The sequence below is a fragment of the Telluria sp. Soil_C_11 genome (assembly GCF_057657395.1).
The window spans coordinates 222715-279635 of the sequence record NZ_JBDGIN010000005.1; the positions used below are offsets into that span (position 1 = coordinate 222715).

At 67.3% G+C, this 56921-nt stretch carries 48 protein-coding genes, 1 tRNA gene, 1 other RNA gene and 1 riboswitch (2 of these 51 only partly in view); of the genes, 23 read left to right on the plus strand and 27 right to left on the minus strand.

Annotated elements, in window-relative coordinates; genetic code table 11:
- The 3 genes from AC3A6M_RS11310 to ubiD form a co-directional block, all read right to left on the minus strand.
- Window positions 1–805, minus strand: the 5' portion of a protein-coding gene (locus tag AC3A6M_RS11310) for a DNA polymerase III subunit gamma/tau (protein WP_487852818.1). The gene continues 1403 nt to the left of window position 1, outside the view; only the first 805 of its 2208 coding nucleotides appear in the window; the start codon lies at window positions 803–805; the stop codon falls past the left edge of the window.
- 111 nt (window positions 806–916) lie between these two features.
- An RNA gene (gene ffs, locus AC3A6M_RS11315) (signal recognition particle sRNA small type) lies at window positions 917–1015 on the minus strand.
- Window positions 1016–1138: 123 nt separating this feature from the next.
- Window positions 1139–2623, minus strand: coding sequence for a 4-hydroxy-3-polyprenylbenzoate decarboxylase (ubiD, locus tag AC3A6M_RS11320; RefSeq protein WP_487852819.1), 1485 nt, complete (start codon window positions 2621–2623; stop codon window positions 1139–1141).
- A 671-nt stretch (window positions 2624–3294) separates the two neighbouring features.
- Here ubiD and AC3A6M_RS11325 point away from each other — a divergent pair.
- Complete coding sequence (locus tag AC3A6M_RS11325) at window positions 3295–4005, plus strand: transglycosylase SLT domain-containing protein (RefSeq protein WP_487852820.1); 711 nt, start codon at window positions 3295–3297, stop codon at window positions 4003–4005.
- Between the two features lie 226 nt (window positions 4006–4231).
- On the opposite strand, the gene nusB is transcribed toward AC3A6M_RS11325, so the two are convergent.
- The 3 genes from nusB to ribBA all read right to left on the minus strand — a co-directional run bounded on the left by nusB (window position 4232) and on the right by ribBA (window position 6391).
- Window positions 4232–4702: a transcription antitermination factor NusB gene (nusB, locus tag AC3A6M_RS11330; RefSeq protein WP_487852821.1), complete on the minus strand. Its 471-nt coding sequence runs from the start codon at window positions 4700–4702 to the stop codon at window positions 4232–4234.
- 19 nt (window positions 4703–4721) lie between these two features.
- Window positions 4722–5201 carry a 6,7-dimethyl-8-ribityllumazine synthase gene (gene ribH / locus AC3A6M_RS11335; protein ID WP_435572861.1) on the minus strand — a complete coding sequence of 160 codons (480 nt, stop codon included), beginning with the start codon at window positions 5199–5201 and terminating at the stop codon, window positions 4722–4724.
- A gap of 86 nt (window positions 5202–5287) precedes the next feature.
- Window positions 5288–6391 (minus strand): bifunctional 3,4-dihydroxy-2-butanone-4-phosphate synthase/GTP cyclohydrolase II, encoded by a 1104-nt coding sequence (gene ribBA / locus AC3A6M_RS11340; RefSeq protein ID WP_487852822.1) that lies wholly within the window; start codon window positions 6389–6391, stop codon window positions 5288–5290.
- A 233-nt stretch (window positions 6392–6624) separates the two neighbouring features.
- On the opposite strand from ribBA, the gene AC3A6M_RS11345 reads away from it, so the two are divergent.
- Complete coding sequence (locus AC3A6M_RS11345; protein WP_487852823.1) at window positions 6625–9489, plus strand: M16 family metallopeptidase; 2865 nt, start codon at window positions 6625–6627, stop codon at window positions 9487–9489.
- 36 nt (window positions 9490–9525) lie between these two features.
- Here AC3A6M_RS11345 and AC3A6M_RS11350 read toward each other — a convergent pair whose 3' ends face one another.
- From AC3A6M_RS11350 to glyA, 12 genes are all read right to left on the minus strand, one after another.
- On the minus strand, window positions 9526–10410 hold the full coding sequence (locus tag AC3A6M_RS11350; RefSeq protein ID WP_487852824.1) for an RMD1 family protein: 885 nt from the start codon (window positions 10408–10410) through the stop codon (window positions 9526–9528).
- Between the two features lie 66 nt (window positions 10411–10476).
- The gene (locus AC3A6M_RS11355; protein ID WP_487852825.1) at window positions 10477–12690 is read right to left on the minus strand and encodes a TonB-dependent receptor plug domain-containing protein; all 2214 of its coding nucleotides are present in this window, start codon (window positions 12688–12690) and stop codon (window positions 10477–10479) included.
- A gap of 6 nt (window positions 12691–12696) precedes the next feature.
- Window positions 12697–14661, minus strand: a complete 1965-nt coding sequence (locus AC3A6M_RS11360) for a S9 family peptidase (protein WP_487852826.1) — start codon at window positions 14659–14661, stop codon at window positions 12697–12699.
- Window positions 14662–14803: 142 nt separating this feature from the next.
- Window positions 14804–15433, minus strand: coding sequence for a riboflavin synthase (locus tag AC3A6M_RS11365; protein ID WP_487852827.1), 630 nt, complete (start codon window positions 15431–15433; stop codon window positions 14804–14806).
- A gap of 2 nt (window positions 15434–15435) precedes the next feature.
- The gene (ribD, locus tag AC3A6M_RS11370; RefSeq protein ID WP_487852907.1) at window positions 15436–16515 is read right to left on the minus strand and encodes a bifunctional diaminohydroxyphosphoribosylaminopyrimidine deaminase/5-amino-6-(5-phosphoribosylamino)uracil reductase RibD; all 1080 of its coding nucleotides are present in this window, start codon (window positions 16513–16515) and stop codon (window positions 15436–15438) included.
- A gap of 49 nt (window positions 16516–16564) precedes the next feature.
- A complete protein-coding gene (locus tag AC3A6M_RS11375) occupies window positions 16565–17134 on the minus strand; it encodes a GspH/FimT family pseudopilin (RefSeq protein WP_487852828.1) in 570 nt (189 codons plus the stop codon).
- Window positions 17131–17577: a type IV pilin protein gene (locus AC3A6M_RS11380; RefSeq protein ID WP_487852829.1), complete on the minus strand. Its 447-nt coding sequence runs from the start codon at window positions 17575–17577 to the stop codon at window positions 17131–17133. The genes AC3A6M_RS11375 and AC3A6M_RS11380 overlap by 4 nt, the downstream gene beginning before the upstream one ends.
- A gap of 34 nt (window positions 17578–17611) precedes the next feature.
- Entirely contained in the window at window positions 17612–18475 is an 864-nt protein-coding gene (locus tag AC3A6M_RS11385) for a pilus assembly PilX family protein (protein ID WP_487852830.1), read from the minus strand.
- Window positions 18472–19428, minus strand: a complete 957-nt coding sequence (locus AC3A6M_RS11390; protein WP_487852831.1) for a PilW family protein — start codon at window positions 19426–19428, stop codon at window positions 18472–18474. The genes AC3A6M_RS11385 and AC3A6M_RS11390 overlap by 4 nt, the downstream gene beginning before the upstream one ends.
- Window positions 19425–19973, minus strand: coding sequence for a type IV pilus modification protein PilV (gene pilV, locus AC3A6M_RS11395; RefSeq protein ID WP_487852832.1), 549 nt, complete (start codon window positions 19971–19973; stop codon window positions 19425–19427). Before pilV ends, AC3A6M_RS11390 begins: the two co-directional genes overlap by 4 nt.
- A gap of 101 nt (window positions 19974–20074) precedes the next feature.
- Window positions 20075–20533, minus strand: a complete 459-nt coding sequence (nrdR, locus tag AC3A6M_RS11400) for a transcriptional regulator NrdR (protein ID WP_487852833.1) — start codon at window positions 20531–20533, stop codon at window positions 20075–20077.
- 39 nt (window positions 20534–20572) lie between these two features.
- Window positions 20573–21820, minus strand: a complete 1248-nt coding sequence (gene glyA / locus AC3A6M_RS11405) for a serine hydroxymethyltransferase (RefSeq protein WP_487852834.1) — start codon at window positions 21818–21820, stop codon at window positions 20573–20575.
- A gap of 96 nt (window positions 21821–21916) precedes the next feature.
- A riboswitch (ZMP/ZTP riboswitch) is annotated at window positions 21917–22015 on the minus strand.
- Window positions 22016–22163: 148 nt separating this feature from the next.
- On the opposite strand from glyA, the gene AC3A6M_RS11410 reads away from it, so the two are divergent.
- The 9 genes from AC3A6M_RS11410 to AC3A6M_RS11450 all read left to right on the plus strand — a co-directional run bounded on the left by AC3A6M_RS11410 (window position 22164) and on the right by AC3A6M_RS11450 (window position 28625).
- Window positions 22164–22916, plus strand: coding sequence for an SDR family oxidoreductase (locus AC3A6M_RS11410; RefSeq protein ID WP_487852835.1), 753 nt, complete (start codon window positions 22164–22166; stop codon window positions 22914–22916).
- Window positions 22917–23210: 294 nt separating this feature from the next.
- On the plus strand, window positions 23211–23615 hold the full coding sequence (gene ybgC, locus AC3A6M_RS11415) for a tol-pal system-associated acyl-CoA thioesterase (protein WP_487852908.1): 405 nt from the start codon (window positions 23211–23213) through the stop codon (window positions 23613–23615).
- Window positions 23616–23637: 22 nt separating this feature from the next.
- Window positions 23638–24321, plus strand: coding sequence for a protein TolQ (gene tolQ, locus AC3A6M_RS11420; protein WP_487852836.1), 684 nt, complete (start codon window positions 23638–23640; stop codon window positions 24319–24321).
- A gap of 23 nt (window positions 24322–24344) precedes the next feature.
- Window positions 24345–24773, plus strand: a complete 429-nt coding sequence (locus AC3A6M_RS11425; RefSeq protein WP_487852837.1) for a biopolymer transporter ExbD — start codon at window positions 24345–24347, stop codon at window positions 24771–24773.
- Between the two features lie 16 nt (window positions 24774–24789).
- Window positions 24790–25761 carry a cell envelope integrity protein TolA gene (gene tolA / locus AC3A6M_RS11430; RefSeq protein ID WP_487852838.1) on the plus strand — a complete coding sequence of 324 codons (972 nt, stop codon included), beginning with the start codon at window positions 24790–24792 and terminating at the stop codon, window positions 25759–25761.
- Between the two features lie 31 nt (window positions 25762–25792).
- Window positions 25793–27064, plus strand: a complete 1272-nt coding sequence (gene tolB / locus AC3A6M_RS11435; RefSeq protein WP_487852839.1) for a Tol-Pal system beta propeller repeat protein TolB — start codon at window positions 25793–25795, stop codon at window positions 27062–27064.
- Window positions 27065–27088: 24 nt separating this feature from the next.
- Complete coding sequence (gene pal, locus AC3A6M_RS11440; RefSeq protein WP_487852840.1) at window positions 27089–27616, plus strand: peptidoglycan-associated lipoprotein Pal; 528 nt, start codon at window positions 27089–27091, stop codon at window positions 27614–27616.
- Window positions 27617–27730: 114 nt separating this feature from the next.
- Window positions 27731–28492, plus strand: coding sequence for a tol-pal system protein YbgF (gene ybgF / locus AC3A6M_RS11445; RefSeq protein WP_487852841.1), 762 nt, complete (start codon window positions 27731–27733; stop codon window positions 28490–28492).
- 57 nt (window positions 28493–28549) lie between these two features.
- Window positions 28550–28625: transfer RNA gene (locus AC3A6M_RS11450), tRNA-Lys, on the plus strand.
- Window positions 28626–28681: 56 nt separating this feature from the next.
- On the opposite strand, the gene AC3A6M_RS11455 is transcribed toward AC3A6M_RS11450, so the two are convergent.
- Window positions 28682–29248 carry a lysozyme family protein gene (locus tag AC3A6M_RS11455; protein WP_487852842.1) on the minus strand — a complete coding sequence of 189 codons (567 nt, stop codon included), beginning with the start codon at window positions 29246–29248 and terminating at the stop codon, window positions 28682–28684.
- 243 nt (window positions 29249–29491) lie between these two features.
- Here AC3A6M_RS11455 and AC3A6M_RS11460 point away from each other — a divergent pair, with 243 nt between their 5' ends.
- A complete protein-coding gene (locus AC3A6M_RS11460) occupies window positions 29492–30514 on the plus strand; it encodes a 5'-nucleotidase (protein ID WP_487852843.1) in 1023 nt (340 codons plus the stop codon).
- On the opposite strand, the gene pbpC is transcribed toward AC3A6M_RS11460, so the two are convergent.
- Window positions 30412–32604, minus strand: coding sequence for a penicillin-binding protein 1C (pbpC, locus tag AC3A6M_RS11465; RefSeq protein WP_487852844.1), 2193 nt, complete (start codon window positions 32602–32604; stop codon window positions 30412–30414). The genes AC3A6M_RS11460 and pbpC overlap by 103 nt on opposite strands.
- The gene (locus tag AC3A6M_RS11470; protein WP_487852845.1) at window positions 32601–38357 is read right to left on the minus strand and encodes an alpha-2-macroglobulin family protein; all 5757 of its coding nucleotides are present in this window, start codon (window positions 38355–38357) and stop codon (window positions 32601–32603) included. The genes pbpC and AC3A6M_RS11470 overlap by 4 nt, the downstream gene beginning before the upstream one ends.
- Window positions 38358–38489: 132 nt before the next feature.
- Here AC3A6M_RS11470 and AC3A6M_RS11475 point away from each other — a divergent pair, with 132 nt between their 5' ends.
- Window positions 38490–39890 carry an L-cystine transporter gene (locus AC3A6M_RS11475; RefSeq protein WP_487852846.1) on the plus strand — a complete coding sequence of 467 codons (1401 nt, stop codon included), beginning with the start codon at window positions 38490–38492 and terminating at the stop codon, window positions 39888–39890.
- Here the strand turns inward: AC3A6M_RS11475 and AC3A6M_RS11480 are convergent.
- The gene (locus tag AC3A6M_RS11480) at window positions 39859–40089 is read right to left on the minus strand and encodes a hypothetical protein (RefSeq protein ID WP_487852847.1); all 231 of its coding nucleotides are present in this window, start codon (window positions 40087–40089) and stop codon (window positions 39859–39861) included. The genes AC3A6M_RS11475 and AC3A6M_RS11480 overlap by 32 nt on opposite strands.
- Before the next feature lie 199 nt (window positions 40090–40288).
- Here AC3A6M_RS11480 and AC3A6M_RS11485 point away from each other — a divergent pair, with 199 nt between their 5' ends.
- The 3 genes from AC3A6M_RS11485 to AC3A6M_RS11495 all read left to right on the plus strand — a co-directional run bounded on the left by AC3A6M_RS11485 (window position 40289) and on the right by AC3A6M_RS11495 (window position 42649).
- The gene (locus AC3A6M_RS11485) at window positions 40289–41023 is read left to right on the plus strand and encodes a histidine phosphatase family protein (RefSeq protein WP_487852848.1); all 735 of its coding nucleotides are present in this window, start codon (window positions 40289–40291) and stop codon (window positions 41021–41023) included.
- Window positions 41024–41036: 13 nt separating this feature from the next.
- The gene (locus tag AC3A6M_RS11490) at window positions 41037–42017 is read left to right on the plus strand and encodes an NAD(P)H-hydrate dehydratase (RefSeq protein ID WP_487852849.1); all 981 of its coding nucleotides are present in this window, start codon (window positions 41037–41039) and stop codon (window positions 42015–42017) included.
- 230 nt (window positions 42018–42247) lie between these two features.
- The gene (locus AC3A6M_RS11495) at window positions 42248–42649 is read left to right on the plus strand and encodes a hypothetical protein (protein ID WP_487852850.1); all 402 of its coding nucleotides are present in this window, start codon (window positions 42248–42250) and stop codon (window positions 42647–42649) included.
- Window positions 42650–42770: 121 nt separating this feature from the next.
- On the opposite strand, the gene AC3A6M_RS11500 is transcribed toward AC3A6M_RS11495, so the two are convergent.
- From AC3A6M_RS11500 to AC3A6M_RS11510, 3 genes are all read right to left on the minus strand, one after another.
- Entirely contained in the window at window positions 42771–45974 is a 3204-nt protein-coding gene (locus tag AC3A6M_RS11500; RefSeq protein WP_487852851.1) for an efflux RND transporter permease subunit, read from the minus strand.
- Window positions 45975–45986: 12 nt separating this feature from the next.
- Window positions 45987–47162: an efflux RND transporter periplasmic adaptor subunit gene (locus tag AC3A6M_RS11505; protein ID WP_487852852.1), complete on the minus strand. Its 1176-nt coding sequence runs from the start codon at window positions 47160–47162 to the stop codon at window positions 45987–45989.
- 302 nt (window positions 47163–47464) lie between these two features.
- Window positions 47465–47890: a divergent PAP2 family protein gene (locus AC3A6M_RS11510; RefSeq protein WP_487852853.1), complete on the minus strand. Its 426-nt coding sequence runs from the start codon at window positions 47888–47890 to the stop codon at window positions 47465–47467.
- Window positions 47891–48014: 124 nt separating this feature from the next.
- Here AC3A6M_RS11510 and AC3A6M_RS11515 point away from each other — a divergent pair, with 124 nt between their 5' ends.
- The 5 genes from AC3A6M_RS11515 (at window position 48015) to AC3A6M_RS11535 (ending at window position 51768) form a co-directional block, all read left to right on the plus strand.
- Window positions 48015–49055, plus strand: a complete 1041-nt coding sequence (locus AC3A6M_RS11515; RefSeq protein WP_487852854.1) for a DUF475 domain-containing protein — start codon at window positions 48015–48017, stop codon at window positions 49053–49055.
- A 31-nt stretch (window positions 49056–49086) separates the two neighbouring features.
- Complete coding sequence (locus tag AC3A6M_RS11520; protein WP_487852855.1) at window positions 49087–49662, plus strand: TerD family protein; 576 nt, start codon at window positions 49087–49089, stop codon at window positions 49660–49662.
- 74 nt (window positions 49663–49736) lie between these two features.
- Window positions 49737–50144, plus strand: coding sequence for a hypothetical protein (locus AC3A6M_RS11525; RefSeq protein WP_487852856.1), 408 nt, complete (start codon window positions 49737–49739; stop codon window positions 50142–50144).
- 113 nt (window positions 50145–50257) lie between these two features.
- Window positions 50258–51235, plus strand: a complete 978-nt coding sequence (locus tag AC3A6M_RS11530; protein WP_487852857.1) for a CE1 family esterase — start codon at window positions 50258–50260, stop codon at window positions 51233–51235.
- Window positions 51236–51264: 29 nt separating this feature from the next.
- On the plus strand, window positions 51265–51768 hold the full coding sequence (locus tag AC3A6M_RS11535; RefSeq protein ID WP_487852858.1) for a hypothetical protein: 504 nt from the start codon (window positions 51265–51267) through the stop codon (window positions 51766–51768).
- A 13-nt stretch (window positions 51769–51781) separates the two neighbouring features.
- Here the strand turns inward: AC3A6M_RS11535 and AC3A6M_RS11540 are convergent, their stop codons facing one another.
- Both AC3A6M_RS11540 and AC3A6M_RS11545 read right to left on the minus strand, forming a co-directional pair.
- Window positions 51782–54100, minus strand: a complete 2319-nt coding sequence (locus AC3A6M_RS11540; protein WP_487852859.1) for a hypothetical protein — start codon at window positions 54098–54100, stop codon at window positions 51782–51784.
- Window positions 54101–54213: 113 nt separating this feature from the next.
- Entirely contained in the window at window positions 54214–55206 is a 993-nt protein-coding gene (locus tag AC3A6M_RS11545; RefSeq protein ID WP_487852860.1) for a serine/threonine protein kinase, read from the minus strand.
- Window positions 55207–55458: 252 nt separating this feature from the next.
- On the opposite strand from AC3A6M_RS11545, the gene AC3A6M_RS11550 reads away from it, so the two are divergent.
- Together AC3A6M_RS11550 and AC3A6M_RS11555 are read left to right on the plus strand one after the other, a co-directional pair.
- A complete protein-coding gene (locus AC3A6M_RS11550; RefSeq protein ID WP_487852861.1) occupies window positions 55459–56496 on the plus strand; it encodes an alpha/beta hydrolase in 1038 nt (345 codons plus the stop codon).
- 127 nt (window positions 56497–56623) lie between these two features.
- Window positions 56624–56921, plus strand: the 5' portion of a protein-coding gene (locus tag AC3A6M_RS11555) for a UPF0149 family protein (RefSeq protein ID WP_487852862.1). Its footprint extends 392 nt past the window's final position; only the first 298 of its 690 coding nucleotides appear in the window; it begins with the start codon at window positions 56624–56626; its stop codon lies beyond the right edge, outside the window.

Here is a 56921-nt window from a genome sequence, read left to right on the forward strand (position 1 = left end):
GGTCGGCGCCGTCCTGGCGCGCCAGCGCATCCAGCAGGCGCACCAGGTAGGACTGGTCGAGCGCGCCCAGCATGCCCTGCACCGCATCGAGGGTGACCTGGCCGGCGGCATAGGCGATCGCCTGGTCGGTCAGCGACAGCGCGTCGCGCATCGAACCGTGGGCGCCTTGCGCCAGCAGCCGCAGGGCCGGCTGTTCGAAGCTCACGCCTTCCTGGCCGAGGATGTTTTCCAGGTGGCCGACGATATGGCCGGGCGGCATCTGCTTGAGGTTGAACTGCAGGCAGCGCGACAGCACCGTGACCGGGATCTTTTGCGGGTCGGTGGTCGCCAGGATGAATTTCACGTGCTCGGGCGGTTCCTCGAGCGTCTTCAGCATTGCGTTGAAGGCGTGGTTGGTGAGCATGTGCACCTCGTCGATCATGTAGACCTTGAAGCGTGCATTGCTCGGTGCGTACACCGCCTGTTCCAGCAGCTGCGCCATCTCGTCGACGCCGCGGTTCGAAGCCGCGTCCATCTCGACGTAGTCGACGAAGCGGCCGGCATCGATCGCGCGGCAGGGTTCGCAGACGCCGCACGGCTCGGCCGTGATGCCGCCCTGCCCATCCGGCCCGACGCAATTGAGCGACTTGGCCAGGATGCGCGACAGCGTCGTCTTGCCCACCCCGCGCGTGCCGGTGAACAGATAGGCGTGGTGCAGGCGCCCCGTACGCAAGGCATGGGTCAGGGCACGGACGACGTGCTCCTGGCCGACCAGCGTTTCGAAGTTCCTGGGACGGTATTTGCGGGCGAGGACTTGATAGGACATACCGCGATTTTACCGTAGACCGGGCCAGTCGCGGCAACATTCGCCGCGCGGCTGCGACGGCGCCCGCAGAAACAAAAACAGCTGCCGAGGCAGCTGTTTTCATGAGAATTAAGAGGCGAGCCTGATCTGCGGCACTTGCGGTGATCGGCTTTGGCTGCTTCGTTCCCGACCTGACCAGGTAAACCAAGCCGCAATGCGCAGGGGCCCGCCAGCAGTCATTATAACCGACCATGCGGTCCGCGGCAAACCGCGGGAGAGGATGATCCGCACCAACTATATTCAGCCCTCTATATATATAGTGGGTACCCGGCGCGGATGCCGCTTTCTCGTCCCTTACAGGCCGAGCTGCTGCCAGATGTCGTCCACGCGCGCCTTCACTTCCGGCGCCATGACGATCGTCGTGCCCCACTCGCGGTTGGTTTCGCCCGGCCACTTGTTGGTGGCGTCGATGCCCATCTTGCTGCCCAGGCCGCTGACCGGCGAGGCGAAGTCGAGGTAGTCGATCGGCGTGTTGTCGACCAGGACCGTGTCGCGGGTCGGATCGACGCGCGTCGTGATGGCCCAGATCACTTCCTTCCAGTCGCGCACGTCGACGTCCTCGTCCACCACGACGATGAACTTGGTGTACATGAACTGGCGCAGGAAGCTCCAGACCCCGAACATCACGCGCTTGGCATGGCCGGCGTACTGCTTCTTCATCTGCACCACCGCCATCCGGTAGCTGCAGCCTTCCGGCGGCAGGTAGAAATCGGTGATCTCCGGGAACTGCTTCTGCAGCAGCGGAATGAAGACCTCGTTCAGCGCCACGCCCAGCACGGCCGGCTCGTCGGGCGGCTTGCCGGTATAGGTCGAGTGGTAGATCGGGTCGCGCCGCATGGTGATGCGGTCGATCGTGAACACGGGGAACCAGTCCTGCTCGTTGTAATAGCCGGTGTGGTCGCCATACGGGCCTTCCAGCGCATGCTCGAAGCCGCTTGGATGGTTCTGGTCCGGATAGATATGCCCTTCCAGCACGATCTCGGCGGACGCCGGCACCCGCAGCTCGCTGCCGATGGCCTTGGTCAGCACCGTGCGCTGGCCGCGCAGCAGGCCGGCGAACTGGTACTCGGACAGGGTATCCGGCACCGGCGTCACCGCGCCGAGGATGGTGGCCGGGTCGGCGCCCAGCGCCACCGCGACCGGGTACGGCTGGCCCGGATGGGCGATACAGTGCTCGCGGAAATCGAGGGCGCCGCCGCGGTGCGCCAGCCAGCGCATGATGACCTTGTTCGGCCCCAGCACCTGCTGGCGATATATACCTAAGTTCTGCCGCTTCTTGTGCGGCCCCTTGGTGATCACCAGGCCCCAGGTGATCAGGGGCGCGATGTCGCCGGGCCAGCAGTGCTGGATCGGCAGGCGCGCCAGGTCGACGTCCTGGCCTTCCCAGACGATCTCCTGGCAGGGCGCCCCCTTCACTTCCTTCGGCGACATGTCCCAGACGGACTTGACGAGCGAGCCCAGGTTCATGATGTCCTTGAAGCCCTTGGGCGGTTCCGGCTCCTTCAGGCGCGCCAGCACATGGCCGATCTTCCTGAGCTCGCCGATGTCGTCGGCGCCCATGCCCAGCGCCACCCGGCGCGGCGTGCCAAACAGATTGCCGAGCACGGGAACTTCATACCCGGTCGGACGCTCGAACAGCAGAGCCGGTCCACCAGCCCGCAGGGTGCGGTCGCAGACTTCCGTCATCTCAAGATTCGGCGAAACCGGCACCGAAATAGCTTTTAATTCGCCAATATCTTGCAACTTGGCAATAAAATCTCGTAAATCTGAATAGTTCATCTAGTTTTTCATTCTTTTTTACATCTTTTGAGCTTGGCTAACAATCGGCGGCAAGTGGTTGATTTGCCAAAGAATTGATGAGCTATGAAAAGAAAGTTAGATTTAAAAGTAATAACGCGCTATCGTGCTAGTATTGACTTGATATAAACCAGCTTCTACAATCCGGCTACCAAGTGAGACAGGCCCGTCCAGGACGTGATTTTAGCCGGTCTCATTCTTTCACGGGGTCGGGGCCCCAACGACATTGTAGGAGTGTTTTCACTGGGCGTCTGCCCAACCAACCCCGAGACAGTTGTTAGCCACTGGGCGCCTCCATCGCAGCGCGACCCAGCTGTAGCAAGCAATGACGGCGTTCCTCGACCGCAGCAAGCGGCGACGGACGGTTTCTGATGCACGGCATTAGTACCCTAAAAAAGCAGCGCTTTTGCGCAGCATGGGGCCGCTTTTTCCGCGACAAAGGAGAGACGATGATTCATCGCTTCATCGGCACGAGCGCAAGGCTCGTCCAACACATGGCCAGCCAGCCAGTCACGTGGTCTTCCGTGACAAAAGCGGCACGTGGTGTATTGACCACCGCACAACATACGCTGACCGTATTCGGTCTTTCCGCAGTAGCAGTACTTGCTTTGCTGTACAACCGTCCCGATCTGGCAAAACGGGTATCGGACTTTTTGAGCCCGCAACAAACTGCCCAGGTTGTCGCTGCCCCGGTGCAGGCGCCCGCCGCCCGCCCCGAAGCCGTCGAGGTCGCCAGCCGCAACGACAAGCAAACGGCGCATTCCACGCGCCAGCAGAAGTACGTGACCGAGTGGCTGTCGCGCCGCTACCGTGTCGCCGGCGACGCCGCCAACATGTTCGTCGCCACCGCCTACAGCACCGCCCACGAGATCAAGCTCGACCCGCTGCTGATCCTGGCCGTGATGGCGATCGAATCGGGCCTGAATCCGTTCGCGGAAAGCCCGATGGGCGCCCAGGGCCTGATGCAAGTCATGTCCAAGGTCCACAGCGACAAGTTCGAGGAAGTCGGCGGCAAGGAGGCCGCCCTGAATCCGGTTGCCAACATCCGTGTCGGCGCCCAGATCCTGAAGGATTACGTGACCCGCACCGGTTCCGTCGAAGGCGGCCTGAAGACCTACGTCGGCGCCGGCGCCTTCGAGAACGATTCCGGCTACGGCAACAAGGTGCTGGCCGAGTACCGCCGCCTGAAGCAGGTCGCGAGCGGCAAGAACGTGCCGATCGTTACCCCGCCATCGGCCCCTGCCCCGGTCCCGACCGCGACACTGGTGCAGAAATCCGCGCCTGCGCCGTCGCCTGCGGACAGCCTCACCGCCGAAGCCGCGCATGGCGCGAGCCAGGCTGGCGAAACGGTCGCCGGCCTCTGAGTACCGATCCCTGGTCGAAGGCCACTGTTGGCGGGAGCCGCAGTGGCCTTCTTTTTTATTCCGCCGTCGTTCCCGCGCAGGCGGGAACCCAAGTACGTCGCGTACCTGCGGACCTAACTTGGGTCCCCGCCTGCGCGGGGACGACGTTCATATGCCAACACATAAAAAAACCGCCCCAGTCTCCCGGGGCGGTTTTCACTCATCTATATATATAGTAGCGGGCCGGTCAGCGCTTCGCGTCCGCCGCCGCTTCGTCCGGCCGCAGCTTGCCGGCCAGGCGGTCCAGCACGCCGTTGACGTACTTGTGGCCGTCGATGCCGCCGAAGGACTTGGTCAGCTCGACCGCTTCGTTGATCACGACGCGGTACGGGATCTCGATCTTGTTCTTCAGCTCCCAGGCGCCCAGCAGCAGCACCGCGTGCTCGATCGGCGACAGCTCGGCGATCGGACGGTCGACCGTCGGGGTGAGGGTCTCGCGCAGCTCGACCGATTGTGCGATCGCGCCGTTCAGCAGCTCGGTGAAGTATTCGCTGTCGGCCTTGTCGAAGCCGTGGGCGGCGCGGATGTGGTTGACGACCGTCGAGGCCGGCTCATTGTTCAGCAGCCACTGGTACAGGCCCTGCAGCGCGAACTCGCGCGCGCGGTGCCGCGGCGTGCGGTTCTTGTTCGGGTTGGCGTGCGTGCTATTGTCAGTCATGTTCTTACCTTGATGAGACTTATTCTTCCTCGGCCTGCAGCTCTTCCAGGCCGAGCAGGAGGTTGGCCATTTCGACGGCGACGCGGGCGGCGTCCGTGCCCTTCTCGGCCATGCGCGCTTCGGCCTGCTCGTCGTTCTCGGTGGTCAGCACGGCGTTGGCGATCGGCATGCCATAGTCCAGGCCGATGCGGGTGATGCCGGCGCCCGACTCGTTCGAGACCAGCTCGAAGTGGTAGGTCTCGCCGCGGATCACGGCGCCCAGGGCGACCAGGGCGTCGAACTGCTGGGTCTCGGCCATCTTCTGCAGGGCCAGCGGGATTTCCAGGGCGCCCGGCACGGTCACGTGCAGGATGTCCTCGTCGGCCACGCCCAGGTGCTTCAGTTCCGCCAGGCAGGCCGACAGCAGGCCATGGCCGACGTCGGCATTGAATCGTGCCTGCACGATTCCGATGCGCAGGCCTTCACCCTGCATATTGCTTTCAAAAGTTCCTACCGTCATGGCTGCCTCTTTTTCTGTTTACTGTAAATGAATAGTTGAATGGTAGCGCGTCGGGCGCGCCGATCGCGCCTGATACGCTTGCGTGCTTACGCTTCCGGCTTTGGCAGATATCCGGTGACTTCGAGGTCGAAACCGACCATCGACGGCATCTTGCGCGGGTTCGCCAGCAGCTTCATCCTGCACACGCCAACCTGCTTCAGGATCTGGGCGCCGATGCCGTAGGTGCGCAGGTCGAGGTTGGCGGCGCGGCCGGCCGGGCGTGGCGCCGACTTGTCGGCGAACTGGGCGAACAGCTCGTCCGCCGTTTCGCCGCAGTTCAGCAGCACGATCACGCCGGAGTCCGCGGCCTGGATCGCCTGCATCGCCGACGACAGGTTCCACGAGTGCGAGGTGGCGCGGTTGTCCAGCAGGTCGACGACCGACACCGGCTGGTGCACGCGCACCAGGGTTTCCTTGCCGGCCGGATCGCCGTGCACCAGGGCCAGGTGGGCCGAGCCGCTCGGCTTGTCGCGGAAGGCGACCAGGCGGAATTCGCCGTGCACCGTCGACAGCTGGCGCTCCGCCACGCGCTCGACCAGCGATTCGGTCTGGCTGCGGTAGTGGATCAGGTCGGCGATGGTGCCGATCTTCAGGCCGTGCTCCTCGGCGAACTCGAGCAGGTCCGGCAGGCGCGCCATGGTGCCGTCTTCCTTGATGATCTCGCAGATCACCGAGGCCGGGGTCAGGCCCGCCATCTCGGTCAGGTCGCAGCCCGCCTCGGTATGGCCGGCGCGCATCAGCACCCCGCCCTTGACCGCGCGCAGCGGGAAGATATGGCCCGGCTGCACCAGGTCTTCCGGCTTCGCGTTCTTCGCCACCGCCACCTGGATGGTGCGGGCGCGGTCGGCCGCCGAGATGCCGGTGGTGACGCCTTCGGCCGCCTCGATCGAGACCGTGAAGTTGGTGCCGAACGAGGTGCCGTTACGGGTCGTCATCATCGGCAGTTCGAGGCGGTCGCAGATCTCTTCCGACAGGGTCAGGCAAACCAGGCCGCGCGCGTGCCGGATCATGAAGTTGATCGCTTCGGGCGTGACGTGTTCGGCGGCGAGCACCAGGTCGCCCTCGTTCTCGCGGTCTTCCTCGTCGACCAGAATGACCATGCGCCCTGCGCGCAGTTCGTCGACGATTTCCTGGGTGGTAGAGATAGGCATGCGAAGTCCTGTGCTGAAACCCGTTATTTTAATGGATTTGCCAGTCCTTCACTGGACCGGATTCCGGCAATCGCGAAGGGAGATGGCGGGCCTGGCCGGCGGACGCACGAAATTGTTGCACATTGACAACGACAGCTGCACGCCTACGGTGCAACGATGGTGTTCGACAACAACTGTGCGGCTCAGTGCGCAAGGTAAAATGATTTTTTATTGCTCAACCGGAGCACGTTCGCATGATCGTCCGCCTTGCCCGCACCACCCTCTTCGCCGCGATCCTGGTCGCCGCCTCGCTGGCCGACGCCGCGCCGCTCGACCTGAATGCCGCGCTGCCGGTCGCGCCCCAGCTCAAGGTCGGCAAGCTGCCGAACGGCCTCACCTACTACATCCAGAAGAACCGCAAGCCCGAGCACAAGCTGGAACTGCGCCTGGTGGTGAAGGCCGGCTCCATTCTCGAAGACGACGACCAGCAGGGCCTGGCCCACTTCACCGAGCACATGGCCTTCAACGGCTCGACCCATTTCAGGAAGCACGAACTGGTGTCCTACCTGCAGTCGATCGGGGTGAAGTTCGGCGCCGACCTGAACGCCTACACCTCCTTCGACGAAACCGTCTACGTGCTGCCGGTGCCCGCCGAGCGCAGGCAGGACCTCGACCAGGCCTTCCAGGTGCTGCAGGACTGGGCGCAAGGGCTGACCCTGAACGACGCCGACATCGACAAGGAACGCGACATCGTGCTCGAGGAACTGCGTCTGGGCAAAGGCGCGGGCAACCGCATGCAGAAGGTCCTGATGCCGAAGATCTACAACGGTTCGCGCTATGCCGACCGGCTCCCGATCGGCAAGGCGGACACGCTGCGCAACTTCAAGCCCGAGGCCCTGCGCCGCTTCTACCGCGACTGGTACCGTCCCGACCTGATGGCCGTGGTGGCGGTCGGCGACATCGATCCGGCGCAAGCCGAACAGCTGATCAGGCGCCACTTCGGCGGTCTGAAAAACCCGGCCGCGCCGCGCCCGCGCAGCTACGCGCAGATCCCGCCGCGCACCGGCACCGAGGCGCTGGTGGTCACCGACAAGGAAGCGGGACCGGCCTCGGTCCTGATCCGCTATCCGGTGATGCCCTTCAGCGAGCGCGCCACCGTCGGCGGCTACCGCGAGCAGCTGATCGAAGCCCTGTTCGCGGGGATGCTGAACCAGCGCCTGTCCGAACTGGCGCAACTGCCCTCGCCGCCTTTCATGGGCGCCAGCAGCGCGCTCGGCCGCCTGACGCCGCGCTACCGCTCGTACAACGCGGCGGCGGCGCTGGGCGAAGGCGGCGCGACCCCGGCCATCGACGCCCTGGTGCAGGAAAACGAACGTGCGCGCCGCTACGGCTTCGGCGCCGCCGAGCTGGAACGCATGAAGAAAAGCGTGATGCGCACCTACGAGCGCGCCTACAACGAGCGCGACAAGACCGATTCCGCCGCCCACGCCGCCGAATACATCCGCAACTTCCTGGAAGGCGAATCGATTCCCGGCATCGAGAACGAATACCGCTACGTGAGCGAACTCCTGCCCGGCATCACGCTGGACGAGATCAACGCCTACGCGCGCCGCACGATTCCCGCGGACTCCGGCAAGCTGGTGGTCTACACCGGCCCGGCCAAGCAGGACGCGCCGGTGCCGACCGGCGAGCAGCTGCTGGCCGCGGTCGCCGCCGCCGAACGCCGCGACGTCAAGGCCCACGACGAGAAGGCGGTGGCGGCGCGCCTGATGGACAAGCCGCCTCCCCCCGGCAGCATCGTCGGCGAGAACCGCGACGAACGCCTGGGCATCACGCGCCTGCTGCTGTCGAACGGCGTGAAGGTGATCCTGAAGCCGACCAGCTTCCGCAACGACCAGGTCCTGATGAGCGCCGCGCGCTTCGGCGGCCAGAGCCTGTTCGACACCCAGGACATGTACAACGCCCGCTACGCCGACACCATCGTCGCCGCGATGGGCCTGAAGGACTTCTCGCCGCTCGACATGCGCAAGATCCTGGCCGGCAAGGCGGCCGCCGTCAGCGCCGGCCTGGGCAACAACACCGACGTCGTCGCCGGCACCGCGGGCGCCACCGACATCGACACCATGCTGCAGATGGTGTGGCTGAAGTTCGCCGGCGTGCGCCGCGACGAGGACCTGTATAAGTCCTTCATCGGCAAGCAGATGGAGCTGGCGCGCAACCGCGCCAGCCAGCCGGGCGCGCGGTTCGGCGACGTGCTGGTGTCGACCCTGTACGGCGACAATCCGCGCGCCCCGCGCGCCCTGCGTCCCGAGGACTTCGCCAGCATCGACCTGGACCGCGCGATCGCCATCTACCGCCAGCGCTTCTCGAGCGCGAGGGACCTGACCTTCATCTTCGTGGGCAGCTTCGACGTCGCCGCCATCAAGCCGCTGCTGGCGACCTACCTCGCCAGCCTGCCGACGCCCGACATCCCGGTGGCCTACCGCGACCTCGGCCTGCGCCCCGTGAAAGGCGTGGTCAAGCGCGAAGTGAACAGCGGCCTCGACGACAAGAGCACGGTCTCGCTGACCTTCACCGGCGCCGCCGAGGTCAACGAACTGGAAGAGCTGCGCCTGTCGGCCCTGGCCGAGGTGATGAACATCCGCATCATCGACGTGCTGCGCGAGAAGCTGGGCCTGATCTACGGCGGCGGCATGGAAGCGTCGATGACGCGCATCCCCTACAGCCACTACACGGTGGGCGTGACCCTGCCGACCGGGCCGGACAACGTCGACAAGGTGGTCAGCGCGACGTTCGCCGAAATCGAACGCATGCGCACCCGGGGCCCGGACCAGGCCGACCTCGACAAGGTGAAGACCAACTGGCTCCAGACCTACCGCAAATCGCTGAAGGAAAACGGCTACTGGCTGGCCGCGCTGCAAACCTCGCTGACCGAGGGCACCGACCCGGCCACCATCCTCACCTTCGACAAGGAAGTGCAGAAGCTGAGCGTGGCCGACCTGAAGCTCGCGGCGCAGCGTTACCTGAAGCCGGACAACTACGTGCAGGTGGTGCTGAATCCGGAGAAGGCGCCGGCGCCGGTACAGGCGGTGGAGGCGGGACAGCAGGCGCCGCGCTGACACCCTGGCGTCACGCGTGGGCCCATGGTGCCCACGCTACGCCCTGAAGTGCCCGTACACGGCCAGGCACAGCTCGACGAAGATCAGCAGCAGGATCGCGACCTCCAGCCTGTGCGAGCTGTGGTAACGCATCGTTTCGACCAGGGTTTCGGCCGTATGCGACAGCGTCGTCAGCTTGCGGTCCAGGGTGATCGCGCGGTCTTCGAGTTCGTAGTCGCCTTCCAGCCTGGCGTAGAGACCCGACAGGCCGGGGTTGTCCCATAGCAGGTCGGGGCGATCGAGCACGCCCGCCCTGCCGTTCAGGCGGCTCTCGGCGAGCAGCATGCTGCCCACGGCCTTCAACAGCTCCGCGGGCTTTGCGGAAAACCGTCCGTCTTCCGCCAGGTCGCGCGCCAGCGGTTCGCTGCGGTCGAAGTCGCGCGCGGCCTGGCGCTCCTGGAACGAGAGCATGGTCGCCTTGGCCATCACCTCGGCGATCAGCTGCAAACGCAGCCGGTCCGCGTTCTTGATCTTGATGTACTGCCCCGACGGCCCTTCCTGCTCGGCCGGATCGACGTCGACCAGCGCGGCTTCCTCGCTGCCAAGCTCGCCGAAGCCGGACGAATGCGCGCCGATCGCCTGCAACAGGCGCGCCCTCTCGTCCGCCGACGCATTGAAGAGCACGATCGCGCCATAGCGGAAGATGGCGGCGATACCGCCCTCGCCCAGCCTGACCAGCGAAGGCGACTTGGCGATGACCTCGAACCCGGAAATCGCTTTCACGTCGATGCGCTCGGCGACCATGATCGCGCGCGCGCTGAACTGGGACTGGCTGATGACCGGACGCTGGTGCGGCAGCTTCTCCGTTTTCAGATGCAGGCCTGGCCGGCTGCGCGGCCGCGGTTCCCAGTGAATCTGCTTCCTGTGTGTCTGGCTATCCATGGTCGTTCAGCGGCCGGGTCCGGGCGGTAGTCGAAGAAGGCGCCATCATACGCCCTCTTCGCGCCATCAAATTTTCGTTTCCAACCGCAGCCCCAGCGTCGTATAAGTCCGCCTCCAGGTCTCCAGCGCCTGCACCATGCCGTCGGTCTCGACCACGCGCGCGCTTTCGTAGCGGCGCGGCAGCAGGTTGTTGCCGGAGATGCGCAGCTGGGTGTTGGCGCTGAACTTCCACAGTCCGTACAGGTCGAGCTGGCGTTTCATGCCGGTGGCAAGACGTTCGTTCACACTGGTCTGGACCAGGGTCACCGGTGTCCAGTTGAGGTTGCCGCCGACCGTCAGCGGCGCCGCCTTCACCCGGTAATCGAGGCCGACGTTGGCGGTCTGCCTGGCCTGCTGTTCGAGCCGGTTGTCCGGTCCCGGGATATCGTCCACGCTCGACCAGTAACGGCTGTAGTTGGCGCGCAGGTCCAGGTCCGGCGCCCCGGCGTGCAGTTCGGCCAGCTGGAACTTGGCCTCCAGCTCGACACCGCGGGTAAGCGCATGGCCGATGTTCGTCGGCGTGGACACCCAGCGCGGACCGATGCTGGTCGCTTGCAGCGCGGTCTGGCGGCGCATCAGGTTGTCGATCTCGCGCACGAAGGCGCTGGCCGACAGCAGGCCGCTCTTGCCCAGGTAGTGTTCGTAGGCGGCGTCGATGCCCGTGGCCAGCTCCGGCTTCAGGTGCGGATTGCCGGTGCGGTCCGGACGCGTCGGGTGGTTGTCGCTGACGAAGGACGGCGCGGCGACCAGGTCGTCCAGGGCCGGGGCCTTGTAGCTGCGGGTCAGGCTGGCCCGCAGCTGGTCGCGCTTCGAGCCCGGAATCCGGTACACGGTGTGCAGCACCGGGCTCCATACGCTGCTGGTGTTCTTCACCGCGTAGCCCGGGCTGTCGCTGGTGCTGCGGATGCCTTCCCAGCGCAGGCCCAGGTAGCCGGACCACTGGCTGGTGATATCCCACTCGTCCTGCGCGAACAGGGCCAGGCGGCGGGTGTCCGCGCTCAGGTTCGCGCCCGAGGCGTCGTACAGGGGATCGTTGTCGCCTTCGGCCACGTGGACCAGCGCCAGGTGCCCGGCCTCGCCGTCCCAGCCGGCCGCGAAGTGATGGCCTTCGCCCAGCGGGCGGCTGTATTTGCCGCTGTTGGAGACGCTGCGCTGGCGTTCCGTATCGATGTCGGTCAGGACGCGTTGCAGCTCGCCCCCGGCGCCGTAGTTGTTGCGCAGGCTGTCGCTGTCGCTGCGGTTGATGCCGGCGCTGAACTTGATCTCCAGCTTCGCGCCGTCCTCCATCTTGTGGGTCCAGTCGCCGAGGCCGCGCGCCATCGTCCCGTTGGTATGCGACACCGCGTGCTGCAGCGCCAGGGGCGGCGGAGTCAGGCCGATCACCTGGTCGACCGGGGCGTCGTTCACGCTGGTGTTGCGGCTGGCGGAGACGAAGGGCTGGAAGTTCAGCGTGTCGCCATCGTCGAATTTCCAGGTCAGGCGCGGCGCCAGGTTCAGCGCCCGCGTCCTGGCGTCGCCGACACTGTGGATCAGCTGCAGGCGCTGCACGGTGCCGTCGGCGAGCAGGTCGGCGTCGGTGGCGGTCAGGTCGGTGTGCGGCCTGGTTTCCGACGCGGTGGCGTTCAGCAGCCAGCCCAGGTTGCCGCTCTTGCCCGGCACGGTCACGGACACGTTCGCGCCATGGCGGCCGCGCACGATGTTGTCGGCGATGCGCAGCTGCGTGTCCTTCTGCCGGTATCCCTGGCGCAGGATCACGTTGACGGTGCCGGCGATCGCCTGCGTGCTGTGCTCGGCGACCGGGCCGCGCATGATCTCGATGCGCTCCACCTGCTCGGGCGGGATGGACTCGACCGAAAAACCCTGCGGCGGGCGCTCGCCATTTACCAGCACCTGGGTGTAGCCATTGCCGAGGCCGCGCATCTGGACGCTGCCGGCGCTGCCCGGCGCGCCGCTCATGGTCACGCCGGGCAGGCGCTTGAGGACTTCGCCCAGGCTGGTGTCGCCGTTGCGGTCGAGTTCCTCGCGCCCGACCACCAGCGTGGATGCGGTGGACAGGCGGCGCGTTTCGGTATCGTCGGCGCGGGTGCCGCTGACATTCACCTGTTGCACCTTGCCGTCCGGCTTGGCGTCCGGCTTGGCGGCCGGCCTGGCCTCGACGGGAACGGATGACTGGTCCTGGGCAAATGCGCTGCCGCCCGCCCCGAGCATGGCCTGGCAGGCGGCCGGTAAGAACTTTTTCATCTGTGCTTACTTCAAGTACTTGTTGAACCAGCCGATCTCACGGCTGCGCAAATCCTTCTGGTGTTCCGGCTTGCGGAACGCATGTCCCTCGCCTTCGTAGATCACCAGCGTGGTCGGCACGCCCATCGCCTTCAGGCCGTGCCAGAACTCCAGCGACTGCGCCGGCGGGCATTCCACGTCGCGCTCGCCGACGTAGATCAGGGTCGGCGTCCTGGCCGCCTTGATCGACTCGATCGGCGACGCCGCGCGGTAGACGGCCGGGTCGTCGTACATGGTGGCGCCGAAGAACGGGACCATCCACTGGTCGATGCCGTTCTGGCCGTAGTAGCTGATCCAGTTGGCGATGCCGGCGCCGGCCACCGCGGCCTTGAAGCGCTGGCTGTGCGTCACGCCCCACATCGTCATGTAGCCGCCGTAGGAGTGGCCCATCAGGCCCAGGCGATTGCCGTCGACCGGCGCCTGCTTGATGGCGGCGTCGACGCCGGCCAGGATGTCGCGCCAGTCGCCGCCGCCGAAGTCCTTCTTGTTGGCGTTGGTGAAGGCCAGGCCCTGGCCGTAGCTGCCGCGCGGGTTCGGCATGAACACGAAATAGCCCTGGTTGACCAGGTCGCGCACCAGCGAGTTGCCGCCCTCGCCCCCGGAGATGTAGCGCGGGGTCGCGGCGGCCGCCGGGCCGCCGTGCACCTGCACGATCATCGGGTATTTTTTTCCGGCGTCGACCTTGCGCGGCCCGACCAGCCAGCCCTGCACCTTGTAGCCGTCGTTGGTCCAGCTCACGCTCTGGGCCGAGACCACCGGCGCGAAGGAGTCGTTGTCGCGGGTGATCGCATGCATTTCCGGCAGGCGGCCGGCGACGATGCGCGGCGCGTGCTCGTAGTCCTCGTGTACCGAGGCCGCCACCTTGCCATCGAGGCTGAACACGAAGCGGCCCTCGCGCGAGGCCGATGCCGTGACCGGCCCCTTCCACAGCACGCGGCTGCTGCGCGCCGCCGGGTCGACCGCCACCACCCCGGCATCGGCGCCGGCCAGCACCGAGGCCATGATCTGCTGGCCGCGCCAGGCGATGCCGTTGAAGGTGCCGGCGAAGTCCGGGGTCACGTCGACCGGCTCGCCGCCGTCGATCGAGACCGTGTAGATGTCGCCGCCGACCGAGCCGAAATCGCTCATCAGGCCGCCGATGAAGGCGACCGTCTTGCCGTCCGGGGACACGTGCGGCATGTTCATCTGCATCTTCGGCGCCGCCAGCACGCGCAGCTTCCCGCTAGCGAGCTCGACGTGGCCGAGGGTGGCGATCCACCAGTTGTTGTCGCCGTTGCCCTTCGCGCTGGTGACGACGAAGCCCTTGCCGTCCGGGGTCCAGTCGTATTCGTAGACGAAGGTATCGGCCGGCGACACCAGTTTGAAGTCGCCGCCGGACAGGGACACCACCGCGATGCGCTGCTCGTCTTCCTGCTCGGCCACGCCGATCTCGCCGATCTGGCGCGCGCCCGCCTCCACCGCGCCGGTCATTTTTTTGGCGCCGACGGTGGCGAGGAAGGCCAGCTGGCGTCCATCCGGCGACCAGCGCACGGTGTTCGCCACGCCCTTGACGGTGGCGACCGGGCTCAAGCGTCCATCGCGCAGCACGTGGACGGTGGCGGTGCCGGCCTTGCCGTCGGTGCTGATGAGCGCCATCGCGCTGCCGTCCGGCGACCACACCGGCGCCTCGATGCGGCATTGCGCGCAATCGGACTGCACGAAGGTCGAGACCACCTTGCCGGTGGCGGTGTCGCGCACCACGATGCGCGGGCCGGTCTTCGGTTCGCCCTCGACGGATTCCAGCGCGGCGATCCGTTCGCCATTGCCGGAGATCGCCAGCGAGCGGTAGCTGCGCATGCTCTCCGCCGAGCTCAGCCCGGCGGCGCCCAGCAGCGCGACCAGGGCTGCGCTACGGAGAACTGTCTTCAGTTCAATCGATTCCTTGTGCTTCAACTTGGGTCCCCTTCTTAGCTTTTATTCTTTGGTAAATACAGGCGGGCGAATGCGCTCCCTACTGGACGAATTGCCAGCAGGAAGTCTACGCCAAACGGCAGAGAAACGGAGAAGATTTTGTCCGGCCGGGGCCGGACGTCGATCACGCCCTGGCGGCGGTCAGCATGCGCTCGACGTAGCGCGCGATCAGGTCGATCTCGAGGTTGACCCGGGCGCCGGCGTGCAGGTGCTTGAGGGTGGTGACGGCGATCGTGTGCGGGATCAGGTTGATCGAGAAACGGCAGACTTTCGCGCCGTTGGCTTCCAGGTCTTCGACGCTGTTGACGGTCAGCGACACGCCGTTCACCACGATCGACCCCTTGTAGGCCAGGTACTTGCCCAGTTCGACGGGCGCGTCGATCACCAGCTTGAAGGATTCGCCGATCGGCTCGAAGCTGTGCACGGTGCCCAGGCCGTCGACGTGGCCGGAGACCAGGTGGCCGCCCAGGCGCTCGGCCAGGGTCAGGGCCTTTTCCAGGTTCACTTCGCCCGGCTGGTCCAGGCCCGCGGTGCGGTTCAGGCTCTCGCGCGAGACGTCCACCGCGAACGCGTTGCCGGTCTTCTCGACCACGGTCATGCAGGCGCCGTTGATGGCGATCGAGTCGCCCAGTGCGACGTCGTCCAGTCCCAGGCCGCCGGCGTCGATCTGCAGGCGCACGCCCGCGAACGAGCCGCCTTCGAGCGGCTTGACCGATTGGATGCTGCCCACGGCAGCGACGATTCCAGTAAACATCCCTATTCCTTTTCTTGATGATTGAAGCGCGCCAGGATGCGCAGGTCGGAGCCGACCTGCTGCACGCCGTGGAAGCGCAATGCCAGCCTCTCGTTCAGCTGCGCCAGCGCCGGCAGCGCGAACATGCCCTGCCCCGGGCCGATCAGGCTCGGCGCCAGGTAGACCAGCAGCTCGTCGACGCAGCCTTCGCGCACCAGCGAGGCGTTCAGCTTGCTTCCCGCCTCGACGTGCAGCTCGTTGATTTCGCGCCTGCCCAGTTCCAGCATCAGTTCCGGCAGGTCGACCTTGCCGGCGCTGTTGGGCAGGAGGATGACCTCATGGCCGGCGGTGCGCAGCCGGGCTTCCTTTTCGGCGTTCGCCTGCGCCGCGACGATCCAGCACGGCTCGCCCTGCAGGATGCGGGCGCCGGTGTCGATCTCGAGGCGGCTGTCGACGATCACGCGGCGCGGCTGCAGCGGCGTCTCGATGCCACGCACGGTCAGCTGCGGATCGTCCGCCTTGACGGTGCCGATGCCGGTCAGGATCGCCTGCGCGCGGGCGCGCCAGGCATGGCCGTCGGCGCGCGCTTCGGGACCGGTGATCCACTGGCTCTCGCCCGACGCCAGCGCCGTCGTGCCGTCGAGGCTGGCGGCCGTCTTCAGGCGCACCCAGGGCTTCCCGAAGCGCATGCGGTGGAAGAAGCCGATATTCAGTTCACAGGCCTGGTCGGCCATGATGCCCGAGCTGACCGCGATGCCGGCCGCTTCCAGCTTCGCCAGGCCGCGCCCGGCCACCAGCGGGTTCGGGTCCGTCATCGCCGCCACCACGCGGCCGAGGCCGGCCTGGATCAGCGCGTTCGAGCATGGCGGCGTGCGGCCGTAATGGCTGCAGGGCTCCAGCGTGACATAGGCGGTGGCGCCGCGCACGTCGTTGCCGCGCGCCTGGGCGTCGCGCAGGGCCTGCACCTCGGCGTGCGCCTGGCCGGCCGGCTGGGTGTGGCCGGCGCCGATCACTTCGCCGTCGCGCACGATCACGCAGCCGATGCGCGGGTTCGGCGCGGTGATGTACATGCCCTTGGCGGCCCATTCCAGGGCCAGGGCCATGCCTTCGGTATCGCTCAGTATCAGCACAATGTCTTGTCGGTTCGTTCGTTCATGGCGGCGCGGCGGGACCGTCGCAGGAAGCGTCGCGCGCCGGGTTGCAGCTGCGGGCCCGGCCCAGCATATTGATTTTAATACGGCGGATGCCGGCGCCATGGAACAGCGACAGCGTGCCATAGCGCGCCGCCGCCGGATTGCTGTCGCGGCAGCTGCGTCCGGCGCCATTGTAGGCGATATAGTAAGGCGGCGCCGGGCTGGTGAAGGAAAAGACCACTGCCAGGCCCTGCGCCAGCGGCCCATGCTCGGCCAGCACGGTGTCGCCCGGTCCCGGCTGGCGGTCGCCGTCGCGGTCGAGGAACACGGTCCAGCCGCGGCGCCAGTCGGCGCCCCCGGCGCCCTTCGGCAACAGCATCACGATCTCGCCGCGCGCCAGCGCCTGCGCGCGCGCCAGGCCGATGGCGGCGTACAGGTCGTTCGTGGCGGTCTTCAATTGCTGGGTCCGGACCAGGTCGCGCAGTCCCGGGCCGCCTGCCGCCAGCAGCACGCCGGCCACCGCCAGCACGACCAGCAGCTCGATCATCGAAAAGCCGCTTCGCCGCGGCTGCGGCCAGGGGCGGCTCATGGCCAGCACCGCCCCGCTCCCTGGGCCGCGCGCACGCCGACGCTGTCGAGGGTCAGGACGCCGCAATCCGGATCGCGGAAGCGGCTGTCGACCCGGTTCGTGCCGGGACGGGCGCGCAGTTCGACGCACACGGCGATGTCCTGTCCCGGACAGGCGTGCGCGTCCAGCTCGTAGGCGCTGGCGGCCGGGGTCGCGCCCGACCACCAGCGGAAGCCCAGCGACTCCACCGCTTCATCCTCGGACGTGTATTCGGCATAGGTGTTGTGCTGCAGGCGGTAGCGCGCCTGCTGCTGCATCGTGTCGATCAGGGCGATCTGCCCTTCGGTGCGCCGGGTGCGCACGATATAGCCGGCATAGCTCGGCCAGGCCGCCGCCGCCAGGATGCACAGGATGGCCAGCACCACCAGCATTTCGATCAGGGTAAAGCCGCGTCGCACCTGCATGGTTCCCGTTCCTTTCTGTAGTCGATGTCATCGTTCACTGCACGGCCTCGGCATGCAGCCGCGGCCAGTTGGCGATCTCGCGCCAGCCGATGCGTCCCGCCGGCAACTGGGCAGGGGGCGTTGCGGCGTCGCTGCCGGTGCCGGGCTCCGCTCCCTGCCCGCCCGCAGGCGGATCGGGCGCGGCCGGTTCCTGTACGCCGGGCCAGCCGGGCACGCCCTCGCCGCCCGGTGGCCCGGCCCCACCCGGCGCAGCCTCGCCCGGAGGAGTGTCCGCACTGCCGGGCGGAGCGCCTCCGGGCGGCGCCGGCTTGCGGTACACGGACTGCAACACGACCCGGACCGCGGCATTGCTGCCGAAGCCGATCGCGGTGATCCGGTAGAAGTTGCCGAGGGACGCGCCGGCGCCCGGCGGCGCAATGCGTTCGATGAGGTAGGCCGGCGGCTGCGCCGGCAACAGGCCCCTGCCCGTGCCGCCGCCGATGCTGGCGCCGGTGAAGTATCCGTAAGGCACCAGGGCCGGGTTGCCGGCCTCGGCCAGGTCGAGTACCTGCCAGGCCGGCGGCGAGGTCGCACTGCACAGTCCGCGGCCGGCGCCGCCGCGTCCGCAGCCGTCGACGAAGCCAGCGGCGCCGACCGCCGTGAACTGGGCGGCGCGGGCCGGATCGGCGCCGCCGGCGACGTCACGCTCGGCATCGCGCAGCGCCGCTTCGGCCGTCTCCCAGGCAAGGCTGCGCTCGCGCTCGGCGCCTGCCGAAGCGATCGCGGCAAACACGGTCCGGCTGATCGAGACGGCGACCAGCATCGCCGCCATCATCAGCAGCAGCGAGCAGACCAGGGCCGCGCCGCGCGTGCGCGCGTGCGCCCGCACGACGGCCAGGCATCGGACGCGGCCGTTCACAAGGCCCCCGCCGGCAGCGCGACCGTCGCCGAAAACAGCCTGCGCTCGCGCCGCCGCAATCCCTCCGGCAAGGCGTCCTCGCGCAGCACCGTGCCCTGGTCGCCCTGCGCCGCGCCGGCCGCGTACGCCGGGCCGAACAACTGGAATTCCTGGCCCCTGCCGTCGTTCCGGGCCGGCCGGGCGCCATGCAGCAGCAGGGAGATGCGCACGCTGACCACGCGTTTCCACCACGTGCGGCGGTTGAATTCCTGGGGCGCCAGGCCGGCGCCCAGGGCCGCGTCGAGCGCACGGATGGCGTCGGCGTTCACGTAGCGGTTGGCGGCGCCGTCGCGCGGGGTGTCGGTGTCCAGTCCGTACAAGACCTGGAAACTGTCCACGCCCGGCACCACCGCGTCCGCGCTCCAGTGGATGGCGCCATGGTATTTGCAGCGCAGCTCGGCTTCGCCATCGGCGTTCTTTGCCACGTAAAAAATGCTCCAACCCTCTTCGCCTGCGCCGACGCCGAATCCCGCGCAGTCGAGCAGGCTGCCATCGCCGCCGGGCCCTGCGCCGGCGCCGGGAAAGCGCACGGCCAGCACGTCGCTGCCGTTGGCGACGGCCGCGAGCGGCGAGCCGATGCCGGCCGTCGCGCCGCCGAGCGAGCGCGCATCCAGGCCCGCCAGGCGCGCCGGCAGCACGTCTACCGGCGCCGACAGGTCCAGCTGCAGCGGATCGGCATGGGCGGCCTGCCGCACCGCGCGGCCGACCAGTTCGAGGGCGTAGCGGCCGGCATCGTCGAGGGCCGCGCTTTCGGTCTGGGCGGCGTAGGCGCCATTGGCCAGCTCCAGCAGCCGGGCCGCGGCCAGCAGGACCGCCAGGCCGATCGCGACCGCCACCATCATCTCGGGCAGGGTCAGGCCTGCCTGGCGCAAATGCGGGCGCAGACGGGGATGCAGATGCGGCGGCCGGCTCATGGCGTCCCCTTTCCGAGCGTCAGGAACACGAGCGGAACGTCGGGAGCGCCCTGCCTGGCGGGCCAGCCCAGCTTGATCGTGACCGGGGCGCCGGGATCGTCCGTGCAGCTCCACGACAGCAGGCCGGACGGGTCGGGCGCCTGGGCGTCGCGGCAGACCCGCATGCGTCCGCCGGGAAAGCGCCGGGCCAGCGCCTCGGCGGTGTCGGCCAGGTCGAAGTCCGCCATTTGAACCGGCGAGCAGTCCGCGCCGGCGTAGCAGGACAAGGACGCGGCGATGGCCGCGCCGGCCCGGGCGTCGAACTGGAGATAGGGATTGGCGGCATCGGGCAGCGCCATCGCGGCCGGATTCGCGCGCATGCGCTGGGCCAGCGACGCGGCCAGCCGCGTGCCGTCGGACAGGCGCGCCGCCTCGCCCGCCGCCTGCACGGCCACCGCCTGCACGGCTGCGGCGCCGGCCACGCCGAGGGCGACCACGAACAGGGCCACCAGCACTTCCGCCAGCGTGAAGCCAGCGCCTTTGCGAAAGGCACGACAGCCGCGCATGCGACACCTCCGGTCTCGGTTCAGGAAGACCAGAAGTTATCAGGCGAGCTCAGGCCAGCAGTGTGGCGGCTCAAGCGTGGCAACGGAACTAAATGGGGAGTTTACTTACGCGGCTGGCCGACTTCGGCAATCGCTTCCTGGAACTCGGACAAATCCTCGAAGTTCTTGTAGACGGACGCGAAGCGGATATAGGCGATCTTGTCGAGACGCTTGAGTTCCTGCATCACGAGTTCGCCGACGTAGACGCTGTCGACTTCGCGGCGGCCGCTGGTGAGCAGCTTTTCCTCGATCGAGGCGATGGCGGCGTCGATGGCGCCGGCCGCCACCGGGCGCTTGCGCAGGGCCAGCATCAGGCTGCCGCGCAGTTTGGAGGCTTCGAATTCGGTGCGGCTGCCGCTCTTCTTGACGATGATCGGCATCGAGAGCTCGACGCGCTCATACGTGGTGAAGCGTTTGTCGCATTGGGCGCAGCGGCGCCGGCGGCGGATGGAATCGCCCTCCTCGGATACGCGGGTATCGAGGACCTGGGTGTCTTCATGCTGACAGAAAGGGCATTTCATGGTCGCCGGGGCTGCTGCGCTGATTGCTCGATGCTTGCTTTACGCTGCGTAGACCGGGTACTTGTCGGTCAGCTTCTTCACTTCGGCCTTGACGCGCTCGATGGTCGCGGCGTCGTGCGGGTTGTCCAGCACGTCGGCGATCAGGTTGCCGACCTTGGTCGCGTCCTCTTCCTTGAAGCCGCGGGTGGTGAAGGCCGGGCTGCCGAGACGGATGCCGGAGGTCACGAAGGGCTTCTGCGGGTCGTTCGGGATACCGTTCTTGTTGCAGGTCATGTGTGCCTGGCCCAGGATCGCTTCCGCTTCCTTGCCGGTCAGGCCCTTCGAACGCAGGTCGACCAGCATCACGTGCGACTCGGTACGGCCGGACACGATGCGCAGGCCGCGTGCGATCAGGGCGTCCGCCAGGGCCTTGGCGTTCTTGACCACCTGCTGCTGGTATTCCTTGAATTCCGGCGACAGCGCTTCCTTGAAGGCGACCGCCTTGCCGGCGATCACGTGCATCAGCGGACCGCCCTGGATGCCCGGGAAGATGGCCGAGTTGATGGCCTTCTCGTGCTCGGCCTTCATCAGGATGATGCCGCCGCGCGGGCCGCGCAGGGATTTGTGGGTGGTCGAGGTGACGAAGTCGGCGTACGGCACCGGGTTCGGGTATTCGCCCGCGGCGATCAGGCCGGCGTAGTGGGCCATGTCGACCATGAACCAGGCGCCGATTTCCTTGGCGACCCTGGCGAAACGCTCGAAGTCGATGCGCAGCGAGAAGGCGGAGGCGCCGGCGATGATCAGCTTCGGCCTGTGCTCGCGCGCCAGGCGTTCCATCTGCTCGTAGTCGATGTCTTCCTGCTCGGTCAGGCCGTAGGAGATGACGTTGAACCATTTACCCGACATGTTCAGCGCCATGCCGTGGGTCAGGTGGCCGCCTTCGGCCAGCGACATGCCCATGATGGTGTCGCCCGGCTTCAGCATGGCGAAGAACACGCCCTGGTTGGCCTGCGAGCCCGAGTTCGGCTGCACGTTGGCGGCTTCGGCGCCGAACAGTTGCTTGACGCGGTCGATCGCCAGCTGCTCGGCGATGTCGACGTATTCGCAGCCGCCGTAGTAGCGCTTGCCCGGGTAGCCTTCGGCGTACTTGTTGGTCAGCTGGGAGCCCTGCGCCTGCATCACGGCCGGCGAGGTGTAGTTCTCGGATGCGATCAGCTCGATGTGGTCTTGCTGGCGGGTGTTTTCCTTCTGGATCGCATCCCACAGTTCCGGGTCGACGTTGGCGAGCGTGTGATCTTTTGCAAACATGAAAAAACTCCAATCGATAAGAGTACCAGGCAACAGGCAGCGCTGAACTAAGGCGGGAGCCGGAACATAGGCAGCCGCGATACGAACGTACCGGTCGAAGGCTGCCCAGGCGAACGGCAAACGACATCTCACGCTCCACGGTGGATCTCCACCTTCGCCGCAGGCAGGCGGCTTTCGCCAGTTACGTGAGACGTAAATGGAACTCCCGATTGTAAGGGAAGTAGCGCCTGGTAAGCAAGAAAGGCGATGACGGCCTTGCAAGAGCCCGCCAGGCCCCACCCTTCGCGCAATGATCATTTCGGCTACAATCTCGCAGTTCACTTTCCACCTTCCGGGATCCATCATGATCGTATTCATTACCGGCGCATCGGCCGGCTTCGGCGCCGCAATGGCGCGCACCTTCGTCAAGAATGGCCACCAGGTGGTGCTGGCGGCACGGCGCAAGGAGCGCCTGGAAGCCCTGGCCGGGGAACTGGGCGAATCCGCGCTGCCGGTCGCGATGGACGTCACCGACAAGGCCTCGATCGAGGAAGCGCTGTCGATGCTGCCGCAATCCTGGCGCCAGATCGACGTCCTGATCAACAACGCGGGCCTGGCCCTGAACACCAAACCGGCGCACGAAGTCCCGCTGGAAGACTGGAATACGATGATCGACACCAACGTCAAGGGCCTGGTGACGATGACCCACGCCGTGCTGCCTTCGATGGTCGAGCGCGGCAGCGGCCTGGTCATCAACCTCGGTTCGGTCGCCGGCCACTATCCCTACCCGGGCGGCAATGTGTACGGCGCCACCAAGGCCTTCGTCGAGCAGTTCACGCTGAACCTGCGCGCCGACCTGGTCGGCACCGGCGTGCGCGCCACCAACCTGGCGCCGGGCCTGTGCGGCGGCACCGAATTCTCGAACGTGCGCTTCAGGGGCGACGACGCGGCCGCCGCCAAGGTCTACGAAGGCACCCAGCCGCTGACGGCCGAAGACATCGCCGCGACCGCCTACTGGATCGCGACCATGCCGCCGCACGTCAACATCAACCTGATCGAGATGATGCCGACCTGCCAGGGCTTCGCCCCTTTCAACATCAAACGCACCCAGGCTTGAGAAACGTCAAACCGGGGTCAGACTCCGGATTCTGGAAATGGCCCATGAGATCTTTCCAAAAATCGGAGTCTGACCCCGGTTTGCGTTGGATCAGCAATGTAACGGTAGCGACAGGGTTTGTTAGAAAGTGTTACAGTCGTTGGCTGAGTGTGCATGGCTCACGTCTACTACTGCCCATTTATCAACGGCCCTGCCATTGGGCCGGAGCGCATTTCGGTTCATATGTTCACTACCGTACATATGAAAGATGAAAATCGCGTAAAATGTTTCCCATTTTCATTTATGGCAGCTGAAATGCCTTCAGTTTTCACCTGGACAGTACGGGTCTATTACGAAGACACCGACGCCGGCGGCATCGTGTACTACGCCAATTACCTGAAGTTCTTCGAACGCGCGCGCACCGAATGGCTGCGTTCGCTCGGCATTCATCAGCAAACCCTGCTCGACGAGGAAAGCGCCGCTTTCGTGGTACGCAGCGCCAGCGTCGAGTACCTGTCGTCCGCACGCCTGGACGATGAACTGACCCTGCGCCTGACCGTGGAAAAACTCGGTCGCGCCTCGGTCCAGTTCGCGCAGCAAGCCTGGTGCGGCGAGACCCTGCTGTCGACTGCGAACGTGAAAGTGGGCTGCGTCGATAAGAAAACCATGCGCCCACGCTCCCTTCCTGACGTTGCCGCTGTTAAAATGCGTGCCGCGTGAAAACATTTGATCAAATATACTGATGAACGCAGTCCAAGACCTTTCCTTCATTGAACTGATCGCCAACGCGCACGTCCTGGTCAAACTGATCATGGCGCTGCTGTTCGCGGTGTCGCTTATGAGCTGGACCTACATCTTCCGCAAACTGTTCGCGATCCGCGCGGCGCGCCGCCAGACCGAGCAGTTCGAGCGCAGCTTCTGGGCCGGCGGCAACCTGCACACCCTGCACCAGAGCGCGAGCGCACAGCGCGACCAGAGCGGTCCGCTGGCCCGCATCTTCGAAGCGGGCATGGGCGAGTTCATCAAGGGCAAGCAGGCTTCGCGCGACGCGCTCGACATCGGCGCCGTGCTGGACGGCGCCCGCCGCGCCATGCGCGCCGCCTTCCACCGCGAGCTGGACCACCTGGACACCCACCTGAACTTCCTGGCCTCGGTCGGCTCGGTGTCGCCGTACATCGGCCTGCTCGGCACCGTGTGGGGCATCATGAACGCCTTCCGCGGCCTCGCCAACGTGCAGCAGGCCACCCTGGCCACCGTCGCTCCCGGCATCGCCGAGGCGCTGATCGCCACCGCGATCGGCCTGTTCGCGGCGATCCCGGCCGTGGTCGCGTACAACCGCTTCACCCACGATATCGACCGTCTCGCGATCCGCTTCGAAAGCTTCGTCGAGGAATTCTCGAACATCCTGCAGCGCCAGTCGCGCTGATCGCCGGGAGATAGAGGACGACCATGGCATTCAACAGCAACCTGCGCAGCGGACGCCGCAAGCTGAAGTCCGAGATCAACGTCGTGCCGTACATCGACGTGATGCTGGTGCTGCTCATCATTTTCATGGCGGTGCCGCCGACCCAGAATCCGAGCGAGATCAAGCTGCCCAGCGCCGAGCGTTCGACCCAGCCGCCGGACGACTACATCCAGATCGCGGTCAAGAGCAATGCCCAGCTGCAGATCGGCATTACCGGCAAGCAGGCGCGCGCCCTCGAAGACGTGTCCAGCCGCGCGGCCCTGATCGAGCGCCTGCGCGCGACCCACGCCGAGCACCCGGACTATCCGGTCATGATTTCCGGCGACCGCGAGAGCAAGTACGACGATGTGATCCAGATGATCTCGGAAGCCAAGAAGATGGGCATCAACCGGGTCGGCCTGGCTACCAAGTAAAGAAAAAGAAGAGTCGATGTCGGCAACGAAGCACAACAGCAATGGCATCGGCGGCGCGCAGTACCGGGTGCCGCCCGAACCGAACCGCTGGCCCGCGATCGGCCTGGCGGTGGGTGTGCACGCCGCGCTGCTGGCCTTCCTGGTGATCGGCATTAACTGGACCAACAACCAGCCGGTGGCCGTGGAGGCCGAAGTCTGGGACACGACCGTGCAGACGGCCGCCCCGCCGGCGCCGGCGCAGCCCGAACCGGAACCCGAGCCGGAGCCGGAAACCCCTGCGCCGACCCCGCGCGTGGCCGAGCCGCCGCCGGTCGAAGAGCCGGCCCCTTTGAGGCAGCCGGACATCGCGCTGGAACGCGAGAAGAAGCGCAAGGAAGAACTGAAGCGCAAGGAAGAACAACGCATCGAGCGCGAACAGGAAATCGCCAAGCAACGCGAACAGGAAAAGAAAGAAAAAGCCCTGGCCGAGAAAAAGGCGCGCGAAGAAGAAAAGAAGAAAGAGCAGGAGCTGGCGAAGAAGGAAGAAGAAGCCGAGAAGAAGAAAAAGGCCGAGAAGGAAAAGGCCGAGAAGCTCGCCAAGGCCAAGGCCGAGAAGGCCGAAGCCGCCAAGCTGGAGAAGCTGCGCAACGACGAACTGAAGCGCATGATGGCCGGCGCCGGCAATCCGGGCAGCAGCGGCTCGGCCGAGAAATCGACCGCGCCGCGCATCGACAAGGGCTATATCGCCAGCATCGCGGCGAAGATCAAGGGCAATACGACCTACCCTGGCAGCACGGACGTGCCCGGCAATCCGGAAGTCGTCTTCCAGGTCGAGCAATTGCCGACCGGTGAGATCCTTTCGGTACGCAAGACCAAGAGCAGCGGCATTCCGGCATTCGACGATGCCGTGGAGCGTGGTATTAACAAATCGTCACCGCTACCGAAGAAAAAAGATGGTACGGTAGAGCGATCTCTTCCGGTCAGTTTCAAACTGAAAGACCTGAACTGAATCGTTCGACTCAACCCTAGCTGAGACACTCATGAAGAAACTACATTCCCTGCTGTTTTCGGCCACCCTGCTGATGGGCGTGGCCGCGCATGCCCAGGTGCGCGTCGAAATCGCCGGCGTCAGCGGCACCCAGATCCCGGTCGCCGTGGCGGCCTTCGCGGACGAATCGGTGGCCCCGGAACAGGTCTCGGCCATCATCCGCGCCGACCTCGAGCGCAGCGGCGTGTTCAAGGTGATCGATGCGCGCCAGTCCATTTCCGACACCGCCAGCGTCGACCTCGGCGCCTTCAAGGCCAGCGGCGCGGACGCGCTGGTGGTCGGCTCGGTCAGCCGCCTGGCCGACGGCCGCTTCCAGGTCCGCTACAAGCTGCTCGACACCGTCAAGCAGACCCAGCTTTCACAACTGTCGGACGCGGTCAGCGCGCGCAACACCCGCCTGGAGGCGCACCGCATCGCCGACGACGTCTACGAAAAGCTGACCGGCGTGCGCGGCATCTTCTCGACCCGCATCTCGTATGTGAAAGTGAACCCGGGCGGCGGCAACCACAGCTACGAGCTGGTGGTGGCCGACGCCGACGGCGAAAACGAACAGGTCGCCGCCTACGGCCGCGAATCGATCATCTCGCCGGCCTGGTCGCCGGACGGCACCAAGGTGGCCTACGTCTCGTTCGAGAAGCGCAAGCCGATCATCTACGTGCAGAACCTGGTGACCGGCCAGCGCGCCATCATCGCGAACGAAAAAGGCAGCAACTCGGCCCCGTCCTGGTCGCCCGACGGCACCCGCCTGGCCCTGTCGCTGTCGAAGACCGGCAATACCCAGGTCTTCATCGTGAACGCCGACGGCAGCGGCATGCACCGCCTGACCAACGGCACCGGCATCGATACCGAACCGCAGTTCTCGGCCGATGGCCAGAGCATTTATTTCGTGAGCGACCGCAGCGGCGGCCCGCAGATTTACAGGATGAGCGTGAACGGCGGCCAGCCGGCCCGTGTCACGTTCAAAGGCAGCTATAACATCAGCCCTCGTGTATCCCCGGACGGCAAGACGCTGGCGTGGATTTCGCAACGCGATGGGGTTTTCTCCCTTTATGCGATGGACCTGGCGAGCGGCCAGGAACAACGCCTGGCCGATGGGGCCACCGAACCGAGTTTTTCGCCGAATGGCAAATACATCATGTATGCCAACAAGGGCGGCGGGCGAGCCTCGCTGGCCGTGGTGTCCGTCGACGGACGTGTGAAACAGCGTTTGTCGACCCAGGCGGGAAACATCAAGGAGCCCAGCTGGGGCCCTTTTATGAAGTAAATATTTTTTGACCAGGAGAAAACCATGCGCAACGTTAAAACTGTAGCCTTCATCGTTTCGGCTGCCGCCCTGCTGTCGGCTTGCTCGTCGACCAAACTGCAAGAGACCCCGGTGGTCGAGAAGACCCCGGTCGCCCAGGCCACCCCGCCGGCCGACACCAGCCGCGACATCCGTCCGGTCGAAACCGGCACCGTCGATCCGCTGAACGACCCGAAAGGCGTTCTGGCAAACCGCAGCGTCTACTTCGACTACGACAGCTACGTCGTGCGTGACGACGGCAAGCCGGTCGTCGAGAACCACTCGGCTTACCTGACCAAGCACAAAGAGCGCAAAGTGCTGATCCAGGGTAACACCGACGAGCGCGGCGGCACCGAATACAACCTGGCCCTGGGCCAGAAGCGCGCCGAAGCCGTGCGCAAGGCCATGGTCGCCCTGGGCGTGTCGGACGGCCAGCTGGAAGCCGTCTCGCTGGGCGAAGAAAAGCCGAAGGCAACCGGCAGCAACGAAGCGGCCTGGGCTGAAAACCGCCGCGCCGACATCGTCTATCAGTAATCTCGACGCTGTCGACGCCGTCGCGAACGGCTCGCCGCCCGCGGCTAATTGACAATGGGGCGGGATGCAGTGCAGACTGCATCCCGCCCCGTATTGCTTAGGAAGAGTCAGACAATGATCAAATCGTCCCAGTCCCGCCTTGCGGCCATCGCCCTCGCCTTTGCCGCCTGGCTGCCCCTGCACGCGAGCGCCGGCCTGCTCGACGACGATGAAGCGCGCCGCGCCATCCTCGACCTGCGCGCCAAAGTCGACGCCCTGGCCCGCGACTTCAACGCGCGCATCGACACCAAATCGGACAAGAACGCCACCCTCGAGATGCTGAACCAGCAAGAGCAGACGATGCAGGAAATCGCCCGCCTGCGCGGCCAGCTCGAAGTCCTGGCAAACCAGATCGCCACCTCGCAGAAGAACCAGAAAGACCTGTACGCCGACCTCGACGCCCGCATCCGCAAGCTCGAGCCGCATCAGGAAACCGTCGACGGCCAGACCGCCGAGGTGATGCCGAACGAGAAGAAGTCCTACGATACCGCGATGGAGCTGTTCAAGTCGGGCGACTACAAGGCCGCCGCCGGCGCCCTGCAGGATTTCGTACGCCGTTATCCGAGCTCGGCCTACGCCGCCAACGCCCAGTACTGGCTCGGCAACGCCTACTACGCCCAGCGCGACTACAAGAATGCGATCGCGGCCCAGGAAGCGGTCGTCTCGAACTACGGCACCAGCAGCAAGGCGCCGGACGCGATGCTCAACATCGCCAGCAACTACATCGAGCTGAAGGACAAGAAGAACGCCAGGAAGGTGCTGCAGCAGCTGGTGTCGAAGTTCCCGGACACCACGGCCGCCGCCACCGCCAAGGACCGCCTGGCGGCGCTGAAGTAAACCGCTCCGTGCACGTTTGACAGCCCGGCAGATTGAACCTATAATCTTGCTTCTTTCGGGTCGTTAGCTCAGTTGGTAGAGCAGCGGACTTTTAATCCGTTGGTCGCTGGTTCGAGCCCAGCACGGCCTACCAGAATTCAGCAGCAGCAATGAAGGCGTGACGAGTGATCGTGACGCCTTTTTTGTTTCTTAACCCTCGAGCAGTCTCAGCGCCGCCAGCGAATCCGGGTGCCGTTTCAGGCTCTCGGCCGCCGCCCTGATCTTCCGGTAATAGATCCCGTTCCTGACCCCGCGATAATCCTTGTACGCTTCCGCGACCGGGTCCGCGCATCCCTCGCGCTTCGCCTTGTCGATCAGCGCCTGCAGGTAACGGGTGCCGGTGCGGATATTGGTCGCCTCGTCGATGAAGGCGGGGCTGGCGTGGAAGGCATCCGCTTCCCGGTACAGCTCGGCCTCGGGCTGGCGTGCGGCCGGCGGCTTGCGCAGGTTGTCGAGCCGGAACAGCTCGCGGTTCGCTACCCTCAGCAACTGCATCAGCCCGCGCGCGCTGCTGCCCTCCGCCGCCGCTCCCTTGTCGAAGCGCGATTCCATATAGATCTGGCAGACGATCATGTCGGTGCCGAGGCAGGACTGGTTGTTTTCCTCGACCAGCTTCCTGATCGCACGCAGGCGCGCCAGCTGTTCGTCCGGCGCCGCGGACGTGCCGTTGCCCGGGGCCGAGCCCCGCTCCACCGTGGAGCCAGCCTGTTTATCCATGTCCCGCTCCTTGCGCACCCATCGGGTCCATGGTCGCGCCGGGCCGCGGGCTGGCCCTTGCGCTCGCTCAGGCGCATGCGCGATGGGTGGACAGCCGATGCGCATGCGCCCATTGCTCGACCTCAACAGAGCCGGAGATTCTCGTCCATTCATTTCCCCTTGGAATATTCTTGTCAGGCCCAGTCATCCCGGCCTTCCTGTCGGGTAAGATCCGATCAGTACTCACTCAACCATTCAGCTGCCATGGCCCTCGACCTTACAGACACCCTCGTCGTCGGTATTTCCGCCACCGCCCTGTTCGACCTGGCCGAAGCGGATGCCGTCTATAAAGCCAAGTACGCGAAGAACCCGCAGAGCGCGCTCGACGAATACCGCGCCTACATGCTGGAACGCGAAAACGAAGCGCTGCGCGACGGCACCGGCATGCCGCTGGTGCGCGCCCTGCTCGGCCTGAACCGCTTTGCGCCGTCCGAATCGAAGCCGCTGGTCGAGGTCGTGGTCATGTCGCGCAACAGTCCCGAGACCGGGGTCCGCGTCTTCAACAACATCCGTTCGCGCGGCCTGCAGATCTCGCGCCATGCCTTCACCGGGGGGCAGTCGGTGGTCGATTACCTGGATGTGTTCTCGGTCGACCTGTTCCTGACCACGAACGTCGAAGATGCCCAGCGCATCATCGATGCCCAGGCCTGCGCCGCGGCCGTGCTCAAGCCGCCGCCGCATTCGGGCGAGGCGCCGCTCGAAGACCAGGTGCGCATCGCCTTCGACGGCGACGCCGTGCTGTTCGACGATTCCAGCGAACTGGTTTACAAGACCGAGGGCCTGGGCCGCTTCCACAGCGTCGAGGACGAAAAGCAGAACGAGCCGATGAAGGACGGGCCCTACGCGGTCCTGCTGCGCAAGCTGGCCAAACTGCAGGAGCGCCTGCCCTTCGGCGCGGACGCGTCGCCGGTGCGCATCGCCATCGTCACCGCGCGCAGCGCGCCGGCCGAGATGCGGGTCATCAATACCCTGCGCCACTGGGGCGTCTACGCGAACGAGATCTTCTTCCTCGGCGGCGTGCCGAAGTCGAAGGTGGTGAAGGCCTTCCGGGCCCACATCTTCTTCGACGACCAGGACCTGCACCTGGACCCGGCCGCCAAGCACGTGCCGTCCGGCCGCGTGCCCTACCGCTCGGACTCGCCGCTGTACCTGCCGATGTCGTCGCCCTTGCCGGGGCTCGGACTGGCCGACGATCCGCCGCTGCTGGTCGAGAAGCTCGAAACCTGAGCTTCGCCGCGCACCTCGAACCGGGCGCGCGCCAGCGTGCGCCCGTCCTTCCCCACCAGCTTCAGTTCGTGCCTGCCCGGCGCCGGCGTCCAGCCGGCGTCCAGCGCGGACGCTCCCAGCTCCTCCCCGTCCAGCAGCCAGGCCAGGCCCTGCGCGCCCTGGGCCGCAAAGCGTACCCGCTGAAGCTTTTCCGGAATGTCCGGATCGAGCGCGATCAGGCTCGAATCGGCCGGGTACACGATCTTCGGCTGGCGCTGGCCAGGCGCCAGCAGTTCCACCGACGCCGTTTCGGTGCCGCGCACGAACCATTCGCTGCGCGGCGGCTCCACCGCGGGCGTGAAGGCGACCGCCTGCCGCACCAGGCCGGGAGGCGCCGCGGGCGCGCGGCCGGGGCGGCCGCGGTGCAGGTAGTCGATCACGTCGCGCCACACCGGCGCCGCGCCGGAGACGCCCGACACGTCCCACATCGGGCTGCCGTCCGCATTCCCGACCCAGACCCCGACCGTGTAGCGGTCCGTGAAGCCGACGCACCAGTTGTCGCGCATGTCCTTGCTGGTGCCGGTCTTCACCGCGCTCCAGAAGCTGGTGGCCAGCTCGTTGCGCAGGCCGAAGGTGACGCTGCGCGCGCCGCGGTCGGACAGGATGTCGGCCACGATGAAGGACGCGCGCGCATCGAGCACCCGGCGCCTGCTTTCCGGCGCGCGCGGGCGCAGGGTGGCGCTGCCCTGCATCCCGCCGTTGGCCAGCGTGCGATAGGCGTTCGTGAGTTCCAGCAGGCTGACGTCGGCCGAGCCCAGCGCCAGCGAGTAGCCGTAGAAATCGGCCGCCTCGACCAGGCTGGAGAGGCCGACCTCGCGCAGCCGCTCGTGGAAGCGCTCCAGCCCCGTCAGCATCAGGGTCCGCACCGCCGGGATGTTCAGCGAGCCGGCCAGGCTGGTGCGCACGCTCGCCACCTCGTGGTAGCGGCGGTCGTAGTTCTGCGGCACGTACAGGCCGCCGACGGTCGGGATGTCGACCGGGGTGTCGTCCAGCAGCGAGGCGGCGCTGAGGATGCCGCGCTCGATCGCCAGCTCGTACAGGAAAGGCTTGAGCGTGGAGCCGGCCTGGCGCAGGGCCGCGGCGCCGTCGACTTCGCGCGCGCCCGTGTTCGCGACATAGGCCAGGATCTCGCCGCTGTCGTTGTCCAGCACCACCACGGCGCCATCGCCGACGTTGCGTTCGGCCAGTTCGGCCAGGTGGCGGCGCAGGGTCGCGGCGGCGAAGCGCTGCAGGTCCGCATCCAGGGTACTCCGCAGCACTCTTTGTTCACCACCGCCGTCCAGCAGCAGGCGTGCCACCTGCGGCGGCGTACCGGGCGGCGCCGGGCGGTTCAGCGCCACTTCGACCTGCCACTCGATGGTCGCGCAGCTCGACGCCGCCTTCAGCTCGGCCGCCAGGGCGCAGGACCGCCGCGCCAGCTCGCGCGCGGGGGCGCCGGGCGCGCGCAGCAGGCTGGCCAGGATCGCCGACTCGCCGGTGTCCAGGCTGGACGGCGCCTTGCCGAACAGGCTGCGCGCGGCGGCGCCGACGCCCTGCAGTTCGCCGCGGAAGCTGGCCAGGTTCAGGTAGGCCTCGAGGATCTGCTGCTTGCTCCAGCCGGCCTCCAGCTCGCGCGCGGCGAGCGCCTGGTCCCATTTCTGGCTCCAGCTGCGGCCTGCCGCGCGCGCCGCCAGGGCCGGATCGAGCAGGCCGGCCAGCTGCATCGTGATGGTCGAGGCGCCGCGCGGACGCGCCTTCCCGGTGCGGAACAGGTTGTCCCAGGCCGCCTGGCCGACTGCCCTGAAGTCGATGCCGCCGTGTTCCATGAAGCGCTGGTCCTCGGCCTGCATCACCGCGCGGCCCAGGGTCGGCGAGATGTCGGCCAGCGCCACCCAGGGCTGGCGCCGCGCCGCCATGTCGACGCGCACGCTTTCGAGCGGCACGCCATGGCGGTCGAGCAGCTGGGCGTCCGAAGGCCGCCAGGCCGCCTTGACCTGCTGCGGCGTCGGCACCGCCGGCACCGCTGGCGTACATAGCGCCAGGGCGAGGACGAGCGTTGCCGGCCCGTTCACGGCCCCACCGCCACCCCGGCATTCGGCAGTTCGCCGAACATCTCCGGGTTGTACATCGCTTCCACGCGCGTGACCGGCATCGCGAAGCGCCCTTCGTTATTCAGGCGCACCGTGTACTCGACGCTGAAGCCGCCCTTCGGCACGTACTCGTAATACGAACGGAAGGCCGACTGGGTGCGCTCCTGGAAGGCCGGGAACACCCAGCCGCGCGAGCGCTCGCCCGCGGCGGCGATCTGGCTGTCGCGTCCCAGGCCGCTGCCGAGGATGGTGGCGCCGGCCGGGATCGGATCGTCGACCACGACCCAGGTCATGTCGGCCTGGGCATCGATGTCCAGGCGCACGCGGTAGACGTCGCCGCGCGACCACTGGCCCCTGGTCTTCTGCTCGACCGGCGTGACGCTGCGCACGATGCGGTAGCCCGAGGACAGCGGCGCCATGAGCGGCACCGCGGCCAGGCTGCGCACGGTCGCCCACGGCTTGCCGCTGCCGAGCTGCTTCAGCTTCAGGGTCGACTGCCCTTCCGGCCAGGCCTGCAGGACCGTCGACGGCACCGTGCCGGTCCACGAGGCGCTGCCCAGGACCAGGCTGGCATTGCCGGCCACCGGCTCGGCCTCGAACCTGCGCGAGAACGCATCCATCGCCACCACGCCCCAGGCATTCGCGGTGGTGGTGTTCCAGCGCCCGTGCCGCTGGCGGCCCAGCGCGCCGCGCGCCAGGCGGCCGATGTCGGCCTGCCAGAACGGATCGTCGATGGCGGCGCGCAGCAGGCGGTTGGCATTGACGTCGCCGGAGGCCATCAGCCACCACCAGTCGTCGCTGCGCTCGGTCGAAAAGCCCATCGTGGTGCCCTGCAGGTTCAGGCGCGCACGCAGCACCTGGCGCGCGTGCGCGAGCCGCTGGTCGCGCTGCGGCAGGCCCGGCGTGCGTTCCAGGACCTGGTACCAGTCGAGGACGGCGGAGGTCGGCCACAGGTTCGGCTCGACCGTGATCGATTCGAGCATGGCCGGCTTCACCAGGCCGCTCCTCGACAGCGCTTCCAGCGCGGCCAGCTTGCGCACCGTGAGTTCGCCGCTGGCCAGCAGGAACGGCTGCGCGACCTTGCCCTCGATGAAGGCGGCGAGGCCGGCTTCCATGCGCGCTTTCAGCCCGTCGGGAATGGCGTAGCCGGCTTCCGCGGTGACGGACAGGACATAGGCCGTCAGGGTGTCGCTGCCCCGCTCCATCGGCGCGAAATACTTGACCAGGCCGTCGGCGTCGAGGTGGGCCGGAAGTAGCGCCACCGTGGACTCCCACATGGCCTGGTCGCGCAGCGCCACCGCGCGCGAGGTACGCTGCTCGAAGCAGGTGTAGGGATAGGCGCGCATGTAGTCGCGCACGCCCGGCAGTTCGCCGCCCAGGCGCGCCGTGAGCACGGTCTGGATGCCGCCGCGTCCCGGCAGCGCGTCGAGGGGCCGCTGCACCGGCAGGGTCTTCTCGCCGTCGAGCTGGAGCAGCGTCGCCTGCAGGGTGCGCACCGGCACCGCCACGCCGACCTGCTGGCGGATGCGGAGGCGGTCCTGCGCGCCTTCGCCGGCATTGGCCCGGACCTCCCACTGCAGGCTCCCGGCGCCGGCCGGAACGCCATAGGTCCAGCCCAGTTCGCGCGCCTCGCCCGGCGCCAGGCGCAGGTCGAGCGGCGCCAGCGGCTGGCCCTTGCCATCGTCCACGGTCACGCTCGCATCGAGGCGCACCGCCAGCTCGCGCTGCGAGGCGTTGCGCACTGTGAAGCCGGCGCGGAAGGCATCGCCCTCGCGCACGCTGGCGGGCAGGCCGGACAGCAGCATCAGGTCCTGGGTGGTGCGGATCTCGGTGGCGCCGGTGCCGAACAGCCCTGCGCCGCCGCTGGCCACGGCGACGATCTTGAAGCTGCCGAGGGTGTCGTTGAGCGGCACCCGCACGCTCGCCTCGCCCCTGGCGTCGAGGACCACCTTGCCCTTCCACAGCAGCAGGGTGTCGAACAGCTCGCGGCTGGCGCTGCGCCCGCCGCCGCCGCCATGCGGGAAGGCCTTGCGGCCGAAGTGGCGCTTGCCGATCACCTGCATCTGCGCGGTCGCGGTCTCGACCTGCAGGTTCCGTTCGCGCATCATCGCTTCCAGCAGGTTCCAGCTGGTGTTCGGCATCAGCTCCAGCAGGCCGGCGTCGACCGCCGCCAGCGCCACCTCGGTCCCGGCCGGCAGCCTGGCGCCGCCGGGCGCCTCGACCCGGATATCGACCTTCGCCTGCTCGCGCACCTTGTACACGGGCTGCTGCGCCGTCACGCTCACCTTCAGCTCGTGCGGGCCCCAGCCGACCTTCAGCGGCGCGATGCCGAGCTTGTAGGCCGGCTTGCCGAGGTCGACCAGCGCGGTCGGCTGCACGCCCGCCACCCGCCCGCGTACGGCCAGGGCCGAGACGAAGACGTTCGGCGCATAGCTGGCCCTGACCGGGATGCGCACCGTCTGGTCGCGGCCGGACACGCGCCGCACATAGCTGTCGAGGATGCCCTCGCGCTCCACCGTCACCAGCACGGTGGCGTTGCGGAAGGGGCTGCGCAGCTGCAGCGTCGCGGTCTCGCCGGCCTCGTAGCGCTTTTTCGCCGGCAGCAGGTCGATGCGGTCGTGGTCGCCCGCCGTGAACCACTCGTCCTCGCCGCCGCCGATCCAGACTTCGCGCTTCGTCGCCGCCACCCGTCCCTGCGGATCGCTGGCGCGGGCGCGCAGGATCAGGTCTCCTTCGCCCGGCGCGCGGGTCTCGCACAACAGCAGGCCGCGCGCGTCGGTGACGCCGCCGCAGGCTTCCCCGAGCCGCTTGACTTCGCTGCTGTGCTCATACGCGTAGAAGCCGCCCACCAGGCGGCGCCGGTGCGAAGTGGTCTGGCGCGCGAAGAAGTCGACGTTCACCGGCACGCCCGCCACCGGCTTGCCGGCGGCGTCCAGCACGACGGCCTGGAATTTCACGGCATCCTTGCCCAGCAGCCAGCCATCGGGATTCAGGCCGACCACATACGCCGAGGGCCACAACGGCACGCGCGCCGCCACCGTCGAGGTCTCGCCGTTCGCATCCTGGTAGGAGAGTTCGGCCAGCAGGCTTTTCGGCTTGTCGACCGGCGGCAGCCGGTCGACCGCGATGCGCGCGCCGCCGGCGCGGTCCAGGCTCAGCGACTGGGTGCGCGCGGCCTCCAGCCGGGCGCCGCGCTCATCGTTGCCCGCGCCGCCTTCCGCTTCGCTGCCCTCGTCCTCTTCGCCGCCGCCCTGCGTCTCCACGCCTTCCCTGACGTCGCCCTGGCCCAGGCTGAATTCCTCGTAGCCGGGAAACTGCACGCCGGTGTCCTGCACCACGCTGCGCAACTTGACCGGGGCGTCCGCGGCCGGGCCGCCGGACAGGTAGCTCACCTGCGCATCGAAAACCACCGCGCCCGGTGCGACCTGGGCGTCGGGCGGTGCCTTCAGCAGCGCCCTCATGGTCGGCACGCGGAACTGCTCGACGCGGAAGGAGCCCGACACCTGGCCAGCGAGCATCACCTCGTACACGCCCAGCCTGGCGTCCTGCGGGATCTTCCATTCGCCCTGGGCCGCGCCGCCGGCGTCCCAGTCGAGCGCGATCTCGGTCTTCTCGCCCGTGCCCTGGTGGATGATGAAACCGCGGGCCGGGCGCGCGCTCCGGTCGGCGCCGGCTTCGCGTGTGCGCCAGTCCCGCGCGCCATCGGGCGCCTTGTCGCCGGCCCGGACCTGCGCGAAGCCGGCCTGCGTGTGGCGGCGCAGGAAGTGCTTCATGTGGACCGTCTCGCCGGCGCGCAGCAGGGTGCGGTCGAACACGGTAGCGGCGATGCGGCTGTCCTCGAAGCGTCCGCCGGTGGGCAGGTTGAAGCGCCAGTTCTCGATGCCGTCGTGCCAGCTCGAGAGCGTGAAAGTGAAGTCGCCGCCGCTGCGCGCCGTGATGAAGTAGCCCTCCATCCCCCTGCAGTTCACCGTGGGCAATTCCTTGCGGATGCGCGCGATGCCCTGCGCGTCGCTGGTTCCGCTCCACAGCAGGCGCGCGGCGCAGTCGCGCACCTCGACCCGGGCGCCGGCCACCGGCCTGCCCTTGTCGAGCGACGTCACCCACACCAGCGAGGACTGGGCGCCGAGCTTGAAGTGGGCCGCCAGGTTGGTGACCAGGGCGCTGCTGCGCACATAGGCGGTGCCTCCTTTCGGGTTGAGGGCGGCGCCCAGGCGCGGGCTGGCCAGCTCGACCACGTAGAAGCCGGGTTCGCGCAGCGGGATGCCGATCACTTCGAAGGCGCGCCGGCCGTGCGGTTTGGGCAAGGTGAAGCGCTGCAGCGTGTCCGCGCGCGCGGCGCCGCCGGCGAAGATGGACGATTCCAGCTGCTTGCCGGACGGCTGCTCCGGGGTCCAGCCCCAGGACGGGCTGGCCAGCCGGCGCAGCCAGGCGATCACGTCCTGCTCGCGGCCGGCCTTCAGCTGCAGGGCCACGCCGGTGCTCGCCAGCTTGCCCGCCAGCCTGGGTTCGACGTTGCGCACCGTGACCGGCAGCAGGCGGTCTCCTTGCGCTTCCAGGATGCCGAAGGGCGCGGCGAACTTCACCAGCGGCGGCGCTTCGCCGGTGCGGACCGGCAGCGGGAAGCGCGCCCGGTTCACCAGCGTGCGGCCGGCATCGTCCTTCAGGCCACCGGGAATGTGCAGGGTCAGGCGCGCGCTTTCCGGGAAGGGCCCGGGCAGGCTGACCGCCTCGACCGCGCTGGCGCGCTGCTCCTCCTTGCCCAGCACCGCGGGGTGGCGCTTGCCGCCCGCCTCTTCCAGGTAGATCGCGCGCGCATCGGCCAGCGCGACCGGCGCGCTGAACTCGAGCCGCATCGGCAGGAAGGGAATGCACTGGGACCGCGCGCTGACGCGGTCGCAGCGGAATGTCGCGGTAAAGTCGGGCCGGGTTCGATAGGCGAGCCGCTGGTCGGCGGCGGTGGCGGCGCCGTTCGCCGCCGCGATCCCGGCGCCCCATACGAGCGAGACCGGGGTATCGGCCGGCAGCGTGCGCTGGCACTGCAGCACCACGAAACGGGCCAGCCTGCCGGCGCCCTGGTCGGCTTTCAGGCGCGCGCGCGTGTAGGGTTTGCCCAGTTCCTCGTTGTCGCCGTCGGCCAGGGTACGCTGCACGGTCCAGCGGTTGGCGAACAGGGCCTGCTCGCGCGCCTCGCCTTCGAGGATGCGGACCCCGATCCGGTCGGCGATGCCGTCGGCCTCGCACCAGGCGTGGGCCGCGACGCTGGCCGGCGCCGCCGGGGCCGACAGCGCCAGCACGAAGGCCTGGCGCTCGTCGATCGCCGAACTGCCGTCGTCCGGCGCGCTGTGCAGCACGGCGGGGCCGCCGGTGGCGACGGCGAATTCGCGCCGTCCCGCCAGCGCCTGGCCCTGCAGGTCGCGCGCATCCGGCCGCAGCGTGAAGCGGCAGCGCACCGCGCCCGGCAGGTCGCGCTCGAAATCGTAGGCCCAGGTGCGCTCGTCGACCCAGCGGCCCTTGCCGGGCACCGGGCAATCGACCTCGAAGGGGGCCGGCGCGCGCAGGTCGCCGAACGCCACCATGGGCGCGGAAAAGCGCGCCGTGGCCTGGCGGACTTCCCTGGCCGTGCCTTCCGGCGCAAACATCTCGATGCCGGTCGGCGCCGCCCGGGCGCCCGGACACCAGCACAGGAACAGCAGGCACAGCAATCTCAGCAAGCCCGGTACGCTCACGCCACGCATCTTGTCCCTCTCCCAGTGAAAGCCTTGCTGAGTCTTGCAATATTAAATTTACTTGTCAACAACATTTACATCGGCCATGCACGGTGTGCATGAATCGCTATAGAATGCGTCTGTTATATTTCCTGTGCGCATATGAGCATCCCACTGATCCTGAACCTGGCCATCGCCCTCGCCGTCTGCGCCCTGCTGTTCCTCATGCAGCAGCGCCATGCCTCCTTCACCAAGCGCGTGTTCACCGGCCTCGGCCTGGGCATCGTGCTGGGCGCGGCCTTCCAGGCGGTCTACGGGCTCGGCTCGCCGGTCATCGCCGACACCAATGCCTGGCTCGACGTGATCGGCACCGGCTACGTCAAGCTGCTGCAGATGATCATCATTCCGCTGATCATGGTCTCGATCATCCAGGCCATCCTGAAGCTGCGCGACGCCTCCTCGCTGGGCAAGATCAGCGCGCTCACGATCGGCACCCTGATGGTCACCACGGCCATCGCCGCCGGCATCGGCATCCTGATGGCCAAGCTGTACGGCCTGAGCGCGGTCGGCCTGACCTCGAGCGCGGCCGAAGTCGCGCGCGGCGCCTACCTCGAAGGCAAGCTGGCGGCCGCCCAGCAGCTCTCGCTGCCGAACACCATCCTCTCCTTCATTCCCGAGAATCCCTTCCTCGACATGACCGGGGCGCGCAAGACCTCGACCATCTCGGTGGTGCTGTTCTCGATCTTCATCGGCATCTCCGCCACCGGCATCGCCGGCAAGAAGCCGGAAGTGTTCGAATCCTTCAGCCACTTCGTGCACGTCGCCCACGTGATCGTGATGCGCATGGTGACCCTGGTGCTGCGCCTGACGCCGTTCGGCGTGTTCGCCCTGATCACCCAGGTGCTGGCCAGTTCCAGCCTGCAGGACATCCTCAAGCTGATCGGCTTCGTGACGGCGTCCTACAGCGCGCTGGTCTCGATGTTCGTGGTGCATCTGCTGATCGTCGCCGCGCTCGGCCTTAACCCGGTGCGCTACGTGAAGAAGATCTTCCCGGTGCTGGTGTTCGCCTTCACCTCGCGCACTTCGGCCGGCAGCATCCCGATGAACGTGCAGACCCAGACCGCGCGCCTCGGCACGCCGGAAGGCATCGCCAATTTCGCCGCCTCGTTCGGCTCGATGATGGGCCAGAACGGCTGCGCCGGCATCTACCCGGCCATGCTGGCGGTGATGATCGCCCCGACCGTCGGCATCGATCCGTTCACCGGCAGCTTCCTGCTGACCCTGGTCGGCATCGTCACCATCGGTTCGGTGGGCGTGGCCGGGGTCGGCGGCGGCGCCACCTTCGCCGCCCTGATCGTGCTGTCGGCGATGAACCTGCCGGTGGCGCTGGCGGGCCTGCTGATCTCGATCGAACCGCTGATCGACATGGGCCGCACCGCCCTGAACGTGAGCGGCTCCATCACGGCCGGCACCCTGACCAGCCGCGTGCTCGGCCAGACCGACATGCGCATCTTCAACAGCGACGCCGCCCTCAACCTCGACGGCGACGAACAGGTCGCCTGACGCCTGCCCCGCGCGCCAGTCCCAGCGCCAGGCCGGCCGCCAGCAGGGCGAGCGGCGGCGGCTCCGGCACGGCCGGCGCCAGCACCCGATCCGGCGCCAGCGCCGGCATCAGCCAGGCCTCCCGGCCGGGGCCCGCATCGGCCGGCAGCGCCAGCGCCGCGGCGACAAACAGGGACTGCGCATAGCGGGAACGAGCCATCCTGATCTCCATGAAATCGGCAAAGACGCGAGCTTAGGACAGCCCGGACCTGCCCGGCATGCGCATTCTCAGCGATCGTCTCGATGGCGTTTTCGAAAAGAATCGTGCGCGAAGGTCCCGCCGAATCCGTCTATGATCGGCCCATGTCAAAATCACAAACAGGCGGGTGATGGATCAAAAGTGGCCTCAGGAAATCTGGTTGGTCAGGCATGGGCAGAGCGCCGGCAACGTCGCGCGCGATGCCGCCGAAGCGGCGGCCGGGTTGCGGGTCGATATCGCGGAGCGCGATGTCGACGTGCCGCTGTCCGAGCTCGGCATGCGCCAGTCGGAAGCGTTGGGCGCCTGGTTCGCGTCCCTCCCCGCGCACAGCCAGCCCAACGTGGTCCTGTATTCGCCCTATGTGCGCGCGGCCCAGACCGCGGACCTGCTGATGCGCCGCCTCGACCGCGACGAACTGCTCGCGGTGCACGCCGACGAACGCCTGCGTGAAAAGGAATTCGGCATCCTCGACCGCCTGACCGTGCGCGGCATCGCCGAGCAATTTCCCGACCTGTATGAACAGCGCCGCCACGTCGGCAAGTTCTATTTCCGCCCGCCCGGCGGCGAGAGCTGGTGCGACGTCATCCTGCGCCTGCGCAGCGTGCTCGACACCCTCACCCGCGAATACTGCCGCGAACGCGTGCTGATCGTCGGCCACCAGGTCATCGTCAACTGCTTCCGCTACCTGCTGGAACGCATGGACGAAGCCAGGATCCTCGAGGAGGACCGCCAGGGCGACGTACCGAACTGTTCGGTTACCTCCTATGCCTTCGACCCGTCGCTGGGCAAGCGCGGCAAGCTTGCGCCGCGGCTGATCAATTTCGTCGCTCCGCTCCAGGACACCGGCACCCCCGTCACCACCGGCAAGGACGTGCCGACGGCGGCCAAGGCCTGAGGCGCATTCGACCATGACGCTGCATACCTACGCCCGTCCGCGCGATCTCGATGCCGTCCTGCTGCGCACCTGGCCGCTGCCGGTGCCGTCGGGCGAAGGCGACAAGGAAGAACGCGGCCACGTGCTGATCCTCGGCGGCTCGCGCGAGATGCCGGGCGCCGTCATCCTGGCCGCCGTCGCCGCCCTGCGCGCCGGCGCCGGCAAGCTGACGGTCGCCACCGGCAACAGCGTGGCCCAGCTGGTCGCGCTGGCGATTCCCGAATCGCGCGTGCTGGGCCTGGCCGAGAACGAGGCCGGCGGTTTCACGGTCGAAGCCGTGGCCGAGCTCGATCCGCTGGCCGACCGCATCAACGCCATCCTGATCGGTCCCGGCATGCAGGACGAGGAAGCCACCGCGCGCCTGGTGCATGCGCTACTGCCGCGCCTGCACGGCACCGACACCAGCGTCATCCTGGACGCGAATGCGATGGGTGCGATCGTGCATCCACCGGAACCGGTCAACCCACCCTTCCGCTTCGACGTTCCAGTGCTGGTGACGCCGCACGCGGGCGAGATGGCGCACCTGACCGGCATCGCGAAGGAAGACATCGCCGGCGGCGCCGACCGCATCGCGCTCGACGCGGCGCAGCGCTGGAACGCGGTGGTGGCCCTGAAGGGCGCGCGCACCGTGATCGCCACGCCGCAGGGCGAACGCTGGCAGCACGACGGCGGCAACATCGGGCTGGCGACCTCGGGCTCGGGCGATGTGCTGGCGGGCATCGTGGCCGGCCTGGCGGCGCGCGGCGCCGACCTGGCCCAGGCCGCGGCCTGGGGCGTGGTCCTGCATGCGCAGGCCGGCGAACGCCTCGCGGCGCGGCTGGGAAAAATCGGATACCTGGCGCGGGAACTGTCGGACGAGGTCCCCGCGCTGCTCGAACAAGCCGCCGGCGACCCGGCCGAAGCGGCGCTGCGACCATCCGGCAATTTCGCCGGGGGGCTAAGGGTTGAACGTTGACGGTTCGGCTCTTATCTGAAAGAAGTGTGCAATTCGGCGAACTGGCAAGAACCATGCAGGCCAGGCGGAGTCGAATTCGTACACCAACGGGGCCGCGTATTGCGTCGGTTCCCTGATGGTTCCTTGACTGGGCTGACAAGTCCTGCTGGAACTAACCTGGCGTCGTCGACCCTCCAGCGCCTCACCTGGAGACGGCGGCAAAGATTAGACGTGAACGAGGAGTAAAACCAATGAAAGCTCTTAACAACGCATCGAAGATCCTGTTTGCCGCAGCCCTGATGGCAAGCCTTGCGGCTTGCAAGAAAAACGACACCACCAGCACGACCGGCACCGGCGACACGTCGGCCACCGCGCCGAGCAGCACTTCGGGCACCAGCGGCACCGGTAGCACCGGCGCTGCGGGCACCACCGGCGCAGGCACCACCGGTACCGGCGCCACGGGCACCGGCACCACCGGCGATACCGGCACCGGCGCGACCGGCACCGGCACCACCGGTACGGGCGCAACCGGCACCGGCACCACCGGCACCGAAGGCACCGGCACCTCGGGCACGGGCACGAGCGGTACCGGCACCACCGGCACCGGCACCACCGGTACTGGCACCAGCGGTACTGGCACCAGCGGCCATTGATCAGCCGTCCGCGGCCGATCGGCGCGATGCCGCATCGCAAAGGGCCTGCGACGGGTCCTTTGCACGGATTAAAGAAAAGGCCTGCGCGAGCAGGCCTTTTCTGTTGCCAGGACGGTGACGGTCAGGCGGTCACCGGCCCCCTGCGCCCGGTTGCGAAGCGGCCCAGCTTGACGATCATGCGGAACACGAAGCGCACCAGCACGATGGTCAGGATCGCTTCCACGAAGGTCATCACGAAGGCCGGCAGCGCCGTGAAGCGCGCCGCGCGGCGGTGGAACTTGGCGCCCATGCGTTCGCGTGCGATCTCGATGCTGTCGTAGAAGGTCGGCACGACCAGCAGGGTCAGCATGGTCGAGGTGATGGTGCCGCCGATGATGGCGATCGCCAGCGGACGGTAGAACTCGCCGCCCTCGCCCAGGCCCAGCGCCACCGGCAGCATGCCGGCGATCAGCGCGAAGGTCGTCATCAGGATCGGACGCAGGCGGGCGCGGCCGGCTTCCATCAGCGCATCTTCGCGGTCCATGCCTTCGGCTTCGCGGCTACGCGCCGCATCCAGCAGCAGGATCGCGTTCTTCGCCACCAGGCCCATCAGCATGATGACGCCGATCAGGCTCATCAGGTTGATCGTCGAATGGCTCAGCAGCAGCGCCAGCACCACGCCGATCAGCGACAGCGGCAGCGACAGCATCACGCCGCCCGGCGCGGTGAACGAGCCGAACTGCATCACCAGGATCAGGTACATCAGGCCGATACCCGACAGCAGCGCGATGATCATCTCGGTGAACAGTTCCTGCTGGTCCTGGCCCATGCCGCCCAGCTGCAGGCCATAGCCCGGCGGGAAGTCCATGCTCTTGGCCAGCTTCATGGCGTCGGCGGTGACTTCGCCGTTCGAGCGCCCCTGCACGTTGGCCGACACCGCGATCACGCGCTTGCCATCCTTGTGCTCGATGGTCGACGGGCCCTTGCCCATGGTGATCTTGGCGATCTGGTCCAGCGGCACCATCATGTTGCTGCCGGTAACGGCGATCGGCAGGCGCTCGATGTTCTCGGTCGCCACCCGGTCGGCCGGATGCAGGCGCACCGCCACGTCGCGGGTCTCGCCGGTCGGGTCGACCCAATCGCCCACCTCGATGCCGGCGAAGGCCACGCGCAGCGCGGTGGCGGCGTCGCCGACCGAGATGCCCATCGAGTTCGCCAGGCCGCGGTCGAGCACGATCTGCAGCTCGTCCTTCGGATCCTGCTGCGACAGGCCGACGTCGACCGCGCCCGGCACCTGGCGCAGCTTCTCCATGTAGGCGGTAGTGATCTCCATCAGCTTGCGCGAATCCGGACCGGTGAATTCGATCCGCACCGGCTTGCCGCCGCCGTTGTTCAGGTCGTCCTGGACCACGAATTCGGCGCCGACCAGCGGCTTGATCCTTTCGCGCAGGTCGGCGGCGATCTCGGCGGCGGTACGCTTGCGCTCGGTGCGCTTGCCGATGTCGACGTAGATACGGCCGCCGGTGGCGGTGATGTTGCTGTTGGTTTCCTTGGTTTCCTTGATCGAGCGGGCGATCTCGGCCGCCTTCTCCATCTTCAGGCGCGCATACTCGACCGAGGTCGACGGCGGCGTGCGCACGTCGATCGCGATGTTCTGCTGGTCGGACTTCGGCAGGAAGGACGAGCCGCCGAATTGCATGTGCAGGGCGATCGCGGCGATCAGGGTGCCGACGGCGATCACGGCCATCGACTTGCGGTGGTGCAGCGCCCAGGCGATCACGTTGCCGTAGCGGTCGGCCTGGTGGTCGAACCAGGTATTGAACTTCGCCAGCACCTTCGACAGGCCCTTCTTCGGCGCATGGTGGTAGCCCGGCGGGTCGCCCCAGAAGGCCGACAGCATCGGGTCGAGGGTGAAGGAAATGAACAGCGACACCGCGACCGAGGCCGTGACCGTCAGGGCGAACGGACGGAACCATTCGCCGGAGACGCCCGGCATGAAGGCCACCGGGATGAACACGGCCATGATCGAGAAGGTGGTCGAGGCCACCGCCATGCCGATCTCGGCGGTACCTTCGAGGGCGGCGGTGCGGCGGTCCTGGCCGTTTTCCATATGGCGCACGATGTTTTCACGCACCACGATCGCATCGTCGATCAGCACGCCGATCGCCAGCGACAGGCCGAGCAGGGTCATGAAGTTCAGCGTGAAGCCGCACAGCCAGACCGCGATGAAGGCGGCCAGCACCGAGGTCGGCAGCGACAGCGCGGTGATCAGGGTCGAACGCCAGGAGTTCAGGAAGGCATACACCACGAAGATGGTCAGCACGGCGCCCAGCACCAGCGATTCGATCACGTTGTTCAGGCTGTTCTGCGCATTCTTGCCGCCGTCGCGCACGACTTCGATGCGGGTGCCCTTCGGCAGTTCCTTCTGGATCTGGTCGACCATGTTGCGCACCTTCTCCGCCACCGTCACGGTGGAGGCGTCGCGGGTGCGGGCGATCTGGAGGCTGACGTTGTCGGCGCCGCTGCGGATCGACAGGCTGTCGATGTCGGCGAAACCGTCCTTGATCTCGGCCACCTGGTTCAGGCGCACGATCTGCTCGCCGTTGCGCTTGACCACCACCTGCTGGAAGTCTTCCGGATGCTCGATGCGGCCGACCAGGCGGATGCTCTTCTCGTCGAGGATGCCGCGCACCTTGCCCACCGGGGCATTGGTGTTCTGGCGCTGCAGCGCGCTGGTGACTTCGCCGACCGACACATTGTATTCGCGCAGCTTGTCGGCACGCAGCAGCACCGACAGTTCACGCTTGAGCGAACCGCCGACGTTGACGGTGGACACGCCGTCGATGCTGCGGAAGCGGTCCGCCAGCACGTCCTCGGCCAGGCGCGAGATCTCGGCCTTGCTCTGGGTCGTGGACGACAGCGCCACGTTCATGATCGGCTGGGCCGACGGGTCGAAGCGGCGCAGGATCGGTTCGCGCATCTCGATCGGCAGCTTGTAGCGCACCGCGGCGATCGCGTTGCGGATGTCGTCCGAGGCTTCGATCACGTTGCGGTTGAACTCGAATTCGATCCAGAACTGGGCCGAGCCCTCGTTGGCGGACGAGTTCATCTCGTGCACGCCAGGAATGCTCTGCATCGACTTTTCGAGGCGGTTGACGATCTCGCGCTCGACCGTCTCGGGCGAGGCGCCCGGGTACGGGATCTGGACGATGATGAATGGCGCCTCGACGTCCGGGCTCTCGTTCACGCGCAGTTTCTTGAGCGCGAGCAGGCCCAGGCACATCATCATCAGGATCAGCACGATCGTGGCGATCGGCTTCTTGACGCTAAAGTTAGACAGGAACATGGTGGATTTCCCTTATTTCCCTTGTGCGCCCGGGGTGCCCGCGCTGGCCAGGGCCTGCGGCGGCGTCTTGGGAGCCGCCATCTGGACGGCCTGGCCATCCTTCAGGCTCGAATTGGGTGCGCGCAGCACCAGGTCGCCGGCGGCCAGGCCCGACTTGACCTCGTAGTTGCCGGTGCGCTGGTCGCGCGCGCCGATGGTCAGGTCGGCCCTGCTCAGCGACTTGGCGTTCACTTTCCAGGCGTAGGTCTTGTCGCCGGACTTCACCAGCGCGCTCTCCGGCACCATCAGCGCCGCGGTGCTTTCGGCATCGATGCGGCCTTCGGCGTACAGGCCGGCCACGCGCGGCTGTTCGCCGGTCAGGCCGACCAGCACCTCGACCTGGCGGGTCACTTCGTTGGCGGACGGGTCGATGCGCTTGACCACGCCGGTGAACTGGCGGTCGCCGTAGCCGTTGATGTGGTAGCTCACACGCTGGCCCACCTTGACGGTGCTGATCTTGTCGGCCGACACGCGGCCTTCGTAGCGCATGCTGGTCGGATCGATCACTTTCAGCAATTCCTTGCCGATGGCGGCGGTGTCGCCGGCCGAGACTTTACGATCGGACACGATGCCGTCGAACGGCGCGCGCACCACGGTGCGGCCGACCTGCTGGCGGGCCGTCGCCAGGCGCGCGCGCGCAGCCGAGACTTCGCTCTGGGCGGCGTTGCGGCGCACTTCGGCGTCGTCCAGGGCCTGGGCCGAGGTCATGCCCGAGGCGCGCAGGGTCTTCAGGCGGTCCAGCGCGCGGGTCGACTGTTCGAAGGCCTGGGTGGCGGCGCGCACGGCTTCCTCGGCCGACATCAGGCTGTCGCGGATCGAGGTCTCGTCGAGCTTGACCAGCACGTCGCCGCGCTTGACCGGTTCGCCGTTCTCCTTCAGCACCTGCAGGACCACGGCGGACACCTCGGCGCGCAGGTCGGCCTTGCGTTCCGGCTGGATCGAACCGGTGATCACGGGGCCCGAAGCGAGCGCATTGCTCTGCACCGTCAGCACGTCTTCCGGCTGTACCAGCAGCTGGACAGGCTTGCCGTCTTTCTTGGCGTCGGCCTGGGCAGTCGCGGTTTCCGGCTTGGCGGGTTCCTTGGAACCTTTACCGCAGGCAGCAAGCGCCGAGGCAATGGCAAGGACGAGTAGGGTTTTGCGCAGCATTTCTTGGATCTCCCGAGTGGACTCGTAACCTGTAAATATAAGAATAGAAAAAGCCAGCGCGCAGTATCGGTGAGGCTGGTATCCCAGTCAATCGAGGATAGTCAGAGCGTGGTTTTCGAGGGATGAACTGCGTTTTTGGGGGATGAACTGCAACTGGACGGGATGAAATGCGTCCGGAAATGGACAGTTGGCGGACAGTGGCGGACGTCCGGCGCGGGCTACTGGCTTGGGTCCCCGCCTGCGCGGGGACGACGGATCTCCCGCCGTCGCCCCCGCGCAGGCGGGGGCCCAAGTTCGCCTTTTTACTTGACGAATACGTGATACACCAGGTTCCCCATCAGGATCCCGGTAACGATCCCGCCGCCGATCTCGACCAGCGTATGCCCCATCCGCTCGCGCAGCGTGCGATGGCCGGCGTCGGACGCGCCGGCGGCCAGGCGGTTGATGGCGGCGGCCTGGCGGCCGACGTGCTGGCGCAGGCTGTTGGCGTCGATCATCACGATGAAGCACAGGGTCACGGCGACGCCGAACGCCGGGTGGCCGATGCCTTCGCGCAGGGCGATCAGGGTCGCCATGCTGGTCACGGTGGCGCTGTGGTTGCTGGGAAAGCCGCCGTTGCCGACCAGGTTGAAAGCCCAGCGCCGCTGGCGCGCGCTATTGATCAGGAATTTGATCGGGCCGACCACCAGCCAGGTCAGCAGCGGGGTCAGCAGATAAGTGAAGTCCATGTGAGTTCCGATGTGTTAGTACAAAGTAATGCCGGCCAGCATTATCGCAGAAGCGATGCGCCTGCCCCAGCCGGAAACCCGTAAAATCCTCTGCAGTGTGGTTTATCAGACAACGGAGAACTTAATGCAACATTTCAAGCTGTCATTCGTGGTGACGATAGTCCTGCTGGCGCTTGCCGGGTGGTGGGGCTACAGCCACGGCGGCACCGGCGGCCTGATCCAGGCCTTGTGGATCGCGGCGGTGCTGGGCGTCCTTGAAGTGTCGCTCTCTTTCGATAACGCGGTGGTCAACGCCACCGTGCTGCGCAACTGGAACGAGTTCTGGCGTAAATTGTTCCTGACGGTCGGCATCCTGGTGGCGGTGTTCGGCATGCGCCTGGTGTTCCCGCTGCTGATCGTCTCCATCGCCACCGGGCTGGGCCTGGTCGATGTCTGGCACATGGCGGTCAACACGCCGGACGAGTACGCGCGCGCCCTGACCTCGAAACATGCCGAAGTGTCGGCCTTCGGCGGCGCCTTCCTGATGCTGGTCTTCCTCAACTTCCTGTTCGACGAGGAAAAGGAACTCCACTGGCTGGGCTGGATCGAAGAAAAGGTCGGCCAGTTCGGCAGCGAAGGCCTGGCCATCCTGCTGACCCTGCTGGCCGTGTTCGGCTGCATGAGCCTGATGCCGCACGAGCGCCAGCTGCCGGTGCTGGTCGCCGGCGTGGTCGGCGTGATCGTGTACGTGGGCGTGGACTGGCTCAGCGGCCTGCTCGAAGAGGAGGAATCGGATCCGGCGGTCGGCAAGCTGATCTCGCAGGGCAGCATCGGCGGCTTCCTCTACCTCGAGGTGCTGGATGCCTCGTTCAGCTTCGACGGCGTGATCGGCGCCTTCGCCATCACCAACGACGTCGTCATCATCATGCTGGGCCTGGCCATCGGCGCGATGTTCGTGCGTTCCCTCACCGTGTTCCTGGTGCACAAGGGCACGCTGGAAGAATTCGTCTATCTCGAGCACGGCGCCCACTACGCGATCGGCATCCTGGCCCTGATCATGTTCGCCAGCGTCGAGTACGAGATTCCCGAATGGTTCACCGGCCTGTCCGGCATCGCCTTCATCCTGGTGTCGCTGTGGTCCTCGATACGCTACAAGCGGCGCGAAGAGCGCGAATCCGCGGCCTGAACCGAACCCCATCCAACGAAAGGAAAACACCATGGCGATCAGTCTGCAAAAAGGCGGCAACGTCAACCTGTCCAAGGAAGACCCGAACCTCAAGAAAGTCATCATCGGCCTGGGCTGGGATCCGCGCTCGACCGACGGCGCCACCTTCGACCTCGACGGCAGCGCCTTCCTGCTGCGCGGCGACGGCAAGGTGCGCGGCGATGCCGACTTCATCTTCTACAACAACCTGCAGTCGGGCGACGGCTCGGTCAAGCACACCGGCGACAACCGCACCGGCCAGGGCGAGGGCGACGACGAGCGCCTGCTGGTCGACCTGACCCGGGTGCCGGCCGACGTCGAGAAAATCGCCTTCGCGGTCACCATCCACGAGGCCGACCAGCGCCGCCAGAACTTCGGCCAGGTCGGGCGCGCCTTCATCCGCTGCCTGAATGCCGACGGCGAACGCGAGATCGCGCGCTACGACCTGTCGGAAGACAGCTCGACCGAGACGGCGATGATCTTCGGCGAACTCTACCGTTACGGCAGCGAATGGAAGTTCCGCGCCGTCGGCCAGGGCTACAACGGCGGCCTCGGTCCGCTGGCGCGTTCCTTCGGCGTGAATGTGTGACGCGTTCATGAGCTTTTGACAATCCGCGCGCTCATCGGCAGAATGGGCGCGACTTCATTCAACGCTCATCGACCATGCCCTCGACCTTCCCGCGGCGCGCCAGCGCCCTCCTCGCTTCCGTCATCGTCGCGGCCATCGTGCTGTTCGGGCTGTACACCGCCCTCGTGCTGCACTGGTCGTATTCGGAAGGCGAACGCGCCGGCTACCTGCAGAAGCTGTCGCGCAAGGGCTGGTTGTGCAAGACCTGGGAAGGCGAGATCCTGCTGTCGAGCATGCCGGGCGCCATCCCCGAGCGTTTCGCCTTCACCGTGCGCGACGAGAACGTGGTCAAGCAACTGCAGGCGGCGATGGGCCAGCGCGTCCAGCTCAGCTACTCCCAGCACGTCGGCCTGCCGACCAGCTGCTTCGGCGAGACCAGCTATTTCGTCGACAAGGCGGTGGTCGGCGGCAGCAATCCGGTCGCGCCGAATCCCGGCACTTGATACCCAAAAAGAATCACAGGCAGGCCGATCGATACTTTTGCATATCGATCGACGGCTGACAAAGTGGCAAGCTTGTGTCACCATCCATTCCTGAAAACAACAAACGGAGTGGCATGATGAGACGGCGGACCGGAGCGATATTGCTGGCGGCGGCAGGCATGCTGGGCGCGGCGCAGGCCTCCACCATCGTCGACCACACCCTGCTGCGTCCGGAGGGACGGCGGCACTACATCGTGGTCGAGCCGGACCGGCTGGCGCGCAGCAACCGCCCCACCGTGATCCTGCTGCACGGCCACGGCGCGTCGGCCGGCTTCATGGTCGGCCTCGACTCCTTCGGCACCTACAAGGCCCAGGACTGGATCCGCCTCGCCGAGCGCGAGCGCGTGATGCTGATCGCGCCGGACGGCATCAAGGGCAGCGACGGCAAGCAGGCCTGGAACGATTGCCGCGCCGACGCCGCCAGCAACGCCACCAGCGACGACGTCGGCTTCATCGCCGCCCTGATCGACAGCGCCGTGTCCGAACTCGGCGCCGACCCCGAGCGCATCTACGTGTACGGCAGTTCGAACGGCGGCGGCATGGCCTACCGCCTCGGCATCGAACTGGCGCCCCGGCTGGCGGCGATCGGCGTGCAGAGCGCGCTGATGCCGGTGCAGAGCCGCTGCAAGGCGCCGGCCCACCCGATCTCGGTGTTCGTGGCGCACGGCACCGCCGACCAGATCGCGCCCTTCAACGGCGGCAAGGTCGGCCACTGGCTGCTGCGCGGCCGCGGCAGCGGGGTCAGCGCCGACGAATCGGTGGCGGTCTGGCGCCGCGCCGCCGGCCTGCCGGAAACGCCGCTGAGCTTCCGCCTGCCGCACCTGCAATCGTCGGACCCGACCTCCGCCACGCGCTATGTCTGGGGCACCGACCCGGCCCGCGTGCAGGTGCAGTTCATGCGCATCGACGGCGGCGGCCACGTGCAGCCGTCGAAAGACGAGGAGCTGCCGTGGCTCCTGCGCAAGCTGGTGGGCAATATGAACCACGACGTCGATACGGCCGAAGAGGCGTGGAACTTCTTCAAGGACAAGCGCGTCACGGGCGCGCGCTGAACCCCGCCCATCACCGGAATTCCATCCACATGAAAAAAGCCATCGCCGCCCTCGCCTTGCTGGTTTGCGCCGCCGGCCACGCCGAACCCACCGTGCTGCGGATGCCGGAACTCGGCTGGGAAGTGCGCTTCAATGCGCCGGCCACCAGGAAGGTCGCTGAAGAAAGCAGCGCGCAAGCCTACCATTACGCCGGCAACGCCGGCCGCTTCAACCTGTCGCTGTTCATCGAAGCCCCTGCCTGCCCGGGCGGCGTGGCGCTCGAAGACAACGTGACATGTTTCACCCGGCGTATCGGCGGCCTTCCCAATCTCGTCAAGGAATCGGTCCAGGTGGAGCGCATCGCGCGCGGCGCACAGGTCACCTACGTGATCTATGCGCCGGTCGACGGCAAGCTGGTGAAGATGATGCACACCCATCTGCTGTTCGCCGACAAGGGCAAATGGGGCGACCTGCACGCCTCGGTGATCCGGCCGACCACGGACGAGATAGCGATGCTGCTGGGTCTCGGCGACGACTTCCAGTTCAGCGACTAGGAACGCCCGGACCTCAGCTCTCGCCGCGCTGCCTGGCGACGGCTTCGGCCAGCCGCGCCGCCGCCTGCTGGGCCGACGGCAGTTGCGAGAAACGCCCCAGCACCTCGCGCGCCAGGTCGGCCGATTCGGCGCGCTGCTTGGCCTCGGCCTGGCGCGCGTCGATCTGTTCGCGCAGCGCGCCCAGTTCCGCCACCTGCTCTTCCTGGCGCACCGACTCCAGTTCCACCAGGCGGCGCTTGGCATCGATCATTTCCTGGGTCGCCTGAAGCGACTTGCGCTGCATCCCGGCGGCCTGCTGGGCGTGCTCCAGCAGGGTGCGCTGGGCCTCGCGCTTGTCGATCGCGGCCTGGGCCGCGGCCTGCTCGGCCAGCTCGCGCATCTTCGCCAGCTGCGCCTTCTCTTCCTCCGCCTTGGCGCGCGCTTCGGCGGCGGCGACGGCGCCGTGTTCGGCGGCCAGGCGCGCCGCGGCGGCCTCGTTGGCGCGGGCGTCGGCCGCGGCCTGCTGGCGCTGGGCGGAGAGCTTCTGTTCCAGCAGCAGCAGGGCTTCGCGGGCGGCGTCGGCGCCGGCCTGTTCGGCGGCCAGCAATTCGCTGGTCAGCTGCTCCTGGCGGCGTTCGTATTCGGCACGCTCGGCCTGGGCGCGGGCCAGCTCGGCGGCGCGCTCCACCTGCGCCTGCGCGGCCGCCGCCGCCGCTTCCTCGTGCGCGGCCTGCTGCCCGGCCGCGGCGGCCGCCTGGCGCTGGGCCTCGAGGGCAGCCTGCTGGGCCGCCAGGGCGCGCTGCTCGCTGCCCTGCTGGGCGCGCAGCAGGGCCGCCTGTTCCTGTTCGGCGGCGATGCGGGCCTGGGCCGCGGCGGCCAGCGCGCGCTCGGCGTCCTGGCGTTCGTTCAGCGCGGCCAGCGCTTCTTCCTCGAGGCGCACCCGTTCGCGCTCGGCCGCCAGCAGGGCCTCGGCTTCCGTCTCACGCTGTTCGGCCAGGCGCGCCGCTTCGCGCTGCAGCCCGGCCTGTTCGACTTCCATCGCCAGGCGCGCCTGCTCGGCCGCGTTCTGCGCCGCGCGGGCTTCCGCCGCGGCCCGTGCGGTGGCGGCGCGTTCCTCGGCCAGCGCGCGTTCGCGTTGCTGCTGTTCGGCGTCCGCGGCAGCCGCCTGCAGCGCCTGGCGGTCGGCTTCGGCCTGCTTTCGCGCCCGTTCGGCGGCGGCGCGCTCGGCGTCCAGGCGGGCCTGGGCCTGGGCCGCCTCCTCTTCCTCGGCCTGGGCCCGCTCCAGCGCCACTTCGCGCAGCTTGCGGTCGGCCTCGATGCGGGCCTCGGTCGCGGCCAGGATCCGGCTTTCCGCCTCGCGCCGCGCTTCGAGGGCGGCCACCGCCATCTCTTCCTGGCGCTCGCGGTGGAGCGCGGCGTCGCGCAATTCCTTTTCGGTCTGCAGGCGCATGCGCAGCGATTGCGCGGCGGTGCGCTCGTACTCGGCCTGGGCCACGGCGATCGCCTCGCGCTCCTGCTCGATGCGGGCCAGCGCGCGCGCTTCCTCGAGGGCCCTGGCCTCGGCGGCGGCGCGGGCAAAGCTCGAGGCCAGCGCAACCTGGTCGGCGCGCTCGCGCTGCAGGGCCAGTTCGAGGGCTTCGGCTTCGGCCTCGGCCAGCTTTTCGGCGGTCTGGCGCGCGGCCTTCTCGGCGCGCTCGCGTTCGCGCGCCAGGATCGCGACCCTGGCGTCGGCGCTGGCGCTGTGGCTGACTTCCTCGCGCGCCGCGTGCATGGCGGCGACCCGCTCGGCGGCCTGCAGGCGCGCCTGCTCGGCATGCTGGGCCAGTTCCTCGGCCTGGCGCGCGGCCCGCTCGGCGATCTCGGCGTCGCTCCTGGCCTGCTCTTCGGCGCGGCGGCGCGCTTCTTCCTGGGCGCGGGCGCGCGACTCGGCGGCCAGGCGGATCTGGGTATCGGCTTCGACGCGGGCGCGCAGCTCGGCGGTTTCCTGGCGCATCGCCTCCAGGCGCTCGGCGGCGGCCTTGGCGGCGGCGCGCAGGGTCTCGATGCGGTCGCGGTTGGCCTCGATCGCCTCTTCCGAGGCCTGGGCGTTGGCCAGCGCGGCGGCGGCGGCTTCGGCGTCGATCGCGGCGCGCTCTTCGGCCAGGCTGCGGGCCCGCGCTTCGGCGTGGGCGCGGTTCTCGGCCGCCACCGCCGCCTTGGCTTCCGCCTCGACCCGGGCGATGCCTTCCTGGATCGCGCGCTTTTCCAGCTGTTCGCGCTGCGGCTCGACGCCGGGCGCGGCGTGCTGCGGGGAAGCGGGCATCAGGTCGATCGTGAAATCGGCGTCATCGTGTTGGGCGGGGCGATCGGTCATGGGTAACTCGCTGAATACGGGCGGACTTTGGCTCAGCGTGATTATGCGCCATGGCTAGAAATCCTGTCACGCCGAACTGAAGCGCAAACCCCGGTCAGTTCAGCGGATCGCCCTCAAACGGGCCAGAGCGGCGGCTCGTCCATGAGCGCCACCTGCTCGCGCAGCTCGAGGATACGGTCCTGCCAGTAGCGCTGGGTGTTGAACCAGGGGAAGGCGGCGGGAAAGGCCGGATCGTCCCAGCGCATCGCCAGCCAGGCCGAATAATGGATCAGGCGCAGGGTCCGCAGCGCCTCGACCAGGTAGAGCTGGCGCGGGTCGAACTCGCAGAAGTCCTCGTAGCCGGCCAGCACGTCGCCCAGCTGGCGCACCATCTCCTGGCGCTCGCCGGACAGCAGCATCCACAGGTCCTGCACGGCCGGGCCCATGCGGCTGTCGTCGAAGTCGACGAAGTGCGGGCCGTCGCCGGTCCACAGCACATTGCCGGCGTGGCAATCGCCGTGCAGCCGCACGATGTCGACCTTCCCCGCACGGTCGAAGCAGCGCGCCACGCCGTCCAGCGCCTGGTCGAGCACGCTGGTATAGGCGGTCAGCAGTTCGTGCGGGATGAAGCCGTGCCCGATCAGCCAGGCGCGCGGCTCGCGCCCGAAGGTGTCCAGGTTCAGCGCCGGACGCTCGACGAACTCCCTGGCCGAGCCCACCGCGTGGATGCGCCCGATGAAGCGGCCGATCCATTCCAGCACCTTGGGATCCGACAGCTCGGGCGCGCGCCCGCCGCGGCTGGGGAAGACGGCGAAGCGGAAACCGCCGAACTCGTGCAGCGTGCGTCCCTCGAGCTCGCACGCCGGCACCACCGGCACCTCGGCGTCGGCGAGTTCCTGGGTGAAGGCATGTTCCTCGAGGATGGCGGCGTCGCTCCAGCGCCCCGGGCGGTAGAACTTGACCACCACCGGCTGGCCTTCCTCGCGGCCGACGCGGTAGACCCGGTTTTCGTAGCTGTTCAGGGCCAGCAGGCGGCCGTCGCCGTGCAGGCCGGCGCTCTCGACGGCGTCCAGCACCATGAGCGGATCGAGGCGCGAGAAAGGATGGGATTCCGATGGACTATTCATGCCGCCATTGTAAGGGGCGCGGCGGAGCGGCGCACCCTCGGCGCCATTTCTGAGGAATTTATTTATTTTGCGAGCGTGATCACGGGAATTATTTCAAGCTGTTATCGATATCGGCAGGAATTTGCCGATTTTATCAATCGCGAGCACCGCAATGTGTGTGGCCGCACCGAGATATCGAACGTTGCAGGGTCTCATGGCACCTCAGCACCTGAGCGCGATCGCGCGGCATGCTGCCCTCTGGAGAGAACGACGATGAAAAACACGCTGACGCTCACCGCGCTCACCGCAGCCTTCGCCTGCAGCGGGGCCATGGCCGCGGACACGGCCCAGCCGCCCAAGGCCGAACCCCATATGCAAAAGGTGCTGGACGCCCTGAAGTCGCTGAACGGCAAACCGATCGAAACGCTGACGCCGGAAGAGGCGCGCAAGCAGCCGACGCCCGCCGACGCGGTCAAGAAGGTGCTGTCCGACATGAAAAAGAGCACCGAGCCGGAACCCGGCGTCACGGTCAAGGACATGACGGTGTCGGTCGACGGCGGCAGCATCCCCGTGCACATCTACACGCCGGAGGGCAAGGGCCCGTTCCCGGTGATGGTCTACTACCACGGCGGCGGCTTCGTGATCGCCGACACCAAGGTCTATGACGCCTCGCCGCGCGCGCTGGCGAAGATGGCCAGGGCCATCATGGTCGCGGTCGACTACCGCCAGGCCCCGGAACACAAGTTCCCGACCGCGCCGAACGATGCCTACGCGGCCTATCTGTGGACCACCCAGCATGCGAAGGAATTCAACGGCGACCCGATGCGCGTCGCGGTCGGCGGCGAATCGGCCGGCGGCAACCTGGCCACCGTGGTCTCGATGATTGCGCGCGACAAGAAAGCGCAGATGCCGGTGCACCAGCTGCTGGTCTACCCGGTGGTCGACAACGACATGGAGAACGCCTCCTACCAGCGCAACGCCAATGCCAAGCCGCTCAACAAGCCGATGATGGCCTGGTTCTTCAAGTACTACGGCGGCGATCCGAAGAATCCCTACGCCCTGCCGATGAAGGCCGACTCGCTGAAGGGCCTGCCGCCCGCCACCATCGTGGCCGCCGAGATCGACCCGCTGCTGACCGAGGGCAAGGCCTACGCCGACAAGCTGAAGAAGGACGGCGTGAAGGTCGACTACAAGGAATATACCGGCGTGACCCACGAATTCTTCGGCATGGGCGCGGTGGTGCCGAAGGCCAGGGATGCCGAGCAGTACGCCGCCGATGCGCTGAAGAAGGCGTTCAACGCGAAGCACTGAGCAAAAAGGACATGTTTTCCGTTTGCGCCGGACGGCTCGAGAGGCTGTCCGGCGCTTTTTTTCGCCGGCGCAGGGGCGCAGGCGTTAAACTGGCGCCTTCAACCAACAGAATCACCCTGGTACACACATGCAACTCGAACAGCCCCTCACCGATAAAGAATTCGACGATCTCGACAACTTCCTGCTGTCGGAGCGCAGCCCCGAAGGCGCCATGACCATGGACACGCTGCACGGCTACCTGACCGCGATCGCGATCGGCCCGGAATCCATCATGCCGGCCGAGTGGCTGCCGCGCGTGTGGGGCGAGGAAGGCGCCGCGCCGAAATGGAAGAACCCGAAGGAAGAGCAGCGCATCGTCAACCTGATCATGCGCTTCATGAACGAAGTCCTGATCACCTTCGAGGTCGCGCCCAAGGAATTCGAAC

Bases quoted from the DNA above. Each gene is read 5' to 3' on its own strand.
- ubiD (WP_487852819.1), bottom strand. From the start codon at position 2,623: ATGAACTATTCAGATTTACGAGATTTTATTGCCAAGTTGCAAGATATT.
- nusB (WP_487852821.1), bottom strand. From the start codon at position 4,702: ATGACTGACAATAGCACGCACGCCAACCCGAACAAGAACCGCACGCCG.
- ribH (WP_435572861.1), bottom strand. From the start codon at position 5,201: ATGACGGTAGGAACTTTTGAAAGCAATATGCAGGGTGAAGGCCTGCGC.
- ribBA (WP_487852822.1), bottom strand. From the start codon at position 6,391: ATGCCTATCTCTACCACCCAGGAAATCGTCGACGAACTGCGCGCAGGG.
- AC3A6M_RS11345 (WP_487852823.1), top strand. From the start codon at position 6,625: ATGATCGTCCGCCTTGCCCGCACCACCCTCTTCGCCGCGATCCTGGTC.
- AC3A6M_RS11350 (WP_487852824.1), bottom strand. From the start codon at position 10,410: ATGGATAGCCAGACACACAGGAAGCAGATTCACTGGGAACCGCGGCCG.
- AC3A6M_RS11355 (WP_487852825.1), bottom strand. From the start codon at position 12,690: ATGAAAAAGTTCTTACCGGCCGCCTGCCAGGCCATGCTCGGGGCGGGC.
- AC3A6M_RS11365 (WP_487852827.1), bottom strand. From the start codon at position 15,433: ATGTTTACTGGAATCGTCGCTGCCGTGGGCAGCATCCAATCGGTCAAG.
- ribD (WP_487852907.1), bottom strand. From the start codon at position 16,515: ATGGCCCTGGCCCTGGAATGGGCCGCCAAGGGCATGTACATCACCGCG.
- AC3A6M_RS11375 (WP_487852828.1), bottom strand. From the start codon at position 17,134: ATGAGCCGCCCCTGGCCGCAGCCGCGGCGAAGCGGCTTTTCGATGATC.
- AC3A6M_RS11380 (WP_487852829.1), bottom strand. From the start codon at position 17,577: ATGCAGGTGCGACGCGGCTTTACCCTGATCGAAATGCTGGTGGTGCTG.
- AC3A6M_RS11390 (WP_487852831.1), bottom strand. From the start codon at position 19,428: ATGAGCCGGCCGCCGCATCTGCATCCCCGTCTGCGCCCGCATTTGCGC.
- pilV (WP_487852832.1), bottom strand. From the start codon at position 19,973: ATGCGCGGCTGTCGTGCCTTTCGCAAAGGCGCTGGCTTCACGCTGGCG.
- nrdR (WP_487852833.1), bottom strand. From the start codon at position 20,533: ATGAAATGCCCTTTCTGTCAGCATGAAGACACCCAGGTCCTCGATACC.
- glyA (WP_487852834.1), bottom strand. From the start codon at position 21,820: ATGTTTGCAAAAGATCACACGCTCGCCAACGTCGACCCGGAACTGTGG.
- AC3A6M_RS11410 (WP_487852835.1), top strand. From the start codon at position 22,164: ATGATCGTATTCATTACCGGCGCATCGGCCGGCTTCGGCGCCGCAATG.
- ybgC (WP_487852908.1), top strand. From the start codon at position 23,211: ATGCCTTCAGTTTTCACCTGGACAGTACGGGTCTATTACGAAGACACC.
- tolQ (WP_487852836.1), top strand. From the start codon at position 23,638: ATGAACGCAGTCCAAGACCTTTCCTTCATTGAACTGATCGCCAACGCG.
- AC3A6M_RS11425 (WP_487852837.1), top strand. From the start codon at position 24,345: ATGGCATTCAACAGCAACCTGCGCAGCGGACGCCGCAAGCTGAAGTCC.
- tolA (WP_487852838.1), top strand. From the start codon at position 24,790: ATGTCGGCAACGAAGCACAACAGCAATGGCATCGGCGGCGCGCAGTAC.
- tolB (WP_487852839.1), top strand. From the start codon at position 25,793: ATGAAGAAACTACATTCCCTGCTGTTTTCGGCCACCCTGCTGATGGGC.
- pal (WP_487852840.1), top strand. From the start codon at position 27,089: ATGCGCAACGTTAAAACTGTAGCCTTCATCGTTTCGGCTGCCGCCCTG.
- ybgF (WP_487852841.1), top strand. From the start codon at position 27,731: ATGATCAAATCGTCCCAGTCCCGCCTTGCGGCCATCGCCCTCGCCTTT.
- AC3A6M_RS11455 (WP_487852842.1), bottom strand. From the start codon at position 29,248: ATGGATAAACAGGCTGGCTCCACGGTGGAGCGGGGCTCGGCCCCGGGC.
- AC3A6M_RS11460 (WP_487852843.1), top strand. From the start codon at position 29,492: ATGGCCCTCGACCTTACAGACACCCTCGTCGTCGGTATTTCCGCCACC.
- AC3A6M_RS11470 (WP_487852845.1), bottom strand. From the start codon at position 38,357: ATGCGTGGCGTGAGCGTACCGGGCTTGCTGAGATTGCTGTGCCTGCTG.
- AC3A6M_RS11475 (WP_487852846.1), top strand. From the start codon at position 38,490: ATGAGCATCCCACTGATCCTGAACCTGGCCATCGCCCTCGCCGTCTGC.
- AC3A6M_RS11480 (WP_487852847.1), bottom strand. From the start codon at position 40,089: ATGGCTCGTTCCCGCTATGCGCAGTCCCTGTTTGTCGCCGCGGCGCTG.
- AC3A6M_RS11490 (WP_487852849.1), top strand. From the start codon at position 41,037: ATGACGCTGCATACCTACGCCCGTCCGCGCGATCTCGATGCCGTCCTG.
- AC3A6M_RS11495 (WP_487852850.1), top strand. From the start codon at position 42,248: ATGAAAGCTCTTAACAACGCATCGAAGATCCTGTTTGCCGCAGCCCTG.
- AC3A6M_RS11500 (WP_487852851.1), bottom strand. From the start codon at position 45,974: ATGTTCCTGTCTAACTTTAGCGTCAAGAAGCCGATCGCCACGATCGTG.
- AC3A6M_RS11505 (WP_487852852.1), bottom strand. From the start codon at position 47,162: ATGCTGCGCAAAACCCTACTCGTCCTTGCCATTGCCTCGGCGCTTGCT.
- AC3A6M_RS11510 (WP_487852853.1), bottom strand. From the start codon at position 47,890: ATGGACTTCACTTATCTGCTGACCCCGCTGCTGACCTGGCTGGTGGTC.
- AC3A6M_RS11515 (WP_487852854.1), top strand. From the start codon at position 48,015: ATGCAACATTTCAAGCTGTCATTCGTGGTGACGATAGTCCTGCTGGCG.
- AC3A6M_RS11520 (WP_487852855.1), top strand. From the start codon at position 49,087: ATGGCGATCAGTCTGCAAAAAGGCGGCAACGTCAACCTGTCCAAGGAA.
- AC3A6M_RS11525 (WP_487852856.1), top strand. From the start codon at position 49,737: ATGCCCTCGACCTTCCCGCGGCGCGCCAGCGCCCTCCTCGCTTCCGTC.
- AC3A6M_RS11530 (WP_487852857.1), top strand. From the start codon at position 50,258: ATGATGAGACGGCGGACCGGAGCGATATTGCTGGCGGCGGCAGGCATG.
- AC3A6M_RS11535 (WP_487852858.1), top strand. From the start codon at position 51,265: ATGAAAAAAGCCATCGCCGCCCTCGCCTTGCTGGTTTGCGCCGCCGGC.
- AC3A6M_RS11540 (WP_487852859.1), bottom strand. From the start codon at position 54,100: ATGACCGATCGCCCCGCCCAACACGATGACGCCGATTTCACGATCGAC.
- AC3A6M_RS11545 (WP_487852860.1), bottom strand. From the start codon at position 55,206: ATGAATAGTCCATCGGAATCCCATCCTTTCTCGCGCCTCGATCCGCTC.
- AC3A6M_RS11550 (WP_487852861.1), top strand. From the start codon at position 55,459: ATGAAAAACACGCTGACGCTCACCGCGCTCACCGCAGCCTTCGCCTGC.